Here is a 56,520-nt window from a genome sequence, read left to right on the forward strand (position 1 = left end):
TGTGGTCATGATTCTTTGGCGCGACGCCCCCCCCCCGCCCACCGGCACCCCCGAAACAAAACCGGCCCCGACGAGCGCCACGGCGGCGCCACAGGCGGCGCCGTAGCGCTTCCTTTGTCTTTCCCTCTCCTAAAATTTTTAATGTTTTAGAAGGCAACCATCACCCGCCAAGAGCGGGAGAAATCACCTCGCCCCGAGCCCAGGGCCGTTTCAAGATCGTTTAAGCAGCGGCTCAGCACGTACTACCCAAGGCCGATGGTGTGCCGGTGGTGCGGAACCTCGGCGATACCTTAGTGTCCATTGTGGAGTGGATGCGAGGAAGGGGGCCTTCCTCACGCCCAGCGTGACAAAGGCCCCCTTCATCGCACGACAGCGGAGCCCCTGGAGTTGCTGGCGTCACCACGGTCCCATCAGCAACAACAACCACTCAGGTGATCTTGAAACAGCCGCGGCCCCGAGCCCACCCGCCAACAACTCCGCCAAGTGCACCGCCGGACGCCCAGGCACCCCATGCTCCACCTGCGTCCGACAACTAACCCATCCGCCAGCACCCGTAGTCCCCTCCCCACCTCCCTCACCGCCGGAAACAAGGCATCCTCCGCACACGCCATCGACACTGCATAATGCTCACGCTCGAACCCGAAATTCCCCGCCGGCCCACATTCACGCTCCACCGGTGTACCGTCCCTCAACTGCGGCCGCAGCACGGAAAACGTCCGGCGCAGCACCCGCTCGGCGACCCCGAGCTGGCCGGTGGAGATCCAGGTCAACCCGCAACATGCCGGCGACAGCGGCACATCGACGGCGCCGCCGGAACCCACGAGCTGAACCGCTCGGCCGCGAACGCCGGGAGCTCCCGCTCGGGCGCGACGCCCCCGGCCGCTTTCACGATCCGGACGGAGAACCGGCACCGGGCCACGGCGTTGACCGCCCGCGGCGCACGGAGGCGAGCATGGCCAGAGCGGCAACCGCGTCCAGCAGACCGCCGACCCACCGACCGGCGAGGCAACCTCTGGAGACCCACCCTTCAGTGCGGCGGGCGCTTTGTTTCATCTCCGTCATCGGATATCTCTTCGAGGTATGGTCGCGTACGGAGCCATGGCGGCGACCCTGCCGATCGAGACTCAGGACTTTCCTCACGGGCAAGGATTTCAGCCACTGAGATAGTGCTGCGTGCATGAGTCGACCTGCGTACAGCCGCGGGCTTGACGGCGGGGGTCGGCACAGAAGTCGGCATGCGAGGTCGTATGGATAACGCAAGAAATCCAGAGATGGCTGCTGCCAGCCCAATGATCAGAGCAGTGATAACCAAGCCCAGACGGTTGACAGCTGCGACGAAGAATATACTAACGGTAGCCATACCTACGGCCAGAATAGTGAACAGAAGGGCTGTTAGACGCCAGGTCCGGTGCCAACCATCGCCGTGGTCGCTGACCAGATCGACGAGAATAGGTCTCAACGACCCAGATGGTTGGGCCCGCACCGGCCTGCCGCCCGCCGGCGGTCCCACGGCCGGGGATGTCTCAGGATCCGAGATGTCGACTGGTTGATCAATTGGTGGGTCAGCCTCGTCCGCCATCACCGGCAAGAGCCTTGGCTCAGTATTCTCCGCAGGTACAGCGGGTGCGGTCTTGGCTTCTAACAGTTTGCTCCACAGGCGCATAACCCCTTCGACCTGATGAGGGTGCAGCCCACAGGCTTCCACGAACGCACAGACCTGGCTCCGCTTTGTGGGCAGGGTGGTTCGATTCTTGTCGACGAGACTGTAAGCCTGGGATCGAGGAATCTTGGCTTTCGTCGCGATCTGCCCGCACGTTAGGCCGGCTCGTGCCCGAATCCGGTTGAGTAGTTGGGCGAACTCGGCTGGCGTGCGGGCCAGCAGTTCGGCGTCTTCGAGTTCCAAATAGGACCGCTCCCGTGGGGATTCCTCAAGTTGTGTTCGTGGTCGGCCCGGAGCCGACTGCGCATGCATGATCTGGTTGCGGGCCACGGACCAACGTCGCCTGATATGAGCTTGTCTGGCCGGGGATGCGCCACACGCCGCGAGGATCTCGTGGTAGACCTCCCACGGAAGTAGGCTCTCCCCGGTAATCGCTCTGCGGACCGCGGAGGGTGGCAGGTTCACCCAGGTAGCGAGGCTCTGCATGGTGTGCCCGCCACGAGCCATCTCCACCTGGAGAAGGTCACGAAACGCCTGTACCACCCATACAGATGCCGCCGGATCAGCTGACGGGACCTGGGCAAAAGCGGGCTGACTCATCGCACCTTCCCGCTGACCATGATGCCGGCTCCGAACTCGAGGGCCATCAGGTATCGGACCATGGTCGGTGGCGTCATCGACACCACGAGTGAAGCGCCCGCGGTCACCACAGCCGCATAGGGGGCGAACCCGCGGTAGATCATCCAACTTACGAACACGTACACCACGACGATCACGATGCTCTGCTGGGTCTTCACCGACTCAGCTTGGAAGGACTCGCCGGCGACATGCGCGCACGGCGACAGTGGGTGCATGGGAACTCCCTGAGCTAAGAGCCGGGCGGCCCCGCCAGTCTGGCACTGGAAAAAAGGGGCCACGACGGTCTTGGTTGGTGCAGCCGAGGCTGTAGGGCTTGCCGAGCTCGTTCGGCTGGTATCCGAGTAGAGCGCGACGACCGAGAGGGGTCACCTAGGTCGAGGCAAATCCAACCACGGGCCGTCACAACGAAGCGACGGACACGGCCGCTTTGCCGTCCACGTCCTTAGATTGGCCAGTCTGGCGATGTCCAAGATTGTCTGAGTCACTGCGTCCATCGGCTTCTGAATGAGCTGGCCCCCCGACCGTATTTGGCCTGCGTGAGCTGGCGGCAAGCGCATTTGCCCTGGTAAGGGCCTATCCAGAAGTGTCCAATGCGCCCCATGACCGTCACGGGAGCTGATAACGTCAAGTTGTTCCCGGGCAGACGCCAGGAACGACCCTGCGCATGCTGATGGTGCAGCCGAGCACGGGGTCATCGATGGAACAACTCGCTGGTATCGGGTTGACCCGTCACCAATGGCCCCGGAGATGATCATCTCCGGGGCCATGTCGTCGGTTCCCTGCAGACAGAACCACGCTCGAAGTAGTGAATCCGCTACTCTGCGCCAGAACGGACCGCGCAGCATTACTCCGAAGATGCGCCATCGTGATACTGCCGAAGCGCAATCCGAGAGGTACGTCGCGTGACAACCCGCTCGAGAGATCATGACTCCGGCGCGGTCTGCGTTCGGGCCAGCGATACCGCTTAGGGTGCCGTCGCTTGTTGCCATCGGCTCACGCGATTAAGTTGAGCTGATCAGACTCAACTTTCTTGCCACCTGCAATCTGACCGGCTAGCCTCGGCGCGGTGAGGGGGAGGACGGACCGCGAGAGCCGGCGCAATGCGCGGATCTACCTGGTCGGGCTGGGGGCGTCGGCCTTGGGCGACAGCGCGATGTCGCTGGTCGCGGGCATCTGGGTGAAGACGCTGACCGGCAGCAGCAGCGCGGCCGCGATCACGTCGGTGTGCGTGTACGCGCCGTCCCTGCTCGGGCCGGTGGCCGGCATGGTGGCCGACCGGGTCCGGCGCCGGCCGCTGCTGGTGGCCGTGAACCTGGCGGCGGCCGCGCTGATGCTGCCGCTGCTGCTCGTCCATTCCCCCGGCCAGACCTGGCTGATCTACGTGGCGATGGCCGGCTATGGCAGCGCCGCCGCGCTCATCGACTCGGCGGAGAGCGGGCTGTTCGTGACCATGCTGCCGCTCCCACTGCGGCAGCGGATGAACGGCGTCCGCATGGCCATCGGGGAGAGCGGCAAGCTCATCGCCCCACTGCTCGGCGCCGGGCTGTACGTGCTCGCCGGTGGCGGGCTGGTCGCGGCCCTGGACGCGACCACGTTCCTGGTCGCCGGGTTCGCGTTGCTGATGCTGCGCGTCCACGAGCCGGTGCCGCAACCACCCGACCGGCACTGGCGCGAAGAACTGGTCGCCGGGTTCGCTCACATCCGGCACACCCCGCCGCTCCGCACGATCATGATCGCCGGCGCGCTGGCCATGGCCATCACCGGGGCGGCCGAGGCCGGCAAGTACGGCCTGGTGGACGCCCTGCACCGGCCGCCGAGCTTCCTCGGCCTGATCACCGGCGCGCTCGGCGCCGGGTCGATCATCGCCGGGCTGGTGAGCGGATCACTGATCCGACGCGTCGGCGAGCGCCGGCTGGTCCTGCTCGGCCTGCTGAACAGCGTGGCCGGCACGGTGCTGCGGATGATCCCCACCGTCCCGACGGCGCTCCTGGGCGGGTTCGTGTTGGGGTTCGCCCTGCCCTGGACGATCGTAGGGGTGATCAACCTGACGCAGCGCAAGACCCCGGACGCGCTGCAGGGCCGGGTGGCCGCCGCGGTCACCCTGGCGCTCTTCGCCCCGTTACCGCTGACCCAGGCCGCCGGCGCGCTGGCGATCGCACACCTGGACTACCGGGTCCTGTACGGAATCACCGCGCTCGCCACGCTGAGCACGGCTATTTGGCTTGCGCGGCGGGGTTAGTTTGGCCCGGTGATCTCCCGTTCCACCGTGGTAGCCCGGCTGCGGGCCGCCGGCTGCGTCTTCGCCGAGGACGAGGCGCGGCTGCTCATCGGAGCCGCCAGCACGCCCGAGGACCTCACCGCCCTGGTGGACCGCCGCGTCGCCGGCCTTCCCTTGGAGCACGTTCTCGGTTGGGCCGAGTTCTGCGGCCTGCGCATCGCCGTGGACCCCGGGGTCTTCGTTCCCAGGCGACGCACGGAGTTCCTGGCCCGCCAGGCCATCAAACGGACGAAACCCGGCGCCGTCGTGGTCGAGCTCTGCTGCGGCTCCGGCGCCGTCGGCGCGGCCATCCTGTCCACAGTGGACGACGTGGAACTGCACGCCGTGGACATCGAGCCCACCGCCGTCGCCTGCGCCCGCCGCAACCTGCCGAACTCCCAGGTCTACCAAGGAGACCTCTACCAGCCGCTGCCCGAAACCCTGCACGGCCGCGTCGACACCATCGTTGCCAACGCCCCCTACGTGCCCACCGGCGAGATCGCCCTCATGCCTCCCGAGGCTCGCCTCTACGAACCGCGGGTCGCCCTGGACGGCGGCGCCGATGGTCTCGACATCGCCCGCCGGGTCATCGCCGCCGCTCCGGAATGGCTCGTCCACGGCGGTCACGTTCTGGTGGAAACCAGTGAGCGCCAAGCACCCCACCTGGTCGAGGGGGCATCGGGTCTCAAAACCCGAGTCCTTCATTCGGGAAAACTTGGCGCTACGGTCGTCGTCGCTTCTCGGTAGGATGCGTTCAGAATCTCGACCTGCCTTCGGGATCTCGAACAGGAGCGCGCCATGCGTCGACGCACCGCCCTGACCCTGTCCTTCCTGCTCGCCGCGGCGAGCGTCAGCGTGCCGCTGCCCGCGCAGGCGGCCACCACGATCACCATCGACGGCAATGCGGCCGGCCGGACGTTGGACGGGATCGGCGCGGTGAGCGGCGGCGGCGGCAACAGCCGGCTGCTCATGGACTATCCGGAGCCGCAGCGCACGCAGATCCTGGACTACCTGTTCCGGCCGAACTTCGGTGCGGCCATGCAGCTGCTCAAGGTGGAGATCGGCGGGGACACCTACTCCACCAGTGGCGCCGAGCCGAGCCACAAGCACTCGGCCACGGATCTGGACTGCAACCGCGGCTACGAATGGTGGCTCATGGAGCAGGCCAAGGCCCGCAACCCGAACATCCGGCTGGCGGGACTCTCCTGGGGCGCGCCGGGCTGGATCGGCAACGGCACGTTCTTCTCCACCGACATGATCAATTATCTGATCGCGTGGCTGACCTGCGCGCGCGACGCCCACGGCCTGACCATCGACTACCTCGGCGGCTGGAACGAGCGCGGCCGGAACCTCACCTGGTACGTCAACCTGAACAACGCCTTGGACGCCAACGGCTTCGGCAACGTCAAGATCGTCGCCTCGGACGACTCGAGCGGCTGGTCGGTCGCCGACGACGCGGTCAACAACACCGCGTTCCGCAACGCGGTGGACGTCCTCGGCGTGCACTATGTCTGCGGCTACCGCAGCGCGCAGACCAACTGCCCCAGCTCGGCCAACGCACTGGCCACCGGGAAAACCTTGTGGGCCAGCGAGAACGGCTCGGACGACTACAACGCCGGGGCGCAGGCGCTGGCCCGCGGCATCAACCGGGACTACCTCGACGGCCGGATGACCGCGTACATCAACTGGCCGGTGATCGCCTCGGTGACCCCGAACCTGCCGTTCCCCACGATGGGTGTCGCGCTCGCGCCGCAGCCCTGGTCCGGCTTCTACGCGGTCGGCCGCAACGCCTGGGTCATGGCCCAGACCACCCAGTTCACCGCGCCCGGCTGGCGCTACCTCGACTCGGCCAGCGGGTTCCTCAGCAACAACCGCAACATCGGCAGCTACGTGACGCTCCGCTCGAACACCACCAACCAGTGGAGCACGGTCATCGAGACCACCCAGGCGACTGCGGCCGAGCCGTTCACGTTCACCGTCACCGGCGGCCTCGCCACCGGCGCGGTCCGGGTCTGGTCCACCAACCTCAACACCCTGACCCCGGCCGACGACCTGGTGCGCGGCGCGGACCTCACCCCGTCCGGCTCCACCTACACGATCACCCTGCAACCCGGCCGGGTCTACACGCTGACCACCACGACCGGCGGCGGCAAGGGCACCGCGACCGGCCCGGCGCAGGCCCCGTTCGCCTTGCCCTACAACGACAACTACGACTCCTACGCGGCCGGCCGGGAAGCCAGGTACCTGTCCGACCTGCAGGGCTCCTTCGAGGTCAGCAACTGCGCCGCCGGCCGGGCCGGCCGTTGCGTTCGGCAGATGGCCCCACGCGCACCCATCACCTGGGCGCCGCTCTCCGATGCGTACACCCTGATCGGCGACACCAACTGGGCCAACTACACGGTGTCCACCGACGTGCTGTTGGAGTCCGCCGGCTTTGTCGAGCTGATCGGCCGCGCCGGCACCCAGGCCGCGTTCAACCCGCCCGGCCTCAACGCCTACCGGCTCCGGATCAGCAACACCGGCGCCTGGTCGATCCGCCGCACCAACACCTCGGCGACCGTGACCACCCTCGCCAGCGGCACCGCGGCCGCGCCCGGAACCAACACCTGGCACACGATCTCGTTGGCGTTCAACGGAAACAGCATCACCGCCCGGCTCGACGGCGCCACCCTCGGCACGGTCACCGACGGCACCTTCCCGATCGGCCAGGCCGGCTTCGCCTCCGGTTGGAACTACCACGTGCAGTTCGACAACCTCGCCATCACCGGCCAGACCCCGCCGCCGAGCACCATCAGTCCACTGTGGAACGTCGGGGCCAACCGGTGCCTGGACGTCAGCGGCGCGAGCCAGGCCAACGGCGCCCAGCTGATCATCTGGGACTGCAACGGCGGCAACAACGAGCAGTGGACCGGCACCGCGGCCGGTGAACTGCGGGTCTACGGCACCAAGTGCCTCGACGCGCTCAACCAGGCGGCCACCCCGGGCTCCCCGGTCAGCATCTGGGACTGCAACGGCGGCGCCAACCAGCGCTGGACACTGAACGCGAACGGCACCGTGGTCGGCGCCCAGTCCAACCTGTGCCTGGCCCCCAACGGCGGCGGCACCGCCAACAACACCCCCATCGTGCTCGCCACCTGCTCCACCGCCACCACCCTGCAGTGGGCCCGGCTGTAAGAATCACCGGATGGAGGTCAACGGAACCGTCGGCCGCGGTTTCGAAGCGGTGGCCGAGGCGTTCGCGGCCAACTTCGAGACCCACGGTGAGATCGGTGCGGCCGTGTGCGTGTACCGGCACGGCCGCGCGGTGGTGGACATCTGGGCCGGGCTCGCGGACCGCGACACCGGCCGGCCCTGGGAGTCCGACACCCCGGTGCTGACCTTCTCCAGCACCAAGGGGTTCACCGCGGCGTGCGTGCACCTGCTGGTGGAGCGGGGACTGCTCGACATCGACGCGCCGGTCGCCGAGTACTGGCCGGAGTTCGCCGCGCAGGGCAAGGCGGACGTCCCGGTGCGGTGGGCGCTGTGCCACAGGGCCGGGGTGCCGGCGATCGACGCCCCGCTGACCCTGGCGGAGGTGCTGGCCTGGGACCCGGTCGTTGCCGCGGTGGCCGCACAGTGCCCGGAATGGCCGCCCGGCACGGATCACGGTTACCACGCCCGGACGTTCGGCTGGATGACCGGCGAGCTGGTCCGCCGGACCACCGGGGTCTCGCTGGGGCGGTTCCTCGCCACCGAGATCACCGGCCCGCTCGGCCTGGACTTCTGGGTCGGCCTCCCAGCTGAGATCGAGGCCCGGGTGGCCCCGCTCTACCCGCCCGGCCAGCAGCCCATCGATCCCCGCTCGCTGCTCGGCCGCGTCATGTTCGGCCCGTCGAACCTGTTCGCCCGCAACGACATCTGGAACCGCCCCGAGCTGCACGCCGCGGAGTTCCCGTCCTCCAACGGCATCGGCACCGCCCACGCCCTCGCCCGGCACTACGCCGCGCTCATCGGCGAGGTCGACGGCATCCGCACCCTGCGACCGGAAACCGTCGCCGCGGCCACGAAGGTTCAGGCCGACGGTCAGGACCGGGTCCTCGGCATCCCGACCCGGTTCGCCCTCGGCTTCATGCTCGACACCGGCGGCGGCCCGAACTCCTTCGGCCATGCCGGCAGCGGCGGCTCGCTGGGCCTCGCCGACCCGGACGCCGGCATCGGCTTCGGCTACGTCATGAACCGCATGATCGGCACCGGCCCGGACGACGGCCGCGCCGCCCGCCTGGTCGAAGCCCTCTATCGCTGCCTCTAGCGCAGGTTCTCCAGCATGCGGTTCAGCAAGCCGTTGAGCTGCTTGATCTCCGGGGCGTTGAACCCGTCGAGCAGCCGCGTGGTGACCCGGCCGAAGCAGGGCGCGATCTGGGGCACGAGCGCGTGGCCATCGGGCGTGAGCTCGACGACCACCGCGCGCCGGTCTTTCGGATGCGGACCTCGGGTGAGAAGTCCCTTGCTCTCCAGGCGATCCAGCAGCCGGGTCATGCCGGCGGTGTCGGTGCCCACCTCGGCGGCCAGCTCGTTGGGCCGGCTCGCCGCCGGCGCGGCGTACAGGATCAGTGCGGCCTGCTGCGCGGTGACGCCGAGCGGGGCGAGTTCGCGCTCCACGGCCGTGGTGAGCTCCCGGGAGACCTTGCTGAGTAGCGATCCACCGCCGAGGACGAGCCCGATGGGCACGCGTGTGTTCATGGGCGAAGGATAGCTGACCAGACAGTTGCTGCCATGACAGCTATCAGATATGGTCACCGCCATGACATCCACACGACAAGGAGAGCGTCCGCATGTCCTGATCATCGGCGCCGGGATCGGCGGATTGTGCCTGGCTCAGGGCCTGGTGAACAAAGGAATCACCGCTGCCGTCTACGAGCGTGGCCCGGGCGCGACGTTTCGCGGCCAGGGCACCCGCCTCTCGTTGAAACAGCCGGGCACGGACGCGCTCCGGGCCTGCCTGCCGCCGCACCTGATGGAGCTGTGCGTGGCCACGTCCATTCGGCCGGCCACCCGGATGATCTTCATGGACCACCGGCTGAACCCGATGTTCGCCAAACCCATCCCGCCGTCCACACCGGAATCCGGGTTCGGTGTGAACCGGCTCACTATTCGGGAGATCCTGCTCGCCGGGCTGGACCGCATCGTGCACTTCGGCAAAGCCTTCACCAGCTTCGAGCAAAGCGACGGCACGGTCCGGGCGCATTTTTCCGATGGCACGGCCGCGGACGGAGATCTCCTGGTCGGCGCGGACGGCACCGACTCCGCGGTACGCCGGCAGCTCCTGCCGGACGCGGGAATGGACAGCCTGCACTGGTCGATCTGGGGACGCACCCCCATTGTCCCCGGCCTCGACATCCCCGAGGAGCTCATCGACTCGTTCAATCGCGTCACCGGCCCCGACGACGTCGCGTTGAGCGTCGCCACCTGCCGCACCCGCGAACCGGTATCCGCGGCGGCCGCCCGGATCTCACCCGGCACCGCACTGACGCCGATACCCGACTACTTCTCCTGGATGGTCTCGCTGCCTGACGAGTTCCGCGACGCCGGCGCGGCCACGCTGCACCGGCTGGCCAGCGACCGCGTCCGGGAATGGCACCCGGGCGTCCGGCGCATTCTCGAGACCGCCGACGTCGGGGCGACCTTTCCGGTGAACATCCGGTCCGCCCGGGCCGTGGAACCCTGGCCCGCCAGCAACGTCACCCTGCTCGGCGACGCCATCCACACCATGTCACCGGGCCGGGGCGAGGGCGCCAACACCGCGCTGCGGGACGCCCACCTGCTCCGCGACATCCTCGCCGTCGCGACCGACCCCGCCGAGGCCGTCGCCCGTTACGAAACGGAGATGCTCCGTTACGGCTTCGCCGCCGTCGCCCAATCCCGCACGGCCCCGTTCGCCCCCGTCAAAACGCCGAAGGGCGCGATGTTACATTTCCGCCGAAGCGAATATCACATCGCGCCCTGGTGAGCGCCGGGTCAGGCCGAGAAAGACGGTTGCTTGGCCTTGCCCCGACCCCGCTTGCCCTTGGCCTGGGCCGCGTCGAACGCCTCGATGACGTGCGACGGGATACGGCCGCGGTCGGCCAGGTCGAAGCCGTTGTTGCGAGCCCAGTCACGGACGGCTTTGGTTTGTTCACGGCTCGCCGCCGGGCGGGACGCGGTGGTCCGGGGGCCACCGGCGTTTCGCTTGATCCGGCCGCCTACCCGCCGGGCGGCGGTGACGTACTCGTCAAGAGTGTTGCGCAGGTACTCGGCATTGCTCTCGCTCAGATCGATCTCGTAGTCCGCGCCGTCGAGCGAGAAGCTCACGGTGCTGATGTCGTCTGATGCGCTGCCGTCCAGGTCGTCCACCAGCTCGACAATCACTTTCTGGGCCATGTTCTCCTACCTCGGTCTGCCTGAGATGCCATTCTGTGTGATCTGGTCGCCAGCACGCCGGTGGAGTACGGCGTGCTGACGCGAGGATACATCAATTCCACGAGCCCACAATCGGGCGGGTATAGAATTCCGTGAACGCACTCCACAGTGGACTACGCAGGTAGCGTGTGAGGCAGCTCTCAGTCTGCAAGTTGCATGCGTTGATTGTCGCGCGAAGTGTTCCGGGATTATTGAGGCCATCACCGCGCCGGGGACCGCGATCGCCGGAAATGACTATCAACGGCCCCAAATGAGGCGCCGGCCGGCAGCCGGCCACCGGCCGGCGCTCACGAACCCCCACCGTCGAACCGGCATCATGTATCTGGCGGGCGGTTGGCGCCCCTTAGATACAGTGAGTGTGGAGGCGCCCATGAATGCCGAACCGGCGCCCGGTGCGGACATCCGGGCGCAGCGGACCGCGCGCCTGGCCGCCTGCCTGGCGCGCGCGGCGGACGGCGAGCTGGGCGCGCTGGACGAGGTCGTCGCGGAGCTGAACCCGTTGCTGTGGCACGTGGCGCGGTCCCAAGGGCTGGGCGACGAGGATGCCGCCGACGTGGTTCAGACCACCTGGTTGGAGCTGGTGCGGCAGGTGCACACCATCCGGTCCCCGCTGGCGCTCACCGGGTGGCTGGTCAGCGCCACCAAGCGGGAGGCATGGCGGGTCAACGCCCGGCGGCGCAAGCAGATCGGGCCGGGGGTCGACGTGCTGGCCGACTCGCCGGACGCGGCGGCGGGCCCGGCCGAGCAGGTGCTCACCAACGAGCGGGACCGCACCCTGTGGCGGCATTTCGCCCAGCTCAACGAGCGCTGCCGGGTCCTGCTCCGGGTGGTCGCGCAGGTCGGCCGGCCGGATTACACGGAAATCGCGGACGCGCTGGACATGCCGCGGGGCAGCATCGGGCCCACCCGCGGCCGCTGCCTGGCCAAGCTCCGCGGCCTGCTGCTGTCGGATCCGGCGTGGAGCACGGAATGAGCGCCATCGACCCCGACGCTCCGTTGGACGAGCTCGACGAGCGGATCCTGGCGCAGGTGCGCGCCGTGCACGACGAGTTCGACCCGCCGCCGCCGGACCTCAACGAGCGGGTGTGCTTCGCGATCAGCCTGGAGAACCTGGACATCGAGGTGTCCCGGCTGTACGAGGACACCCGGATGGCCGCCGGGGCGCGGGCCCCGGAGAAGATCCGGGCGGTCACCTTCGAGACGGACAGCCTGACGATCATGGTCACCATCACCGTCGGCCCGTCCGACGACGTGCTGCGGGTGGAGGGCTGGCTCGCCCCCGCGGCGCCGCTGCGCGTGGAGCTGCGCATGCCCGACGAGGCCGGTGACCGCCGCGGCCGCTCCCTGTTCGTCACCGCCGAGGACAACGGCCGCTTCGTGTTCGGCGGCGTCCCGCCGGGCCTGGCCCAGCTCACCATCCACCGTGACCCGGACACCGACGGCCCCGGCGCCGTGGTGACCTCCCCCCTCATGCTCTAAAACCACGCGAGTCCCCGGTTCCAGCACGCGAGTCCCCAGTTCGGAACTGGGAACTCGCGTGCCCGAGGTGGGGACTCGCGGAAATCTGGCACGATTTGCGGGTGCCCGCTTCCCCTTCGTTGGACGGGTCGCCGGCTGATCGGGCGGCGGCCGCGCTGGATCTGGTGGGGCGGGACCCCCGGAAAGCCCTGAGCGAGGCCGACGCGGCGGTGGCCGGTGCGCAGGGCGACGTGGCCGCCGCGTCCCTGGCCCACCGCGCGGCCGGGCTGGCCCTGAGGGAGCTGGGTGACCTGGCGATGGCGGAGTCCCGGGCCCGCATCGGGGTGCGGGTGGCGGCCCGCCGCGGCGCCATCCAGGCCGCCGCCGAAGCCCGGATGAGCCTCGCGTTCATCCTGCTCGACCGCGGGCGGATCCGGGCGGCGCTGACCGAGGCGGACCGCGCGGCCGCCGGGCTGACCGGACTTCCGGCCGTCCGCCTGGCCTGCCAGCGCGCGCTGATCCTGCAGCGCGCCGGGAGACTGGACGAGGCGCTCACCGGTTACGCCTCGGCACTGCCCACCCTCCGGCGCACCGGCGACCTGCTCTGGCAGGCCCGAGTGCACAACAACCGCGGCCTGCTGCACACCCACCGCGGCGCGCTGGTCGCCGCCGACGCGGACTTCGTCAAGGCCAGCGCGCTGTGGCGGGAGCTCGGCAGGGACGTGCACGCCGCCGAGTCCGAGTGCAACCGCGGCAACGTGGCGGCGCTCAGCGGTGACGCGCCGTCCGCACTGGCCAGCTACGACCGCGCCGAGACCGCGCCCGCCCTGCAGAACAAGCCGAACCCGCAGCTGCACCTCAACCGCTGCCAGGTGCTGCTGTCCGTGGGCCTGTTCGACGACGCCCGGCGCACCGCGGAACGTGCCGTGGCCGAGCTGAAAGCCGTTGGCCAGCACGCGGATCTGGCCGAGGCGCAGCTGTGGCTGGCCCAGGCGGCGGCCGCGCTCGGCTGGTCGGACGTGGCCGGCCGGGAGGCCCGCGCCGCCTACGCCGCGTTCACCCGCCAGGACCGGCCGGGCTGGGCGGCGCTGGCCCGGCTGGCGGCCCTGCGCGCGGCGGAGTCCACCGCCACGGTCCGGTCCGCCCTGGAATGCGCCCGGGATCTGGCCGCCGCGGGCTGGCGGGTGGCCGAGCTGGAGGCGACCCTGATCGCGGCCCGGGTGGCGCTGCGAACCGGCGACCTGGCCACCGCCGAGCGGGTGCTGGAGTCCGCCGGACCGGCGCGCCGCTCCGGCACGCTCGGGGTCCGGGTACGCGGCTGGCACGCGCAGGCATTGCTGCGCCAGGCCCACGGCGACCGGCGCGGCGCACTGTCGGCGTTGCGGGCCGGGCTCGCCCTGGTGGAGCAGCGGCAGGCGGTGCTGGGGGCGACCGAGCTGCGGGTGCACGTCGCCACGTTCGGCACGGAGCTGGCCAACTTCGGGCTGGACCTGGCGATCGCGGCCGGCACCCCGCGGGACATCCTGGCCTGGGCGGAACGCGCCCGGGCCCGGGCGATGCGGCTGCGCCCGGTCAAGCCGCCGGACGACGTCGAGCTCGCCGATGCGTTGGCGGAGCTGCGAAGGATCACCGCCGAAGGCACCCAGGCCCGGCTGGCCGGTGGCTCCCGGCCGCGGACGGCGCTGCGCCGGGCGGCGGAGGAACGCGTGGTACGTGCCAGCCGGGTCGCCCGCAATCCCCTGCACCAGCCCGGTGGTGCCCCGCCCAGCGCAGCCGACCTGGCCGACGCCCTCGGTGCGACGGTGCTGGTGGAGCTGATCCGGCAGGACGGCGAGCTGCTCGCGGTGACAGTGCGAAACAGCCGGTGCCGGCTGCACCGGATCGGCCAGCTCGGTCCGGTCGCCGGCGCCCTGGAAACCGCGACGTCGGCGCTGCGCACGCTCGCGCTCGACTTCGGCACGCCCCGCGGCCGCACCGCCGTGCGGCAAGCCGCCGAAAGCGCCGGGAAGGTACTCGACACGCTGCTCCTCGACCCGCTGCGGGCCGAGATCTCCGGGCGCCCCTTGGTGATCGTGCCGACCGCGGGCCTGCACGCCATGCCGTGGAGCCTGCTGCCGAGCCTGGCCGGGGTTCCGGTCCGGGTCGCCCCCTCGGCCGCCGCCTGGCTGCGCGCCGTCCGAACCCCACAGTCCACAGAGGACGGAGGTACGATTCTCGCGGCCGGGCCGGGGCTGCGGGCCGCCCAGCACGAGGTGGCCGCACTCGCCCGGCAGGACCCGTCGGCAAAGGCATTCCTCGGACCGGACGTCACGGTGCCGGCGGTGCTCACCGCGCTGGACGGCGCGGAGCTTGCCCACATCGCCGCGCACGGCCTGCTGCGCACGGACAACCCACTGCTGTCCGCGCTGGAGCTGGTGGACGGCCCGCTGACCGTCTACGACCTGGAGCGCCTCGGCCGCGCACCGGCCACCGTGATCCTGCCGGCCTGCCAGTCCGGGGTGAGTGCCGTCCGCGCCGGCGACGAGATTCTCGGCCTGGTGTCGGCGTTGCTGACCCTCGGCACCCGGACCGTGGTCGCCACCGTCACCCCGGTGTCCGATGTGGACACCGCACCGATCATGCTGGCGCTGCACGAGGAGCTCCGGAACGGCACCGCCCCGGCCGAGGCGATGGCCGCGGCCAGGGCGGTGGGGGGTCGCGGTGGCGACGGGTCGGTCGCCGCCGCCGCGAGCTTCGTGTGCTTCGGCGCCTGAGCGCTCACCAGTCGGTCGGCTCCACGGGTGGCTTGTAGATCCGGGAGTTCAGCGTCGCGCCGGGCTTCTTGGGCCACGGCTTGGGGATCTGACCGGTGAACCAGGTGGCGGCGAGCTGCCGCGCCGGGGTTCCCGGGCTGGCCGCGACCGCCTCGGCGATCGTGGCGGCCACGATCGGTGCGGCGAAGGACGTGCCGTCCCAGTCGGCCCAGCCGGCGAACGAGGTGCCGCCCTGGGGGTGCGGCCAACCGTCCACATAGGTGCTGCGGATCTTCACACCCGGGGCGTAGACGTCGGCGGCGTTGGTGCCCACGTCCTCGCCGTGGTCCCCGGCGCCCGGGGCGTACCACAGGTTCTCCGCGCCACCGCAGGAGTCGAACGCGCCCACGGCCAGCACGTCCGGCAGCGCCGCCGGCCAGAACGGGCGGTTCCAGAACGGCGAGCCGAGCTGCGCGCCGGCCGCGTTGCCGGCCGCGGCGACGATCACCTGGCCGCGGCCCACCGCGAGCGACACGGCGGCCGCCAGCAGCGGGGACGGCTTGTTGTCGACGGTGTAGCCGCCGAGCGATAGGTTCACCACCGGCGCGGTGGTCTCGGCCAGCGCCGCGGAGACCAGCGTGTCGTCGGTCTCCCCGGACGCGTGCAGCACCCGGGTCAGCTGGATGGTCAGCGTCCGCACCATCCGCACGATCAGCCCGCAGATGAACAGGCCGTGCCCGGCGCGGGCGTCCAGCTTGCCGTCCGCGGGATTCTCATCGAGCGGGTCGATGTTCGGCAGCAGCCCGCCGACCTCCTGGATGGAGCCCTTCAGCTCGGGGTGGATCCCCTGCCAGTCGGCCGGGACACCGGAGTCGAGCACGGCGACGTCGGCCACCCCGTCCCCGGTCGACTCGGCCGCCACGGCCGGGCCGGAGACCACCCTCGGGAAGCCGCCACCGCCGCCCTGATAGAAGTCCTCCGCGACCATCACGGTGTTGAGGTGCACCCCGGGGAGCTGCGCGTCGTCGCCCATCGCCACGGCGCTGACCACCGGCAGCCCGGTCCAGAGCCGGTACCCGATACCGCGCTCGGCCAGCCGGGCGTTGACGTTGCCGTAGTTCGGGGCGTTCGGGTTGCGGCGCCAGTCCCCCGCGGCGCCGCCCGGTTCGTACGGCCGGGCACCCCGGCGGCGCAGCTCCGGCTCGACGCTGGCCTGCACTCCGAGCTCGACCAGCACCTCCCCGGGCCGCACCCAGGCGCCGTTGGTTCCGGTCAGGTCGGTCACCCCGATCGCCGGTGACGTCCAATGCCTGGGCGGTTGTCTGTTCGAAATGGGCATCGTCTTACCTGGCCTCCCCGGAGGACGAATTGCACTACGTCACAAGCAAGTGCAAAGACGCATGTGCGGAATACATCGGTGCCCGTTACGTTTCCGTAACTGCCCCCGGGGAAAAGAACAAATGTTGCCCAGAGTAGGTAGATAGCTACGTCTTGCTGGCGGCAAACGTCACGTCGTAGCCGAGCGGGCGGAGCATGCCGACGAGCATGGCGCGGGTGTTGGTTTCGGCGCGTTCGATGAGGCCGGCGTGCTGGGCGGCTTCGGCGATCTTCTGCTCGCCGAGTTGGTAGAACTGGCTCTGGTCGGCCACCTCGAAAAGCGACTTGAACCGGTCCCAGATGCCCTGCCGCTGCGCGAAGAGGTAGCTGCGTTGCTGGTCCAGGTTCGGCTTGTCCAGCTGTGCCTTGGGCAGCCTGACCTCGACCTTCGTGCGGTCCGGTGACACGGTCAGCGCGTCACCGGAGAGCCCGGAGAAGTCCACGAACGCGTTGACGCTGCCGTAGGCCACGAACAGGGCGCGGCTGCCGGCCAGGAAGTCCGGCAGGAGCTTCACGTCCTTTTCCAGGTCGATGACGACCTGGAACTCGCCGGCCGCGGCGTGGTACTGGCTCAGGTCCTTGATCGACTTGAGCAGCACCGGCCCGCTGCGGTCGATCTCCTTGGTGGCGAACGGGTTGAGCTTCGGCAGGAAGCTGGTCAGCGCCATGACGGCGAGCACGAGGACGACCACGGCCATGAGCACGCCGAGGATCCGCCATAAGCGCGATCTGGTGCCGCTCTCCTGGGTCACATCCGGTCGGTTACCCGGTACACCGTGTTACAAAACTCCTACCCGGGTCGCCCGATGAGGGCCCCACCACCAGGGGGTGGCTGGGTGACGCCGATGTCCAGCAGCACCGGGCGGTCCGGCTCGGCGACGGCGTCGAGGGCCTGGTCAAGCTCGGCGAGGGTGCGGACCCGGTGGCCGCGACCGCCGAGCGACGTGGCGACGGCGGCGAGGTCCGGCCAGTCGAAGCTGGCGAGGGCGGGGTCCAGGCCCCGGCCGCGGAGGTGGACGCGTTCCGCCTCGTAGCCCCCGTCGTTGAGCACCGCGACGACGAGGCCGAGACCGAGCCGGACCGCGGTGTGGAACTCGGCGAGACCGCCCAGCATGAAGCCGCCGTCCCCGGTGACCAGCAGCGCCGGGCGGTCCGGCACCGCCAGCGCGGCGCCGATCGCGCTGCCCATGCCGAGGCCGATCGAGCCGAAGTGCGAGGTGTGCACGCAGGCGCTCGGGTGCGTCACGTGCATGAGGTTGAAGCCGAACTGGCCCCACCAGCCCCCGTCGAAGGCGAGCGTGCGGTCGGCCGGGAACGCGGCGTCCAGCCGGATCAGCGCGGTACGGATGTCCAGCGCGTCCTCGGTGCCGCGATCGGCGTACTCCGGCCAGGACGCGAGCCGGCGCGCCAGCGTGTCGGAGGCGAACCCCGACGCCGGCAGGCCGGCCTCGCCGAGCCTGCCGGCCAGCGCCTCCGCCACGATCGCGGCGTCGCCGACCACCCCGACGTCGGCCGGCGCCCACCGGTTGATCGCGGTGCGGTCGATGTCGACGTGCACGAGCCGCTTCTTGGCCAGCAGCGAGCCGCCGGCGGTGGTCCACCTGTTCAGCCCGGCGCCGAACGCGATCACGCAGTCGGCCTGGCCGGCGTGCTCCACCGCGACGTCGTTCGCGAGCGTGCCGATGATGCCGAGGTTGTGCGGCTCCCCCCGGAACAGGTCCTTCGCCGGCAGCGTGCTGCCCAGCGGTGCGCCGATCCGCCCGGCCAGGCGGACCAGCGCGGCGCGCGCGGCCGGGCTGGTCGCGCCGCGGCCGGCCAACACGAGCGGCCGGTTGGCCCCCGCGATGGCGCCGGCGGCCTGGTCGAGCGCCGACGGGTCCGCCGCGATTGCTTGCGGGGCCACGAACTTCGGCCGCGGCGGCGGGCACTCGGCCTCCTGCCACTGGAAGTCGGCCGGCACGTTGAGCACCACCGGCCGCCGCTCGAGCAGGGCACGCCGGACGGCGACGGCAAGATCCTCGGCGACCGTGCCGGGCGAACGGACCTGCTCGAACCCGGCCCCGGCGGCGGCCACCAGCTCGCGCTGCGCGAGGCTCTGCACGTTCTCCCGGTCCACGGCGGCGGTGTCCCCGGCGATCACCAGCACCGGGGTGTGCCCCCGGACCCCTTCGACGAGCGCGGTCACCGTGTTGGTCAGGCCCGGGCCGGACGTCACGGTGGCCACCCCGAGCCGCTCGCCGGCCTGCGCGAACCCGTTGGCGGCGAGCACCGCCCCGATCTCGTTGGCGAAGGCGACGTAGCGGCCGCCCGCCGCCCGCCGGAAGCTGTCCATCAGGTACAGGTTGGCGTCGCCGAGCACACCGAACACCGTGTCGACGCCGTGACCGGCCAGGGTCCGCGCGACGACCTCATGGACGTACATCCGCTACTCCCCTGGTACGTCAACGAAAATCAGTGAAGATCGCGGCACAGGCTACCGGGGAGGTCGATCGATCATCTAGAGGTTTCGCAGCTCGGCGTCGGGCGCTCCGCGTTCCTGGCATCCGCCTGGAATCCGAACTCGATGGACTCGTCGGCGGCGATGGTCGCGTTGTACCCCTCGTTCGTGACGGTGACCTGCGCGCCGTCCTCGTTGTGCTTCCCGGACCACAGGTTGGTGATCTTCTGGCCGGCCGGCATCGTCCAGCGAACCGTCCAGCCGGAAAGGGCGGCCCGGCCGACATTGCGGACGATCACATTCGCCACGTAGCCGTCCGGCCACGCGTTGACCGTGGCGAGCTCGGCCTGGCACTGGCCGCCGCTGGTGGTGACCTCGCTGGTCTGGGTGGCCTCGCTGGGCGCGGTGGCCCCGACGCTGGTGCTCGTGGTCGGCGCCGGGGTGGTGCGGGTCTCGGTGTGCGCGCTCTGGCTGGGCTGCGACGGGTCCCGGGCGATCACCGCGCCGATCACCACGCCGGCCGCGACCAGGCACAGCGCCGCGATGCCGGCACCGATCTTCTTGCGGGACCGCCGGGTCAGCGTCGCGCTCGCGGGCAGCACCAGGGTCCCGTGCGGGGTGCTCGGCGGCGGGTTCGCCGGCCGGTCCTCGGCGACCGCGGTGAGCGCCTGGTGCGCCTCCCGCATGGTCGGGCGTTCGGCCGGACTGCGCCGCAGCATCCAGAGGATCACCTCGGTGAGCGGGCCGTCCTGCTCCGGCTCCCGGATGTTCTCGTGGGCGACCCGGTGCAGCAGCGCGATGGGGTTGTCGTCGTGGCCGAACGGCGGTGTGCCCTCGGTCGCGGCGTACAGGCTCGCGCCGAGCGAGAACACGTCGGCGGAGAACATGGCGTGGCCTCCGCCGGCCACCTCCGGCGCGAGGTAGGCCGGGGTGCCGGCGATGATCCCGGTGCCGGTGAACGTGCCGTCGGCCAGTGACCGCGAGATGCCGAAGTCGGCGATCTTCGCGGTGCCGTCCTCGGCCACGAGGATGTTGCCGGGCTTGATGTCCCGGTGCACGATCCCCTCGCCGTGCGCGGTGGCCAGCGCGTCCGCCACCTGCCGCCCGATCTCCGCCACCTGTCCCGCCGGCAGCGGCGCGAGCTGGGACAGGCTGCGTGCCGGGAAGTACTCCATGACCAGGCACGGCGTCCCGTCATGATCGACGATGTCGTGCACCATGATCGCGTTCGGGTGCGGCACCCGCGCCGCCACCCGCGCCTCCCGGGTCGGATGATCGGCCGGGTTGAGCTCCTTCACCGCGACCGCCCGGTCCAGCCGCTCATCGTGCGCCTGCCAGACGACGCCCATCGCACCGCGACCGACCTCGGCAATGAGGCGGTAGCGCCCAGCGATCACGTCACCGGCTGCGATCATCAGGACCCAGTGTAGTAGCTGGCCTTGTCACCGTACTGTCAAGCCCATGGCCGACGACACGCTGCGCACAGTCCGCATCGAACGCACCAGTGCCGGGCGCTACACGGCGCGCAACCAGCGCGGCGCCGAGATCACCATCGGTTCCAGCAACGCCAACGATTTCTCCCCCGTCGAACTACTGCTCGCCGCCATCGCCAGCTGCACCGCCACCGACGCCGACATCGCCACGTCACGCCACACGGAACCGGAAACGTTCACCGTCACCGCCACCGGCGACAAGATCCAGGACGACCAGGGCAGCCGCATGGTCAACCTCGCCGTGCAGTTCAGCGTCACCTTTCCCGAAGGCACCAAGGGAGACGCCGCCCGCGCCATCCTCCCCCGCGCCGTCAAGCTCTCCCACGACAAGCTCTGCACGGTCAGCCGCACGGTGGAACTCGGCACCCCGGTGAGCAACTCGGTTGCACCCTAGGGTCCGACCTTCGCCACTCCACGGTATATACCATCGAATGATGGTATATACTGGGCCAGTGAAACATCTGGTGGACATCGATGACGAGGCGCTCGCCGCGGCGCAGCAGCGGCTTGGCACGTCCACGATGAAGGACACGGTCAACACCGCCCTCAAACTGGCCGCGGCGGATGAGCGGGACCCGTCAGACGTGGTCACCGCACTGGACACGCTCGCCGCCTTCGACTTCGCCGACCGTGAGCAGGCATGGCGCTGAGCTGGCTGGTCGATACGAGTGTGTTGACCCGGCTGGCGAACAGCGACGTGCGCGTCGCAATAGCGCCGCTCGCGGACCAACGTCGCGTCGGACGGTGCGCCCTGTCCGACCTTGAGATCGGATTTTCCGCGCGCAACGCGAACGAGTGGGATGCACTGCGGCACGCACTGCGGATCTTCCCGGTGGTCGGGGTCGTTTCGGCCGACGTCGACCAGGCGTTGGATATGCAGCGCGCATTGGCGGCGCTGGGTCTCAAGGGACGTAAGGTGCCGGATCTCATCATCGCCGCGACCGCGTTGCGGATGGAGCTGACCGTCCTTCACTACGACCGCGACTTCGAGCTGATCGCGGAAGTGACCGGCCAGCCTGCGCAGTGGATCGTGGACCGCGGCTCGATCGACTGAGACATTGTGCGAGCCGCGGCGCTAGACCTTCGCCACGCTGAACTTCGCCACCGCACCGCCCGTACGTTCGTAGTACTCGATGACGACCGCGTGCGGGCCGGCGGTCAGCGGCACATCCGCGGTGTACGTGGTCGCCCCGTGGTCGCTCCAGCCGTCGGCGACCTGTGTTCCGTCGACGTAGAGCCGGATGCCGTCGTCGCCGGTCACGCTGAACCGGTACGTGCCCTCCTCGTAATCCACCGTGCGGGTCCACCGCGCGGAGAAGAAGTTGTTCGGCAGCAAGGGATCCGGCGAGCCCTGACCCCAGTCGAAGTCGACCGTGTCGTCGTTGCGGGTGACCACCGCCGGGCCGATCAGGTCCACATTGGAGAAGTACTCGGCCTGGAACGGGACCGGCGGGGGCGGCGGCGGATCCTCGGTGCGGGCGTAGGAGAACCGGGCGAGCGCACCGCCGCCGATCTCCAGGTACTCCAACACGATCTGGTGCGTGCCCGCGGTCAGCGCGCGGGTCACGGTGTAGGTGGTCGGCCCCTGCAGCGTCCAGTGGTTGAGCACCAGGACGCCGTCGACGTACAGCCGCGCGCCGTCGTCGGAGGTCACCGAGAACTCGTAGTTCCCGGCGGCGAAATCGGTGGATTTGGTCCACCGCGCGGAGAAGTGGTCCACCGGGATGCCGTCGCCCGGCGACCCGGCGCCCCAGTCGAAGTTGATGTTGTCGTCCGGCCGGGTCAGCGTCGGCGTGCCGGCGAGGTCCTGGTTGGCGAAGTACTCGGCGTGGTACGGATCCTCGGTGGTGACCACCTCGCCGATCCGCTCGTAGTCCATGATCGCCGTGGCCCCGCCGCCGCCCTCGAAGTACTCGACCCGGACCACATGCGGGCCGCCGAGCACGACCTTGTCCACGCTGTACGTCGCGTGCTGGAACTGCCAGCTGTCCACCACCGGCTGGTTGTCGATGTAGACCCGGATGCCGTCGTCGGTGGTGCCGGAGAACCGGTAGATCCCGGCGGAGAACACGTCGGTCCGGGTCCACCGGGCCACGAAGTTGTTGCCCCCGATGACCGGCGCCGGCGAGCCGTCGTACCACTCGAAGTCGATGGCCGGGTCGCTGCTGGTGTACTCCGGCGGCGTCGTCGGGATGACCGGGTACGAGCCGGTGTTCGGCACGTTCCAGTACTCCCCCTGGTACGACGCCGACTCCGGCAGGTCCCCGACCTGCGCGTACCACAGCTTGGCGACCGCCCCGCCGCCGTTCTCGTAGTAGTCCATGCGCACCGTGTGCGGCCCGCCGTCCAGCGGCAGCACCGCGGAGTACGTCGTCGGCCCCTCGTCGATCCACTGGTCGATGTCCAGCACCCCGTCGACGGTCAGCCGGACGCCGTCGTCCGCCCGGACCGAGAACTTGTACTCACCGGGCGCGAGGCTCAGCGTCCGGGTCCACCGCGCGGCGAACCGGTTGACCCCGATGCCGGGCCCGGGTGAGTCGGAGCCCCAGTCGTGGTCGACGGCCAGCTCCTCGCGCACCAGGGCCGGTGTGGCGCCCGGGATGGCGTTGACGCTGTCCAGGTTCCAGTACTCCGCGTGGTAGGTCTCGTTGGGCTGGTCCTCGGTGGCGTCCCAGGTCAGCATCGCCACCGCGGCCCCGCCGCCCTCGAAGTACTCCAGCTTCAGCGAGTGGTTCCCCTCGCCGAGGTCGGCGGTGTACGTCCAGGCCGTGGACGACTGCCCCTCCCAGTGGTCGATCACCCGCTTGTTGTCGATGTACAGCCGGACGCCGTCGTCGCTGACCGTGGTGAACTTGTACCGCCCGGCGCCGAAGTACTGGTTCTTGGTCCAGCGCACGGAGAAGTGGTTGTCCGGCATGGCCGGGTCCGGCGCGCCCTGATCCCAGTTGAAGTCGATCTTCGGGTCGGTCCGGCTCAACACGGGGGTGCCGGTGAGGGTCATGTTGTCGTAGTAGCTGGCGTTCCACGGCCCCGCCGGCACGTAGTTCGCGGTGAACGTGATGTCGGTCTCCGGAGTGGTGATCGTGTGCCGGATGCTGCGGCCGTCCGACCAGCCGGCGAACTGCAGCACGGTGCCGTCGGTCGCCACGGCGGTGCTGGCCGCGACCAGGTCACGCTGGAAGCCGACCACACCCTCGATGGTCTGCGGCGTGGTGATCGGGATGCCGTTCAGCGTCACCCCGAGCCCGGGCGGGTTGGTGGCGAACGTCATGTGCGACTTCCGAGGCCGGATCGTGATCACCTTGCTGGTGGTCAGGCCGTTGCCGTCGGTGGCCGTGACGGTCAACTCGTAGGAGGTGTCCGCGGACGGCTCCCCCGTGGTGGGGATGGTGAACGTGCCGGCCCGGCCGGTGAGCGGCCCGGCGAACGGGTGGTAGTGCGAGCCGTGGTGCAGCTTGATCACGGTCTTGATGTTGTTGTCGTTGAGGTCGAAACCGGCCGCGTCGTTGGCGAACGCGTTGTAGGTGATGGTGTCCCCGGCTCGGTACAACTGGCCCTCAGTCGGCATCGACACGGTCAAGGTCGGCGGGATGCCGACCTGGATCACGATCGGCTGGGCGTTGGTCGAGTCGCCGTTGGCGGACACCGTGAGCCGCGCGGTGTACACGCCCTTGGCGGTGTAGGTGTGCGTCGGATTGGGCTCGGTGCCGGTCGTGCCGTCGCCGAAGTTCCACGAATAGCTGAGCTCGTCGCCGTCCGGGTCGTTGCTGCCGGCGCTGGAGAAGTGCACGTCCATCGGCTCGACGCCGCGGGTCTGGTCCGCGGCGGCACTGGCCACCGGCACGTGCGAGGTCGTGTTGTAGGTGACCCGGTAGATCGCGCCCGGATAGAACGTCACGAAATACATCGAGCCGTCCGGGGCGATTTTCATGTCCACGACCGAGCCGGCCGTGGTGTCGAAGTCCTGCACCGACGTGGCGTTGCCGCCGGCGTCCAGCACCGCGCGCTTGATGAAGCCCTGCGCGTAGTCGGCGAAGAACAGGTTGCCCTGGTACTCGGGCGGGAACATGGTGCCGCGGTAGATCGGCCCGCCGGTGACCGAGGCGCTCGCCCCGTTGTGCGGGTAGGCGTGGATGGGGTCGATGAACCCGGCACAGTTCGACGCGCACACACCCTCTTTCAGTGGCCAGCCGTAGTTGCCGGCGCGGACGATGTGGTTGACCTCCTCGAAGCTGAAGTCGCCGACGTCGCCGCCGAACATCTCGCCGGTGGCGCTGTCGAACTGGAACCGCCAGGGGTTGCGGAAGCCGTAGGCCCAGATGGCGCCCAGCTTGCCGGCCTGGCCGGAGAACGGGTTGTCGGTCGGGATCGTGCCGTCCCGGTTGATGCGCAGGATCTTGCCGTGCGGGTTGTCCAGTTGCTGGGCCTTCTCGCCGGTGCCGTTGTCGCCCACCGCGAAGTAGAGCTTTCCGTCCGGGCCGAACCGGATGCTGCCGCCCACGTGCAGCAGGGTCGATGGCGAGGAGGTCTGGAACAGGGTGTACGGTCCGTCGGTGCCGACATCTTGATCCGCGCTGAACCGGACGAGATGGTTCAGCAGATCGTGGCCGGTGTAGTAGAAATACACGTAATGGTTCGCGATGCCGAACTCGGGGTCGAACGCGATGCCGATGAGGCCCCGGTCGCCGGTCGTTTCCGACGGCAGATCGGCGAATGGTGTGGGCAACAGCTGACCATTTTTGATAATCTTTATCTTGCCCGCGCGTTCGAGCACGAAAATGCGGCCGTCCGGCGCGATCTCAAAGCCGGTCGGGCTGTCCAGCCCGTCGCCGACGATCAGCGAGGTCTGGAAGTCCGTTGGTGGCGCAGCAACCCCGGCGGGTGTCAGTAACAGACCGGCCACAACGGACAGTACCGAGAACAATACCGTCAGCTTCAACCGGTGAGTGCGCCTGGATCCGCGCTCCATGCTGAGCCGTCCTCCCACCCCGACCGTATTGATCACTCGGGCCCACGCCGGGGCCGAGCCTTCTGCGCCTGTATCGGTCCGGGTCCGCGATTCGTATCCCGAAACCGATACCTTGCTCCTGGTGAGGGCCCGCCTACCGGCCGGGACCGATGTCTTTGGTCCCGAATAGAACATGTCTGGCAAGGCGATTAACCCGATGATTAGGCCGCCGTCCGGGCCGGATAGTTGAAGCTTCAAGTGATCTAGTACACTGATCACCATGACGTCGAGCGAACCGCGATGGCTGTCCCCGGTGGAGCAGCGAGCGTGGCGGGCTCTCGCCGCCGTTCTGCTCCGGCTGCCCCCGGCCCTCGACGCGCAACTGCAGCGCGACGCCCGGCTCAGCCACTTCGAGTACCTCGTGCTGGCCGGGCTCTCCGAGGCGCCCGCGCGCACGCTGCGGATGAGCGACCTCGCCGCGCTCTGCAACGGCTCGCTCTCCCGCCTGTCACACGTGGTCAAGCGGCTGGAGAAGCGGGACTGGGTACGCCGCTCGCCGTGCCCGGAGGACGGCCGCTACATCAACGCCACGCTCACCGAGGACGGGTTCGCCAAGCTCAGCGCCAGCGCACCGGGCCACGTGCACATCGTGCGGTCGCTGGTCGTCGACGCGCTCAGCGAGGACCAGGTCGAGCAGCTCATCGACATCGGCACCCGGATCACCGACCGGATCGACGGGATGGCCAGCTGACCCGGCGATTCGCCCCTTCGGTCGCCCCATGAGCCCGTACGCCCGCGAAAAACCCGGCCTTACCGTCGTGCCATGTCTGATATCGAACACGCCCCGGAGCTACGCCACGGCAGCTCCGGCGATTGGGTGAAGTACCTGCAGCAGCTGCTGGCCACCGCCGACACCAGCATGCACCGCTGGCCGGTGACGGTGGACAGCGACTTCGGCGCCACCACGGAGAAGGCGGTGCGCGCGTTCCAGGCGTGGGTGCCGATGCCGGTGACCGGCGTCGTCAACCACGAGACGTGGGAAGCGCTCTACCGCAACGCGGTGACCATGGAACAGGTCGACGAGACGGTGGGCCAGATCGCCGGCGACGAGAAGGCCGGCCACCACGGGCACAAGCTCGACATCGGCGAGGAGGTCGCGCACAAGGGCTGGAAGTGCGCCAACGTCCGGTTCGTCATCCGCGACTTCAAGGGCGAGTTGCACAACGGCATCGGCTATGTGCGGTTTGTCAGCCCCCAGGGCGAGGAGTCCGACGAGGAGGCCCAGCTCGACGACGGCTCGCTGATCCTGAGCCAGGTGTGGATTCCCACCGAGGGCAACCTGACGCTGTACGTGACCGCCGTGCAGGGGTTGGTCACGCAACTCGAGGGCGCGATCTCGTTCAAGATCGGCGGCGACCTGAACCTGGACTTCGCGGTGCAGCAGCAGAGCCACACCAAGCAGGTCAGCCGGAACGAGGCGGAGGGCTACGGCTGGGTGCACGGCGAGGAGGTCGAGGTGGGCGTGGAGTTCGAGGTGATCTCCGCGGGCGGCAAGGTCAGCCAGGAGCATTCCGGCAACTGGTCGATCGGGTCCGCCGAGGAGATCACGGTGCGCCTTCCCCTGCCCGGCCTCGACATGACCCAGACCGGATAGCGTCCTTAACCTAGATTAAGGAGCCATGAGCCGGCTCAGCGACGAGGAACAGGCGGTGGTCCGCACAGTCCGGGAGTTCGTCGACCGCGAGGTCCGACCGGTTGCCCGAGAGCTCGAGCACGCGAACACCTACCCCGAGGCACTCATCGAGCAGATGAAACGGCTCGGCGTGTTCGGGCTGGCGATTCCCGAGTCCTACGGCGGTTCTCCGGTCTCGACCCCGTGCTTCGCGCTGGTCACCGAGGAGCTGGCGCGCGGCTGGATGACGCTGGCCGGCGCGATGGGCGGGCACACCGTGGTGTCCCGGCTGCTCATCGCGTTCGGCACCGAGGAGCAGCGGCAGCGGTACCTGCCGCGGATGGCCACCGGCGAGGTCCGGGCCGCGATGGCGCTGACCGAGCCCGGTGGCGGCTCCGACCTGCAGGCGATGACCACGGTGGCGCGCCGCGACGGCGACGCCTATGTGATCGACGGCGCCAAGGCGTGGATCACCAACGCCCGCCGGTCAAAGGTCATTGCGTTGCTCTGTAAGACCGACCCGGCGGCATCGCCGCCGCACACCGGGATGAGCCTCCTACTGGTCGAGCACGGCCCAGGGCTGACCGTGTCCAAGGACCTCCCCAAGCTGGGCTACAAGGGCGTCGAGAGTTGCGAGCTGGTTTTCGACGGCTACCGCGCCCCCGCGGAGGCATTGCTCGGCGGCAACGCGGGCCGCGGCCTCGCGCAGATGCTGTCCGGACTGGAGATCGGGCGCATCCAGGTCGCCGCGCGGGCGGTCGGCGTCGGCCGGGCGGCGTTCGAGGACGCGTTCCGGTACGCCCAGGAGCGGGAGACCTTCGGCAAGCCCATCTGGCGGCACCAGTCGATCGGCAACTACCTCGCCGACATGGCCACGAAGCTGACCGCCGCGCGCCAGCTCGTGCTGCACGCGGCCGAGCGGCTGGACACCGGGGCCCGCAGCGACCTGGAGGCGGGCATGGCGAAGCTGTTCGCCTCCGAGGTGGCCATGGAGATCGCCCTGAACGCCGTGCGGATCCACGGCGCGTACGGCTACTCCACCGAATTCGACGTGGAGCGCTACTTCCGGGACGCGCCGCTGATGATCGTCGGCGAGGGCACCAACGAGATCCAGCGCAACGTGATCACCGCGCAGCTCGTCGCCCGGGGCGGGCTGGATGCCTGACGCCGCGACGAAGTCCGAGCGCACCCGGCAGCGGATCCTGGACGCCGCCGCGCACGTGTTGAGCGTGCGCGGCTACTCCGGCACGCGCCTGTCCGACATCGCCCGGCACGCGGCCGTCCAGGCACCGGCCATCTACTACTACTTCCCGTCCCGGGAGGACGTGATCGAGGAGGTGATGTGGGCCGGGGTGTCCCGGATGCGCACCCACGTCCGCTCCGTCCTCGACGCGTTGCCGCCGGAAACCCCGCCGCTGGACCGGATCGACGCGGCCGTCGAGGCGCACCTGCGGCACGAGCTGGAGATCTCCGACTACACCCGGGCCGCCATCCGCAATGCCGGCCAGCTCCCCGAGCACATCCAGACCCGCCAACTCGCCGAGGCCAACCGCTACGGCGACCTGTGGCGCACCCTCATCGCCGACGCCGCCAAGGCCGGCGCCATCCGGTCCGACCTCGACCTCCGCGCGGCCCGCATGCTCATCCTCGGCGCGCTGAACTGGGCCGTCGAGTGGTGGAACCCGCGCCGCGGCTCACTCACCACGGTGGTGGAAACCGCCCAGTCCCTTATCCGGAACGGCTTGGGGGTGCGATGAAGGGGGCCTTTCTCACGCCCAGCGCGAGAAAGGCCCCCTTCATCGCTCTCCGAACCACCGCTCCAGCACCGTGGCAAGCCCGTCCTCGTGCACCGTGCCGGTCACCTCGCCGGCCGCGGCCTTGACCTCATCCGGCGCGTGCCCCATCGCCACCCCGTGCGCCGCCCACCGCAGCATCTCGATGTCGTTCCCGCCGTCCCCAACGGCCAAGGTCGCGTCCGCGGGGATGCCCAGCTCGACCCGCAGGTCCTCGAGCGCGGAGCCCTTGGACACGCCGTCGCGCACCGCGATCAGGTACGGCGCCCCCTGGTCGAACGTGCACGCCGTGCCGGCGAACCGCTCCGAGAGCAGCCGGGCGATCAGCTCGTCGGCGGTCCGCTCCGGCCAGTACACGGTCAGCCGGCTGATCGGCTCGGCGACCAGGGTGACGTGGTCGACCATCAGGTCCGCCGCCACCTCGGCCAGCGGAAACGGCCCGGTGACGTGGTTCTCCAGGCCGGGCCGCTCGGTCGCGAACAGCACGCCGGGCAGCAGCTCGACCAGCCGGTGCACCATCGGCGCGGCGTCGAACCGGTGCACGGCAAGGAACTCGCCGCTGGCGACATCCATCCGCACCGCGCCGTTCGAGCACAGCACGTTCCCCGTGGTCAGCCCGAGCTGCTCGAGCACCGGCAGCGTGCTGACCACCGGCCGCCCGGTCGCCAGCACCACGTGCGCCCCCGCGGCCACGGCGTTCCGCACGGCCGCCGCCGCCCGGTCGGTCATCGTCCGGAACCCGTTCATGATCGTTCCGTCGATGTCCAGCGCGATCAGTTGTGGTGGTGAACCCCAGCTCATGACCGCCGATCCAACCACCGGAACGCCAACCGCGCGGGAACGAGCAGTAGCCAGAGGTATTTCGCCAGCGCCGGACCGGTGCCCGGGATGAGCGCGACCGGGATGGACAGCGCGAACACCCGCCCGGTGTCCATCTCGCCCGACGCCGCAGCCCGCTCGTCGCCCTCGATTTCCCTCTCCGTCATGGCTGCTGAGCATAGGGCGAGCCGGTGACCAGCCCATTTTTGAACGTTGTCCGGAACTGCGCACTCTGGTAGAACGTGTTCTAGTTGAGCCGAGGAGGCGCCGTGGACGATGTCCTCACCGGGCAGGTCTGGACCGACTTCTGCCAGGCCCTGGAGCGGGCCGGGAAGGTCGTGTTGCGGGAGACCGCCCCGGCGACGCCGCTCGACCGGGCCGAGGGGTTCCGCTACCTGACCCGGCTGGTCCGCGAGATGCTCTACTCGACCGTGGAGAACGCCGACCCGGACTTCCCCCGGCTGCGCGCCCTGGATCTGGTCAAGATCGGCGCCGACAACCCGGACAACGTCTACCTCTCCGCCACCATCCGCGGCGACCGCACCTACCGGATCACCGGCCGGCGCGGCACGATCGCCTACTTCAGCATCGGCTCGAAAGCCAACCGCTACGCCAAGGACGGCACCATGGCCTCCACCGGCGAGCTGTCAAACAACCAACTCGCCGCCAACTCGGACGGCACGATCACCATCATCGCCAGCGCCACACCACACGAAGGCAACTGGCTCCCGCTGGCCCCGGACTCCACCGGCATCGTCATCCGGCAGTCCTATTTGGACCGTTCGACGGAGGTGCCCGGTGAGTGGCACATCGAGCGGATCAGCGAGGGCCCGGAGGTGCCCGGCCCGCTCGATCCCGCATTCCTGGCCAAGGCCCTGCAACGGGCGGCCCTCGCCGTGCACGGCACCGCGGCCACGTTCGCCCACTGGACCGAGCTGTTCATGAGCCACCCCAACGAGCTTCCCGACTTCGGCCAGGAGATGTTCCAGCGGGCCGGCGGCGACCCGGAGATCTTCTACCTGCACGGGTACTGGACGCTCCAGCCCGGCGAGGCGTGGGTGATCGAGACCGAGGTGCCCGACTGTCCTTATTGGAACTTCCAGCTCGACAACTGGTGGATGGAGTCCCTTGACCACACACACCGCATCACCGTCAACAAGCGCACCGCCGTGGTCGACGCCGGCCGGGTGACGATCGTGGTGGCGGACAAGGACCCCGGCTGGGGCAACTGGATCGACACCGCCGGCCACACCAGCGGCACCGCGCTGCTGCGCTGGCTCGGCGCCACCCACCACCCCATCCCCCACTGCAAGGTGGTGCGGTCATGACTGGCGCTACGCCATCGAGCCATGAATTGTTACTGGTCGACGACCTGCTGGTTGCGGCCCGCACCCGCTCGGGGCTGGCCGAGTTCGGCGACGACTGGTTCGTGGAGCCGTTGCGCCAGTTGGTGAACAGCCTCAACACCGAGGCCCGGCTCACCCCCGCCGGCCTGGAGCTGACCCGCCGGCGGCTCACCGCGCTGCTCATGGACCGCCTGCGGCTGCGCGCCCTGCAGCGCGCCCATCCGGAGATCCACGACGTGGAAGTCGTTGTGGCGGCGGAGATCTGCGGACTCCCCCGGACCGGATCCACGCTGCTGCACCGGTTGCTGGCCGCGTCCCCCCGCCTGACGTCCACGCTGTCCTGGGAGACCTCGTACCCGATCCCGTTCCCGGACGAGGGCTCGAACGCCGCCGAGCGCAAGCGCCGGGCCCGCGACCGCGCGGAGCTCTTCCTGCAGCTCTCCCCCGAGTTCGCCGGCATCCACACCATCGAGTGGGACGGCCCGGAGGAGGACGTCATCCTGGTCGACCGATCCTTCCTGTCGATGAGCTTCGACTCGTTCTACCGGGTGCCGTCCTACGGCTCCTGGCTGCGCACCGCCGACCACGGCCCGGCCTACCGGGAGCTCCGCGAGTGGCTCCAGGTCCTGCGCTGGCAGCAACCCGCCCGCGCCGGCCGGTCCTGGATCCTCAAGTCGCCGCACCACCTGCTCGCCGTCGACACCGTGCTGGACACCTTCCCCGGCTGCAAGATCATCATGACCCACCGCAGCGCCGTGCACGCCGTGCCGTCCTACGCGTCCATGGTCGTGTCGATAACCTCCCAGTACAGCGACGACGTCGACGCGCTGGCCGTCGGCCCGTACTGGAGCGAGCGGTTCGCCGGCACCCTGCGCGGGCTCGGCGAGGTGCGCGCCCGCCGGCCGGGCCGGTTCATCGACGTCAACTATCAGGACCTGGTGGGAGATCCGGTCGCCGAGGCGCACCGGGTCATGACCGCACTGGGCTTCGCCGGCGCCGGCGACGATCAGCCGTTCAGGGACTACCTGTCGCACAACCGATCCCAGCGCCACGGCACGCATTCCTACACGCCGGAGGACTTCGGGCTGTCCGCCGCACAGCTCGCCGACGACTTCGCCTTCTACGAGGGGGCACCCGCATGATCCTGTCCGGCGAGGTCGTGATCATCTCCGGGGTCGGACCGGGGCTGGGCGCCAAGCTCGCCACCCGCGCGGCCGCCGAGGGCGCCAAGGTCGTCATGGCCGCCCGCTCAAGCTCCGTCATGGACCAAACCGCCAAGGAGATCGCCGCCGCGGGCGGCGACGCCGTCGGCGTGCCCTGCGACGTCCGCAACCCCGACGACGTCGCCCGCGTCGTGCGGACCGCTCTCGACCGCTACGGCACCGTCACCGGTCTCGTCAACTCGGCCTACTCCCATCCCGGCTTCCACGATCTCCTTGACACACCGGACAAGCAGCTCCGCCGCTCGCTCGACATCATCCTGCACGGCGCCCTGACCATGACCCGCGCTGCCGTCCCACCGATGCGCGCCGCCGGCCACGGCTCCATCGTCAACGTCGGCACCCTGGCCACCCGCAGACCCCAACCCGGCGAAGGCGGCTACGCCGTGGCCAAGGCCGCCCTGTCCTGCACCTCCCAGTACCTCGCTCTCGAACTCGGACCCGACAACATCCGTGTCAACCAAGCCATCATGGGCTGGCTCGACGGCCCCGGCGTCCGCTACTACCTCCAGCTGACGGCCAACTCCCGCAACACCACCGAACAAGCCATCTACGACGAGATCGCCGCGCGCAACCCGCTCGGCCGCATCCCACCCGACGAGGCCTGCGCCGGCGCCATCCTGTTCCTGCTGTCCCCCTTGGCCTCCGAGGTCACCGGCGCCACCCTGGACGTCAACGGAGGGGAGTTCATGCCATCATGACCACGATCTCCTCGGTGGTCGTCGAGATCTGCGCTCCCGCCCAGTTCGTCTGGGACATCCTCGTCGACTACCCGCACTATCCACAGTGGAACCCCTACACCGTGGCGGTGGCCACGACCCTCGAGATCGACTCGCCGATCGACCTCACCCTTCCTGCACCGGACGGTTCCGGCGGCACGTTCGTCAACCGGGAGTTCATCCGGGTGGTCAAGCCGCCGCACCATCTCCGTTACGACACCGGTGATTCGATTCCCGGAATCTTCGCCGTGCGGGATCAGTGGATCGAGGAGCGTGGTCCGGCCCGATGTGTCTACCACACCTCGGACACGTTCAGCGGGGAGCATGCGGGGTGGGTGATCAAGAACAACGGGGGTTGGGTGAAGAAGGGGTTTGACGCGGTGGCCCATGCTCTTAAGGCGCGGGCTGAGTTGCTTTTGCAGGGGTAGCGCCCCCAGGTTCTACGATCGCCCGGCTTGCCACCGTGTTGGCCTCTCACGTCGCTGTGTTGGCGCACCACGGTGTTGTGTTGGCCTCTGGCGGCGGTGTGTTGGCCGGTGAGGACGACGCCGGACACTGCGGACCGCGACCCCGACGCACACCCGGCCACCACGGCCACGTCACCAGCCAACACAGCAACGCCACCGGCCAACATGGCAACGTCAGAAGCCAACACACCGACGGGAGCCGGTCTCCCCTAGGGGGTATCGGTGGGAACCATCTGAACCGGAGGCCGACCGGAGGCGTTGAACACCAGTGGCACCGTCCCCTTCCTTAGAGGAGGCAATACTCATGAGCAGACGACGACGTCTGTTGGCAGTCGCGCTGGCGGTCGGAGCCGCGGTGGCCTACACCGCGACGAGCAGCGCGGCGGACGAGGTCGACTCGTTCGGCGGTAACGTTCAGTTCGTCCAGCTCAGCGGATTCAACGAGACACTTGTTGCCGTCTCCTCCCCGTCCAGCGCCACGTTCCGGATCGCGATCAACGAGCGGACCGAGGAGATCACCTACCGGCTCAGCTACTCCGAGTTCGGGACACCGGTCACCCAGGCGCACGTGCACTTCGGCAGCGCCGCGCAGACCGGCGGCGTCAGCTTCTTCCTGTGCACCAACCTGGGCAACGGGCCGGCCGGCACCCAGGCCTGCCCGGCGGCTGGTCCGGCCACCGTCACCGGCACGATCAAGCCGGTGGACGTCATCGGTCCCGCGGCGCAGGGCATCGCGGCCGGTGAGTTCGCCGAGATCGTGAAGGCCATCAAGGCCGGCTTCGCCTACGTGAACGTTCACACCCAGCAGTTCGCGGGCGGCGAGGTCCGCGCCCAGCTCGGCCACCACCACTGATCATGAAAACCACCGTGCTCGTCGTGGTCGGCGCCGTGCTCCTGCTGCTCGGTGGCACCTTCACCCTGCAGGGCCTCGGGTACCTCAAGGGCAGCGCGATGACCGGCGTGACGCTGTGGGCGGTGATCGGCCCGATCATCGCGGTGATCGGGCTGGTGATCGCCGTCGTCGGTATCCGGCGGAGGTCCCCGACCAAACCGGGCACCGGTACTGATATGTAAAACGCATGCTCGCGCGCCATCGACGGAAGTCCGTAGGCTGCGCGGGTGCGCTGGAATGACCTTGTAGACACGAAGGCCACGACCGAGCTCGAGCGGCTCACCCTGCTCGAGCACGTTTTCGACCCGTTCAGCATCCGCAACCTCGACCGGCTCGGCGTCGAGTCGGGGTCGCGGTGCCTCGAGGTCGGCGCCGGGGCCGGTTCGATCGCCCGCTGGCTGGGCGACATCGCCGGACCCGGGAACGTGGTCGCCACCGACCTGAGCACCACGTATCTCGCGCCGCTCGCGGAGCGCGGTATCGAGGTGCTCCGCCACGACGTGACGGCCGACCCCGCCCCTGGCGAGTTCGACCTCATCCACTGCCGCTTCGTGCTGGACCACCTGCCGGAGCGGGAAGACGCGATCAAGCGGATGGCGTCGTGGCTCAAACCGAACGGGTGGCTGCTGGTGGAGTGCGCCACCATCGCCCCGGAGATGTCCAGCCATCCGGCGGTACGGCACGCCATGGAGGCGCTCGGACGTGTGCTCTCGAAGACCATCGGCACCCATCCGACCTGGGCGCGCACGCTGCCGCGGCCGCTGCGGGGCGCCGGACTCGAGGACTGCGGGGCGGAGGGCCTCGTGCTCCCCGCGGAGGGTGGCTCCCCCATCGCCCGGTGGATGGCCGCCACCATCAAACTGATCGAGACGCCGGCCCTGGACACCGGTCTGGTCACACGGGAGGAGTTCGACGAGGCGTACGCGATGTACGAGTCCCCATCCTTCGTCGACTACACGTGGATCACCATCGCCGCCTGGGGCCGCCGTATGTGAGCGAGCTTGCGAGTGAACGATCAGACACTGCCCCGCGGCCGAGCTTGCGAGGCAGCGGGGCTGGCAGCCACCGAGCTTGCGAGGTGACTGCCCTGACCCCCGGGAGGATGCATGACCGAGTTCGAGCGGTACGTCGTCGAGGAGCACGTCGAGGACTTCAACGACGGGTTGATCTCCCGGCGTGAGCTGATCCGGCGGATCTCGCTGATCACCGGCAGCGCCACGGCCAGCGTGGCGCTGCTGAGCGCCATGGGCTGCAGTACCACGTCGCCCGGCTCGCAGCCGCCGGCCCCGACCTCGCGCAGCACCAGCAGCGCGCAGGACTTCGCCACGCCGCCCGCCCAACCGGTGGCCGACGGCGTGACCGTGAAGGAGAACGACCCGCGGATCACCGTGGCCACGCTGGATGTCAAGGGCGCCGACGGTGCCCCGCTGATCAGCTACCACGCGAAGCCCACCGGGGTGTCCGCCGGCGGCGTGCTCGTCATCCACGAGAACCGCGGTCTGCTGCCGCACATCAAGGATGTCGTCCGGCGGGTGGCAACGGCCGGCTTCACCGGGCTCTCGGTGGATCTGCTGTCCCGCGACGGCGGCGCCGACAAGCTCTCCGACCAGGCCGCGTACGCCGCGGCGCTGTCCAAGCGCCCGGTCGCCGACATGGTGTCCGACGTCCGGGCCGCGCTGGACGCACTGTCCGGCACCGGAGCCGGCGAGAAGCTCGGCGTCACCGGGTTCTGCTTCGGCGGCGGCATGGTGTGGAACACGCTCGCCGCCGGCGTCCCGGTCAAGGCGGCCGCGCCGTTCTACGGCCCGGCGCCGGGCAACGCCGGCGGCCTGGCCACCACCAAGGCCGCCGTGCACGCCGTCTACGCCGAGCTGGACGCCCGGGTCAACGCCGGCAAGGACGCCATCGAGGGCGCCCTCAAGCAGAGCGGCCAGCCGTACAAGATCACCGTCTACCCGGGAGTTGATCACGCGTTCCACAACGACACCGGGGCGCGCTACAACGCCACCCAGGCCGAGGCCGCCTGGATCGCCACGGTGCAGTGGTTCCGGCAGTACATCAGGTAGCAGGTAATCGGATCACGTCGAGCTCCGAGGGGAGCATCATCCGCCATATTCCGTCATCGAACCGCACCGGAACCGTGTGGCCGTGCCACTGGGTCTCGTAGTGCATCACGACACCCTCGCGCGCGACCCCCTCGACTGAGGCCCGGACAACGGCTCCTGGTGGCGGACGCACCTTCACGCGCAAACCGTAGAAACCCGGGTTGCGCTGCGGCCAGGGCAATTCACGTTGTCACATAAATTCATCGGCGAGCGCGCGGAGCAGCGCAATGGCGTCGTCGCCGGTCGCCGCGTGCTGCAGGAAATAGTCGAACAGCTCCAGGTGAAAGGCGACATCCCGCGGGTCCCGGAGCACCACCTCGCCGCTGAACAATTCCACCGTGACCAGCCGGTCGTCATAGATGACAAACCCGTTCAGGGGCGGCCCGACAACCTCGGCGGACTGCGGGACAATCGCCAGCTCCACCCCGGGCTTGGCGGCCACGCCGGCCATGTGTCCCAGCTGTGCGACCATGATCTCCGGGCTGGCCAGTCGCCATCGGACGGCCTGCTCGGTCATCAGGAAGGCGAATGTGCGATCCGCATCGTCCAGCGCGGCCTGCCGCTCCAGCCGGACCCTGACCACCCCGGGCACGTCGATCGCCTGCTCGCTCGGCACCATCGGCGCCAGCGTCCGCGCCGCGTATTCCCGGGTGTGCAGGAGCCCGGGCGGAATGGACGGCAGGAAATGGCGCACGACGGTCGCCGAACGCTCCAGCGCGCGCAGCTCGGCCTGCTTCTGCAGCGGTCCGATCCGCGCGATAGAACGCCAGGACACATAGTCGACATTTGCCCGGCGGGCAAGGCTGATCAGTTCGGTGACAATATCCGCGGGCACGTCGAGCGCCTTGAGGATACGCTCGACGTCGAGCACCGTGGGCAGCGTCTTGCCGGTCTCGATGCGGCTGATCTTGGCCTGGCTCATCGAGCAGCGGACCGCGAGCCGCTCGCCGGACAGGCCCGCAGCAAGCCTCAGCTCGCGGAGGGCCGTAGCAAGGTCCCTCCGGCTCGCCTCGATCCGGTCCGGCTCAACGCTCAAAGGAGGGGGGTGTGGGGGCTGAGCCCCACCGGGGGACTGGGGGCTTGCCCCCAGAAAAAGATATCACCAGCCGAGTGCACGTATGGCCTCCCTCAAGGTCTCCACCGGCAGTTCTACCGCCCGCTCGCCCTCACCCAGCCGCAGCCCCTCCGCATCATGGACGAGCGGCCCCTGCACCACCACGGTATTCCTGTTGGACAGGTACGCGGCAGGGCAGTCACCCGCCCGGCAGTCGTCGGACAGGCGGATCAGCTTGAGCTCAGCGTTCATTCGCACTACTCCCATGCGGGGCCGGATTGCCAGGGGGACAAATCGGTGATGCCACGGAGAGTATGACGATCTTGCTCTCAGTAGTTGCGTTGGGCCCAATGGGTGAGATCTTCCCGCTTGATGGCCGCCGCCATCAGGTCCGGGAACAGGTCCGGCGTGCAGGCGAACGCGGGCACGCCCAGCTCGTGCAGGGCGGCGGCGTTGTCGTGGTCGTAGCTCGGTGTGCCGGAGTCGCCGAGGGCGAGCAGGCAGACCAGCTGGATGCCGGAGTCGACCAGGGCGTGCACCCGGCGCAGGAACTGGTCGCGGGCGCCGCCCTCGTGCAGGTCGGTGATGAGGATGAGCAGGGTGTCCAGCGGCCGGGTGATCAGCGTCTGGGTGTAGGCCAGCGCGCGGTTGATGTCCGTGCCGCCGCCGAGCTGGGTGCCGAACAGCACCTCCACCGGGTCGTCCAGCAGCTCGGTGAGGTCGACGACCTGGGTGTCGAACACGACCAGGCTGGTGCGCAGCGAGCGCATCGAGGCCAGCACCGCGGCGAAGAGGCTCGCGTAGACCACCGACTCGGCCATGCTGCCGGACTGGTCGACGGCCAGGATCACGTCCCGGTGCACCACGCGTTCGCGGCGTCCGTAGCCGATCAGCCGGTCCGGGATGATCGTGCCCAGCTCCGCCGAGTAGTGCCGGAGGTTGGCCCGGATCGTGCGGTCCCAGTCGATGTCGCCGTGCCGCGGCCGGTGCACGCGGGTGGCCCGGTCGATCGCCCCGCGCACCGCGGACCGGGTGCGCTCGGCCAGCCGGTGCTCGAGCTTACCGACCACCTGGCCGACGACGTCGCGCGCGGTCTGCTTGGTCTCCTCCGGGATCACGTCGTTGAGCGTGAGCAGCGTGCCGAGCAGGTGCACGTCCGGCTCGACCGCGGCGAGCAGCTCGGGCTCGAGCAGCATCCTGGTGATGCCGAGCCGTTCGACCGCGTCGCGCTGCATGACCTGGACGACGCTGCTCGGGAAGTACGTGCGGATGTCGCCGAGCCAGCGGGCCACCCGGGGTGCCGAGCCGCCGAGCCCGCCGGTGCGTCTGCGGTCGGGTTCCTCGTCGGGTTCGGGTGCGTCGTAGAGCGCGGAGAGCGCGTTGTCGAGGCGCTTGTCCGTTCCGCTCAGACCGGCGCCGGTGCCGTCGTCGCCACCGCCGAGGACGAGGCGCCAACGGCGGAGCCGTTCCTGGTCGTCGGTCATCCCACCCCCAGCAGCGTGGCGATCACCGGGAGCGCGGCCTCGGCGCGTCGCACGTCGACCTCTTCGACCGTGGCGGTTATCTGTCCACTGTGGATGGACAGGCTGCTGGCGCGCTCGCCGATGGCCCGCCGCTCCGGGCCGGCGAACGCGCCGAAAGTCCGCCGCAGCAACGGGAGCACCTCGGTGAACGTGTCCGCGGGAATGGCCGCCAGCCACTCGTCGATCACCCGGAGCAACCGCTCGTCGTGGACGAGGAGGAGCGCGCCGCCGGCGAAGAAGCCCTCGATGTAGGCGGCGCCGCGGGCGGGCTCCACGCCGGGGGTGAGCGCCCGGCTCAGCCGCGCGGCCACCTCGGTGATGTCCAGGCGCGAGGCGTCGGCGAGGATGCGGGTGATCCGGCCGTCCAGCAGCGGGGCCGCCTGACCCAGCTTGTGGAGGGTGTCCAACCACCGGGACGCCGCCTCGGGGCCGAGCAGGGTGCTGGCCTCGTGAACGTCGTCCACGTGGGTGGACAGCGTTGCTGCCGCGTCGTCGTCAACGCTGCGCAGGGCCGGTTGGAGGCCGGCGCAGATGCGTTCCAGCATGCGTTCGGCAACGCCCCGTAAGGACTGTGTGTCGGTGCCTCTGACGTCGCCGTAGCGGGCGGCTCTCGCCAGGGCGGGGAGTGCGGCCATGAGCGAGGCGACGTCGGTGTCGCGGGCGGACCGGGTGTCGAGCGCGGCCAGGACGTCTGGGAGGGCGTCGAGCAGGGCCGCCAGCAGGCAGTCCTCGACGGCGGCGGTGGTGTCGGCGAGCGCGGTCGCGTCCAGGGCCCGGCGGCGGATGACCGTCGTCGCGGCCGCTTTGACGGTTGTGCCGTGGGCGCTGGCGGCGACGAGATCGACCTCGAACTCGGGATGCCACTGCAGCATCCAGGTCTCGCGGAACGTGCCGGTGTTGCGCCGCGCCGAGACGGCCGGTGTGCCCCACGGGATGTCCAGCACGCGCAGCTGGTGCAGCAGCTGGGACCGTTGCGCCCCAACGGGGTTGCGCAGGTCGAGGTCCACCTCGCGCTCATCCGGCTCGCGCCTGAGTCGGAGGGTCCGCGCCTGCGCGGCCAGGTCGGCGGCCACCGGGGCCTGCGGGGTCGACTCCGGCACCGCGCCGAGCCGCTCCCCCACCACCAGCTTGCGGGTGACCAGGTCCAGCAGCACCTCGTTGCCGCCGCAGAGCACCGACCAGGTCGCCTCGGTCACCTCCGCCAGCCCGGCCAGCGGACGATCCCTCAGTGCCGCAAGGGTTTCCGCCAACCGCACCGCCTCGATGACGTGCGCGCTGGACACCGGCAGGTCCTCCGCGCGCAGCACCCGCGCCACCTCGGTCAGCCACCGCGCGGTGACCTGATCGGACACCGTGAACAGGTGGTGGTACCAACCCGGCGAGGTGACCCCGGCGCCGTAGCCGCTCGCCGTGGCCAGCCGGCCGTGCGTCCACGGCACCCAGGTGCACGCCACCTTCCGTTTCGGCAGGCCCTTGAGGATGCGCTGATCGTGTGCCGCGGGCGGGAGCGGGTCGGTCAGCGCCGGCACGTGCCAGGCGCCGCAGATCACGGCAATCCGCTCGTAGCCCTGTTTCCTGGTGTTGCGGATGGTCGTCCGCATGGAGGCCTCGCGCTGCTGCTCCCGAACGGCGTCCTCGGGGAACTCCTCGCGCAGCGCGGCCATCGCCTCGCCGATCACCTCGAACGGCGCCGCACCGGCCCGGCGGTGCTCGATGACGTCGTCCCACCAGCGCTCCGGATCGTCGTAGCCGCTCGCCGTGGCCAACTCGGCCAGCGGGTCGACCACCACCTTGGTCCGGTTCCTCGGCGAGGAAGCGAACTGGATGGCGGCGGGAAGATCGCAGAACCGCACCGGAACGCCCACCTTCAGCGCGTACTGGATCGCCTGCCACTCCGGGCTGAACACGGCGAACGGCCAGAACGCGGCCTTCGAGGTGTCGTCCGTGGCATAGGCGAGCAGCGCCACCGGCGGCTCCATGTGGCCGTCCGCGGCCAGCTCGACGAGCTTGTCGGCTTCGGGCGGGCCCTCGATGAGGATGGCGTCGGGCTCGAGGTCCGTCAGCGCCCGGGTCACCGCCCTGGCCGAGCCGGGGCCGTGATGTCTGATCCCGAGCACGTCGGTCATGTGATCTCGCGGCAGGCGCGGTAGAAATCCGCCCAACCGTCCCGTTCCCGCACGACGGTCTCCAGGTACTCCGTCCACACCACGCGGTCCGAGGACGGATCCTTCATCACCGCCCCCAGGATGCCGCCCGCCACGTCATGCGGCCTGAGCACCCCGTCCCCGAAGTGCGCCGCCAGCGCCAGCCCGCCGGTCACCACGCTGATCGCCTCCGCCGTCGACAGCGTGCCCGACGGTGACTTCAGCGCCGTCCGCCCATCCTCCGTCCGCCCTGCCCGGAGCTCCCGGAACACCGACACCACCCGCCGGATCTCGGCCAACCCGGCGTCCGGCTCCGGCAGTTCCAACGCCGCGCCCAGCTGGCTGACCCGCCGGGCCACGATCTCCACCTCCTCCTCGGCGGAGTCCGGCAACGGCAACACCACCGTGTTGAACCGCCGCCGCAGCGCGCTCGACAGCTCGTTGATCCCCTTGTCCCGGTCATTCGCCGTAGCGATGACGTTGAACCCCTTCCGCGCCTGGACTTCGGTGCCGAGTTCGGGAACCGGCAACGTCTTCTCGGACAGAATGGTGATCAACGCATCCTGCACGTCCGCCGGCATCCGGGTCAGCTCCTCGATCCGCGCCAACCGCCCGTCGCGCATCGCCCGCAACACCGGGCTCGCCACCAGGGCCTGCTCCGTCGGCCCCTCCGCGATCAACCTGGCGTAGTTCCACCCATACCGGATCGACTCCTCAGTCGTGCCGGCCGTCCCCTGCACCAGCAACGTCGAATCCCCACTCACCGCCGCCGCCAGATGCTCCGACACCCAGGTCTTGGCCGTCCCCGGCACCCCCAACAGCAACAACGCCCGATCTGTCGCCAAGGTGGCCACCGCCACCTCCATCAACCGCCGCGACCCCACATACTTCGGCGAGATCACCGTCCCATCCGGCAACGTCCCACCCATGAGGTACGTGACCACCGCCCACGGCGACAGGTTCCACGACGGCGGCCGCCCCCGCTCATCCTGCCCCGCCAACGCGGCCAACTCATCCACATAGGACTGCTCAGCATGCGGCCTCAGGATCGCGGTTGTCACCCACCCACCCTAAGCGGCACGCTCCCCGGGCATGTTGGCCGCTCACGTCGCCGTGTTGGCGCCTGACGTCGCCGTGTTGGCATCTGACGTCACCGTGTTGGCCGCTGGTGCGGTGGGCGGGACCGGGCCAAACCCGATGGGGCCGCGACCCGACCAACACCACGACGCGAGCGGCCAACACACCATCGCCACAGGCCAATACACCGACGCGACCGGCCAACACGCGCGACAAGTATGGCGAGCCTGATGTCAGAGCGCCTCTCGTTGGCGTTGTCTGAGGTGGTCGACGAGCTGGGCCAGGGCGGGGTCGCGGATGGGTTCGGTCAGGGTGATGGTGTGTGTGCGGCCGGCTTCGGTTGCGGTGATGGTGAAGGTGCGTTGGTCGGCGCCTCGTGCGGGGGCCTCGGGGCGGGCGGGGAGAGAGAAGAAATGGGCTTCGGTGAGGAGGGTGCGGAGGGTGGCGGCCTCGGTGGGGTCGATGGTGGCGGTGTCGACCTCCAAGGGTTCGGCCAGCGCCGGGATGTAGGCGAAGCCGCCGTCCATCTCGAAGCGGAGCCGGAGGTCACCGCCCTCCGCACCGGGGTTCACCAGGTGCTTCCGGCGGCGTCGTAGGGCTGGCGGGCGGCGAGGACGCCGGCGGAGGTGTCGTCCATGACGCCCACTATGCCCTTGCGGGTGAGGTACCACGCGCCGTCGAGGCCGGCGAAGGTGGACATCTCGCCGTTGGCGACGTTGCTGTCCAGGGTGCCGGCGTACTTGGCCGGGCCGGAGGTGTAACTGAGCAGCAGGGTCCCGTCGCGCAGCCGCCACTGGCCGGTGTTGCTGCCGGAGAAGCTGTGGTCGGCGTTGAACGTGATCGACGCCTGGCCGTAGGTGGTGGTGGAGCCCCAGCTGTAGTGGAGGATCCAGTCACCGGACAGGCCGGGGACGGCGACGTTGATGCCGACCTGACGCCAGGCTTCGGCGACCTTGGCCGCCACGTCGGCGTCGAACAGCTTCGCGGCGTTGTCCGCGGTGAGGTTGGCGAAGTCCTGGAAGCTCGCGGTGGGCGAGAGGCGCGGGTCGCAGTTCGTGGCGTACCAGATCTTTCCGGCCTTCTCCCAGGCGTAGCCGCCGAGCGCGATGGCGGCCAGGTAGAACGCCCGGTTGGGAATTCCGGAGTTGATGTGCACGCCACCGTTGTCCCGGGTGGTGTTGACATATTTCGACATGTGGTCGGGCTGCGGGTCCTTGCCCAGCACCCGGTCGTCGTACGCGGTGCCCGGCGCCTTCATCGAGCGCAGCGCGATGCCGTTGATCGCCGGGGTGAACAGGCCCGCGCCGATCAGCCAGTCCGCGTCGGCCGCGGTCTGCCGCGGGGATTGCGCGTACTGCTTCACCAGTGAGCCGAACACGTCCGACAGGGACTCGTTCAGCGCGCCGGGCTGGTCGTGGTAGACCAGGTTGGCCTGGTGCGCGGTGACGCCGTGGGTCAGCTCGTGCCCCATGATGTCGATGGCGATCGTGAACCGGTTGAAATACTGGCCGTCGCCGTCACCGAACACCATCTGCACGTCGTTCCAGAACGCGTTGTCGTATTTCTTGTCGTAGTGCACGGTGCCGATCAGGTCCATGCCGGCGTTGTCGATCGAGTCGCGCTGGTAGATGTCCCAGTACAGATCGAAGGTGGCGCCGAGCCCGTCGTAGGCCTCGTCGACCGCCGCGTCACCGGTGGCGGCCTGGCCCTCGGAACGCACCAGCGTGCCGGGCAGCGTGGTGCCGGTCTTGGCGTCGTGAATGAGCCGCTTCTTGTGCGGCCCGGCCGCCCCGAACACGGCCACCGGCGCGCGCATCAGCTCCCGCTCGGCGCGGACCTGCCGGGTCGAGGAGTCCACCGCCAGGGTTCGCAGTGCCCAGTCGCGTTCCTCGCCGGTGCCGTTCCGGGCGATGTTCTCCAGCATGTGCGGCGGCAGGACACAGTGCAGGCAATTCCGTTCGGTCATGGTCCCTCGCCTCACTTCGCGCCGTTGCCGGACAGGTCCGGGCCACCCGCCTTGGCACCGGCGAGCGCCAGCGCCGTGCCGTCCGCACCGGCCGGTTGCGCCGCCGCCTCGACCACCGTCTCGAGAGCGATGCCCGTGGTGCCGTCCTTGGACAGGTACCAGCTACCGTCCAATCCGGAGAATGTCGACATCGCCCCGACGCCGATGTTGCTGTTGACGTTTCCGCCGTACTTGGCCGGTCCGCTGTCGAAACTCAACATGATCGTGCCGGCCTGCTGCCGCCACTGACCGGTGAACTGGCCACCAAACGTGCCGTTGCTGTTGAACACGATTGGCGACTGCGCATAACTTCCCGTACTACCCCAGCTGAAATGCAACGTCCAATTGCCAGCCACCGTCACGGCTGTCCCTCCCTCACGAGTCCCCCTGAGCGAATCCCCACAATCCACACCCACCAGGGCCGAAATACCAGAGTCGAAGGTCCCGCCGTTAAGGCAACTCTTCGTGCATCCCCCGGCGAAACGCGAGCGTGTCGACGAGCCGGCGGCGCCACGGCGCGGCATCGTGCTCCAGCACCTGCCGGGTCAGCGCATGGTCGAGGCACTCCGGCGGAACCGCGTAGGCGGCGATGTCGGCGACATGCGCGAGCCCCCGGGCTCCACCCGAGGCGATGCGGTCAAGGACCAGGTTGCCCAGGTCGGCCGGCCACGGCGCCGGTAGTGCCTGCACCAGCGCGGTGGGAAGTTGGTCCTGGAGGAACGGGCGGACGGCGGTGGCCCACTGATCGCGTGGGAGTGCCGAGATCAGGCGGGCAACCTGGTCGAGGGCGAGCCCGGTGTCTCCGTCCAGCAACGCCCGCACCCATTCGGCGTTCTGTTCTCTGTCCGCGGCCGCGGACCAGCCGAGTATGAGTAGGCGGCGGTCGCAGCCTTCGACCGGCATGCGGACGAGTTCGTCGGCCGGGTGACCGAGTCCGGTCCAGACGGACAGCGGGGCCGTGGACACCAGCTGGCCGAACCACCAGGCGCGTTCACCGACCCCGCGCGGAGGCGTCGGGTTCACGCCGTCGCGGCGCATCGCGTCGTCACAGGCGGCGGGAAGGTGGACGACCAGGGTGCGGCGCCGGATTGAGATGAGCGCGCGCAGCCGGGTAGCCATGCGCTCGGACAGCGCACTGCCGGGTAGGGCGGCGAGCAGCCCCGCGGCCAGCCGGCGCACGTCGCGGGCGCGGTCGTCCAGTGCCGCCTCGAGAAACTCTTCGTCCGAAGTGGACAGTTGAGTGTGCAGCGCGCCCAGGAACTGGACGCGGACCGGTGCGGGTTCGGACGGCCAGACCTCGGCCAGCGCGGCGCGGGCGGCGTCGGGGTCCGGTGTCCGCAGATCGGTCAGCCAGGCGTGTCGCTGATTGGTTGTGCCATGGGTCCACACCTCGGGGTCAGCTGAACGCTCGGCCAGGAATGCCCAGTCCGGCATCAGCGCGGCCAGCCAGGGTCCCCGCGGCCCGGCCGCCTCGGCGACCAGCGGGCGCAGCTCCGGCCGCCCGCGCGCCGCGTCGGCCAGCACCGGCAACCGCTCGGGCGGCACCCGCAGGCCCCGCGCGTGAACCGTCCTGAGCCACTCGGCCAGCAGGTTGCCCCGCTCCCCGAACAGCAGCATCGCCAGGCGGTAGGCGGCGTCGGGCCCGACGACCGGGCGCGGGTCCTCCGGCGCGCGGGAAAGCAACGTCACGTCGCGCTCCGGCAGCCGCCCGGCCCGCCGGTACCCGGTCAGCAGCGCCGCGGCGGACAGCAGCATGCGCTCCGGGTCGCCCCCGTTCACCAGTCCCCGCACGGATTCCGGCAGCTCCGACAGGTCCAGCGGCCGCCGCGCTGTGCCCAGCAGCGCGGCGCTGACCAGCGCCTCCCACTCCTTCACAGCGTGCTCAATGGTTCGCTCGCAAGCTCGCTCACAGCCGCACCGGCCGCTCTCCGTCCCAACAGGACAGCGGAAGCAGTCCGGCGGCGGACCACTCGCCCGCGACGGTCAGTGGAGCGCCCGCCGAGACGGCGAGCAGCGGCCAGGGATTCGCATAGGGGCGCAAGGGAAGCGCATCGCCGGAAGTGTCCACAAGGGACCAGCTATCGGTGCGGGTGGGGACGACGTCGTGCAAGACCACTGGCCACCGGTCGAGCCACGGGTCGTCGGCGAGCGCGTCGGCGAAGGCGGCCAAGGCGGTGGTAACGGCCTCGCCCGGTGGTTGGGGGGCGGGTTTGAGCTCTCCGCGTTCGCTGATGATCGCTCGCATGGCTCGTGCGCCGGGGTAGAACGCCAAGGTCGCCGTGACGGCCGTGCCGGGGACGAGCGAGTCGTCCAGCGGGGCGCCGGGCGGGGCGAACGAGAGGATCAGCGCAGGGCGGCCGGTGTCCTGGCCGCGCAACCACACCCGGCGGGTGATCAACCGCTCGTCCACCTGGTCGATCACACCGAGCACGATCCACCGGTCGGCCACCCGCTCCCCCGACGCCAGCACGCCCGCGGTGTCCACGGTGTATCCGAGCCGCGTGCGCACGGTCTGCGCCAGCCCCTCCGGCAGCGAGTCCAGCCGGCCGTGCGCGGACACCAGCAGGTGCAGCATGCCCAGTTCCTCGAGCACCCGCCCGGGCCAGTCCCGCCCGCGCCCGGCGATCTCTCCGGCCCGGCGCAGGCCCGCGGCCAGGCCCGGCGCCTGCGCGTCCACCATCCGCGCGGCCACCGCGGCGAACGCCGAGGATCCGCCGCGCTCGAACGTCCCGAGCCCGCGCCGCACCTGATCGGTCAGCCACCCGTCGAGCTCGGCCACCCCACCAGCGACCCGCTCCGCGCGGCGCTCCCGCCGGCGCGCGGCGGCCTCCTCGTCACGTTCCTTCGGCTCGGCCCGGCGGACCGCCCGGGCGGCACGTTCGTCGAGCCACGCCCGCACCCAGTCCGGCTCCGCGGCCGGCTCGACCTTGCGGAGCTTCAGCAACCAGTCCGCATGCTTGCACGGGATCTTGCGGCTGGGACAGGAGCACCGGTACGCCGGGCCGGAGAGGTCCACGCACACCCGGTACGGCGACGCCGCGCTGCCCTGGTACCGGCCCCACCGCGCGGCCGGCGACGATCCGGAGTCGATCCAGGGCATCAGCGCCGGGCCGATCCCCGCTCGATGTACACCTCGAGGCCGTCGAGCACGCGCTGCAGGCCGAACTCGAAGTCGTCGAACTCCGACAGCCCGAACGCGCCCTCGGCGATGGCCGCGTTCAGCGCCGGAAACCGGTCGGCGTGCTGGCGGATCAGCGCGCCGACGGCGTTCCCCCACTCGTTCGAAGCCCCGGCCAGCTCGCCGGAGAACGGCGCGAGGCTGCGCACGTACCCGTTGACCATCAGCACCGAAGCCATGATCTCCTCGCCAGTCAGCCCGCACTGGCCCAGTGCGGCCACCGCGGTCTCCAGGAACCCCAGCTGGTTCGGGCCCATGATCCGCTGGGTGGCCTCGGCCAGGAACCACGGGTGCCGCTGGAACACCACCCAGGTCAGCCGCGCCCACTCGGCCAGCTTCGGCCGCCAGCCACCGGGAATCGCGGACAGGTCGGGCGGCTCGCCGACCGCCGTGTCGATCATGAGGTCAACCAGCTCAGACTTCCCAGGCACATACCGGTAAAGCGACATGGTGGTAAATCCGAACTCCCCCGCCACCCGCTGCATCGACACCGCGCCGAGCCCCTCGGCGTCGGCGATCCGGATGGCCGCTGCGACGATCTGCTCCACCGACATCCCAGGCTTCGGTCCCCGGCTCGGCCGCTCCGCCGACCCCCACAGCAACTCCACGCTTTTCGCGGTCATCCCAGCTCCCATCAACCGGCCTGTCGAGGTTAGTGCCGGGCCGCCCGTTGACACCCTCCAGCCTATCTGTGTATAACATACACCAAATTGTGTAGCTCATAAACAGTGGAGAGGGTACGCAGATGAACGAGACGACGAAGGCAGGCCGGCGGGAGTGGGTCGGGCTGGCCACGCTGATGCTGCCGCTGCTGCTGGTGTCCATGGACGTGTCGGTGCTGTTCTTCGCCGTGCCGTTCATCAACGCCGACCTGACGCCTACCGCCACCCAGCAGTTGTGGATCTTCGATGTCTACGGCTTCGTGCTGGCCGGGCTGCTGATCACGATGGGCTGGCTGGGCGACCGGATCGGCCGCCGCCGGCTGCTGATGATCGGCGCGGCCGGCTTCGGCGCCGCGTCCGTGCTCGCCGCCTACGCCCCGAGCGCCGAGCTGCTGATCCTGGCCCGCGCCCTGCTGGGCATCGGCGGCGCCACCCTGATGCCGTCCACCGTGGCCTTGATCCGCAGCATGTTCCACGACGAGAAGCAGCGCGGCGTCGCGATCACGATCTGGACCTCCGGCCTGACCTTCGGCGTCTCCCTCGGCCCGATCCTGTCCGGGCTCCTGCTCGAGCACTTCTGGTGGGGCTCGGTGTTCCTGATCAACCTGCCGGCCATGGTGCTGCTGCTGGTCCTCGCCCCGGTCCTGATCCCCGAGTTCCGCAACCCGAACCCCGGCCGGTTCGACCTGATCAGCTCCGTGCTGTCGCTGGCCGCCGTGCTCCCGGTCATCTACGCGATCAAGGAGATCGCCGCGCACGGCATCACCGCGGGCCGGATCGGGCTCGCCGCGGGTGGCCTCCTGCTGGGCCTGGTGTTCGTCCGCCGGCAGCGGCGGCGGAACAACCCGATGATCGACCTGAGCCTGTTCCGCCGGCGCACGTTCAGCGGCGCCATGGCACTGAACGTGGTGACCATGTTCGGGCTGGCCGGGTTCGCCATCTTCACCACCCAGTACCTGCAGTCCGTCCTCGGCATGCGGCCCCTCGAGGCCGCGCTGTGGAGCCTGCTCGCCGGCGTCGGGGTCGGGGCCGCCGCGCCGCTCGTGTCGACGCTGGCCCAGCGCGGCGTGAACCGGGCCCACCTGGTCGCCGCCTCGTTCGCGGTCGCCGCGGCCGGCCTGCTCGAGCTGACCAGTGCCGAGGTCGATGACACCGTGCTGACCGTCCTGATCGGCGCCGGCCTGCTCTCCGCCGGCCTGGTCGCGGCCATCTCGCAGCTGGCCGAGCTGATCGTGGGCGACGCCCCGGCGGAGCGTGCCGGCACGGTGTCCGCGCTGATGGAGACAGGCTCGGAGTTCGGTGGCGCACTGGGCATCGCCGTGCTCGGCAGTATCGGAACGGCGGTCTACCGGTCAGAGATCACGCTGCCGGCGGGCGCGGGCGACGCCGCCCGGGAGACCCTCGGCGACGCCGCGGCGGTCGCCGCTCACCTGCCCGGCGACCTCGGCGGCGCGCTGCTCACCGCGGCCCGCACCGCGTTCACCAGCGGCATGCACACAGTGGCCCTGGTGGGCGCGGCGGTGATGGCGGTGGCAGCCGCCGCGGCGTTGGCCGTGAAGTTCGACCGGAAGGCTGACAGCGTCGTCGGCTGAGCGCATGTATGATCTAGGCGGTTCCGTGCTCCCGGTGACCCCCAGGCCGGTTGAGCGCGGAACCCCTTTATTTCGACGCCTGGAGCGCGTCGGACAGCGCAACCAGCTCGCGAACGTCGGCGTCGAGGCCGTCGGCGCGGGGTATGGCCACAGGGGTGGCGCGGGCCCCGACCGTGGCGCCGGAGGCGTGCGCACTCAGGCCGTGACGCAGCCGGTCGACCAGCGGGAGGTCGCTGGATCCGTTCATGTACGGGCTGATCCGCACCAGCCCGTCCCGGCATTCGATCACCCGGCGGTAGTAGCGGCGATGGATCTCCGGCAGGCGCAGCCGGTCCCGCCACTGACCGGTCGGCACCCGGTTGAGCGCGTCCTGGGGGAACTCCTGGTGCAGGAGTGTCCACAATGGACCGAGCCGGTGGTAGGTGTACCGGTGCTGCCACCAGACCCGGATGGCCGCCAGGCGCATCACGACCGCCGGGTAGGCGAACCCGATCAAGAACACCACGACTCCGCCCAGGAACAGCGGAATCGCGACCACCACCAGGTCACGGGGCAGGGTCCCGCCCGTCCACCGCACGACCGCCGAAAGGCTGAAGACCGCTTCCGCCGGCACGATCGCGGCGAGCCCCACCGAGGCCAGGGCCAGCCCCCGACGCAGGCGCGGCTCCGCTCCGCGCCCGTACCGCCAGGTCCACACCAGCGCGGTGGAGAACGCGTAGAGCATGTACAGGTACATGGTCAGGTACAGCAGTGCGACCGTGATCTCGGCGTGCGGCGAGCCGGGCCGCCCCGTGGTCAGCGCGGCGGCCGAGTCGCGGACCCGCGCCGGCATCGCCGCGACCGCCCAGGTCATGATCCCCGCCACGACCACGACCGGGACCGCCTGCCACATCGCCCGCCGGCGCGCGGTGCGCAGGTCCAGCGCGGAGAACAGGAAGAAGACGATCAGGCCGTACCCACCGAGGATGTTCGTGAAGTGCAGGACCAGCCGGGCGATGATCGGTTCGAGGCCGAGGAACCCGCTGCCGTCGGCGACGGACGACCGCACCACGAACATCAGCACGAACGAGGCGATCGTGACGGTGACCGCGCGCAGCGGAACGTTGTGCGGGGCCCGCACCAGCAGGTACATCATCCAGGCCAGGACGAAGCAAGCCACCAGGCCTTCGACCACCAGCAGCGCGGTCACGCCGTCACCTCACAGCCAGCCCATCCGGTCGCCGAGCGCGGCACCCATCCGCTGCGCGGTGGCGTCCGCCGACGCCGGCGCGGCCACCCGGTCGAGCACCGAGGCCCACTCGAGGATGATCGTGGCCACGGTCTCGGCCTCGCGCTCCCGCTCGGTGTCGTAGGACGTGCGGCGCAGCGCCCGGCGCACCGCGTCCGGCTCCAGGTCGGGATACCGTTCCCGCAGCGCCTCCGGCTCGACGTCCGGATACAGCTCGGCGAGCAGCGCGTCATCCTCCTCGTCACTGTTGTGGCCGGCGAGGATATGCCCCAGCTCGTGCAGCACGATATGGCCCTGGTGGGCTTTGCTGGTTTCCTGCTGGTAGAGGATGTAATCGGCGTTCTCGGTGGTGATCCACACGCCGAACGGCCCGGGCACCGGAATGGGGTGTGGCACCAGGCGGATCGGCTTGCCGCGGGTCTCCCCCACCCGGCGGCACAGCTCCTCGATGTCAAGCGGCGGCTGGATGTCCAGCTCGTTGAGCAGCCGGCGGCATCTCCGGCGTAGCACTCGTTCCCTCACGGGTCACTCCTTGTCACCCGTCGCCCGTTCCGCCTTCTCCTCGCGGTAGACGACGTTGAGCAACTCCATCACCAGTCTTCGCCGGTGCGGCGACAGCTCCCCGGCCCGCATGGCCATGAGCTGCACGTCGCTGGAGCCGGCGATCTCGTTCAGCCGCACCTGCTCCGATCTGAGCTTTTCCAGCTGCTTCGCGACCTGGTCGGTCATCGCGTCGTCGAAGAAGTAGCTGACCGGCACGCCGAAGAAACCGGCGAGGGCCTGCAGATGTTTGAACGTCGGATTGTCCTTCTTGGACTTCCGGAGCTGCCAGATGTAGCTCTGGGAGATCTTGACGTCGCCTCGGGCCGAGATCGCGGCCGCGACTTGCTCGTTGCTGTACTCCTGACCGTTTCGCGGCGTGTTGTGGGCAAACAGGTAGTTCAGCTTGTCGGCCAAGCTCCGGCCATTGGTTGTGTTTTCAACCATCACGGCCCTCCCTGGCAGCGCCCGGGGCGCTTCCACTACAGTGAAAAGTCCACACGGTCCTGACGTTTTCACCAGTTGAATAACGGTGTATCACCAGCCTAGACTCCGCTTAGTACCGGATCAACTACAGCTGAAGTGGACGAATGATGAGGCCAGGCGCGGTGGTCGACAAGCTTACCGGCCTGCTCACCTGGAGATACTGGGAGGAGCGCGCGACCCAGGCGCTCGAGCGCGCCGGCACCCGGGCCACCGCACTTCTGCTGGTCGATCTCGACGGCGTCACCCTGATCAACGATCCCGCCACCGAGGAGGCCGTCCTGGCCACCGCCTCGGTCCTGCGGGAGACACTGCGCGCCACCGACCTCGCCGGCAGGTACGGCCACGGGGGTGATGGGTTCCTGGTTCTCCTTCCGGCCAGGGACCGGCAACTGGGGGAGCTGGTCGCTCGTCGGATCCGGGCGCGGATCCGGCGAGCGATCAATCTCCCGGCCTCGATCGGGGTGGCCGTGAACGACCCGAGCACCGCCCGCGTCCGCACGCTGCCGGAGCTGGTCCACCAGGCCGACGCCGCGCTGCTGTCGGCCCGCACCCGGGGCGGCGACCAGATCGTGGTCGCCGGCGCCGGCGTGCGCCTGGCCGGTTAGACCCCCGCCAGCAGGGCGACCGCCTCCCGCTCCTCGGCGTGGCACTCCTCGACCAGCGTGGCCAGCTCGTCGAACAGCGCGCGGCGGCCCGGTTCGCCGAGCGGGTCGGCCGCGGCGTACTCCCCCGCCAGGGCGCCGATCCGCTCGTCCAGCGCGCTCAGCTCGTCCGGCGTCCCGGTGCCGCTGCACGTCAGCTCCATCCGCCGCTCGGACAGTTCGCCATACGTGCCAAGGGAATCCACGGTCTCCAGGGCCCGGGCGGCCAGCCGGGACCAGGTCGCGCCGGAGCGGCGGAACCGTTCGGCGGCCTCGTCGAGCACGTCGCTCGCTCGGGTGAGCACCGCCGCGGCTTCGCTGAGGAACTCCGCGTAGAGCGGGCGGGTCGCGCCCGGCGCGGTGAGCTGGAGCTCGAGGCACTCGTAGAGCCGGCGCAACCCGTGGTAGAGCGGGACCGGCTCGCTGAAGCGGCGGGGCCAGCCGGTCTTGGCCTTGCCGTCGCGGAGCTGCTCGGCCAGCTTGGCCATGCCGGACAGTCCGAAGTTGACGTCGAAGTTGTTGCCCAGCACCGGACCGGTGAGGTGCGCGACCGTGGTGGCGATGGCGTCCGTGACCGCCGCGGCGAGATCCGTGGCGGCCGGCGGGCCGGTCGGGGTGAGCATGTGGTGGCGACCCTTGCGGTGTGCCGACCACGCCTCGGCGAACTGGTCCGCCGGGATCCGGGACGGCTGGGTGGCCTCGTCGTCGACGAGCAGCGTGTCGCCCTCCCGGCCGGCGACGACCACCACGTACGGATCGGTGCCGTAGCCGGGAAGCATGCCGTGCCAGGGCAGGCGGCTCTGGTCCACCGTGCACAGCACCGGGCGTCCCGCGTCCAGCTCGGCGTAGAGCTTCTTCAGCGCCGGGGCGGGTTTCGAGCTGTGCGCCTCGGCCAGCGGGACGCCGAGCCGGCCGAGCGCGGCCGGCGCCCACGGCTCGGGGTGGTGCTGCGCCACGATGGTCATCATCGGCGGCATGCCGGTGTAGTCGAACACGAAGTACATGAACCCGACGCCGCCGGCGAGCCCGGCGGCCATCGCCTCGCCGTGTTGCGTGCCGAGGTGCCGGAGCACGTGCACGACCAGCGCGGACGGCCGGTGCGACTCGACACCGAAGGTGTCGTAGCCGGGCACGATCCCGGCCGGCAGCGGTGGCGCGTCGGCCCGCCCGGCCTTGGCGAGCACCTGCCGGCGGGCGGTCGTATAGCTCTCGCCGGTGCGCGACATCCGCTCGCGGATCAGCTTCTTGAGCGCCCTGCGCTCCGTCATCGTCGTTCCTCTCGCGGCCGCGCCGGCGCACCCCACGCCGCGACCGGCGCGCCGAACGAAAGGAAGGTCATGGCACGGCACGCCACCCGCGACGGCATCGAGGCCACCTCTGCCTCCGCACGGCCGGCGGGCGTGGGCCACCGGTCAGGAGGTCCGGCGCGCGGGTGAGCGCCACGCGGCACCTTAGCCGAGACCGAACCCGCCGATACATGTTACTAGCGGTAACATGTCCGCATGGACGATGAGGAGGGCTACACCGGGCCGGCGACGCTGATCGTCGACGAGTCCGAGGTGGACGTCACGGTGACGCTGCGCGGGCAGTTCGAGCCGATTGACGGCCTGTACCACTGGTACGGCAGGATCAACGCCGACGAACGGGTGCGCAGGTTGGCGGTGCCCAAGGCGGTCGTGTTGCGGACCCCGGAGGGTGCGGCATCCGGTCAGCTGTCGGATCCGGACACCTGGGGACGCTTGCGGATCACCGGCACCGGCCGGCCGCCGTTCGCGGTGGCTACCTCGCTGGCTGACGTGGAAGGGTCCTGATGTTCGACGTGGTCCTGTTCGGCGCCACCGGATTCACCGGCGCGCTCACCGCCGGGTACCTGGCGGCCAACGCACCCGCGGGCTGCCGGTGGGCGCTGGCCGGGCGGGACCGCGGCAAGCTCGAAGCCCTGGGCCGCCGTCTGTCCAAACTGGACGCACAACTGATCGGGCTGCCCCTGCTGCACGCGGACATCACCGACCCCGGCTCGCTGCGCGCCGTCGCCGAGCAGGCCCGCGTCGTGATCACCACGGTCGGCCCGTACGTGCACCTCGGCGAGCCGCTGGTGGCCGCCTGCGCGGCGACCGGCACCGACTACGTCGACCTCACCGGCGAACCGGAGTTCGTCGACCGGATGTTCCTGCGCTACCACGCCCAGGCCGACGAGACCGGCGCCCGGATCGTGCACGCCTGCGGGTTCGACTCGATCCCGCACGACCTCGGCGTCTACTTCACCGTGCAGCAACTGCCGGAGGGCGTGCCGATCACCGTCGACGGTTTCGTGCGTGCGGCCGGCACGATCTCCGGCGGCACCTTCCACTCCGCGGTGACGGCGGCCAGCCGGTTCCGGGACGGGCAGGAGACCGCCAAGGCGCGCCGGCGCGCCGACCCCAGGCCCGCTGACCGTCGCATCAGGACACCCCTGGGCCGCGTCACCCGGTACGGCGGAATGTGGGCGGTGCCGCTACCGACCATCGACCCGCAGATCATCGCCCGGTCCGCCGCCGCGCTCCCCCGCTACGGCCCCGACTTCACCTACCGCCACTTCGCCGCCGTCAAGCACCTGACCACGATCGCCGCCGCCGGCGCCGGCCTCGGCACCCTCGCCGTCCTGGCCCAGATCCCCCCGACCCGCCGCTGGCTCCTCGACCGGCTCAAGCCCGGCGAAGGCCCCACCGCCGAACGACGCGCCAAATCCTGGTTCACCGTCCGCTTCGACGCCCACGGCGGCGACCGGCACGTCACCACCGAAGTCTCCGGCGGCGACCCCGGCTACACCGAAACCGCCAAAATGCTCGCCGAGTCCGCCCTCTGCCTCGCCTTCGACGACCTCCCACCCACCTCCGGCCAGCTCACCCCCGCCGCCGCCATGGGCCAACCCCTGATCGACCGCCTGCGCGCCAAGGACATCACCTTCCGGGTGAAAGAAACGACACCCCAGCGCTAACCGGGCATGTTGGCCGCTCACGTCGCAGTGTTGGCGTCTGACGGTGCCGTGTTGGCCTGTGGCGTCGAGGCTCCTTGTTCGGAGGCGCTGCGGAATGCGGCGAATGCGTCGTTGCTCGCGCTGGGCGTGAGGAACGACGCATTCACCGCTCAAGCCGCCTCAGGGCTAGTGACCCCTGGCCTCGCGCCACATGCGGTACAGGGTGGGGCCGTCGGGGATGTGGATGGTGCCGGTGACGGTGAAGCCGTGGTGGAGGTAGAGGGCGAGGTTGCGGCGGTTGGTGGCCTCGAGGTAGGCGGGGACGCCGCGGCGGTGCAGCTCGGTGAGGCGGTTGGCGAGCAGGGCGGAACCGAGACCGCGGCCCTGGTGGTCGGGGCGTACGGCCATGAAGCTCAGGTAGTGGTGGGCGCGCTCGATCGGGTGCTCGGCCTGGAGGGCGGCGTCCAGCGCCAGGAAGCGCGGGAGGTACGGGCCGGTGACGGCGGCGAGCTGCGCGTCGTAGTCGGCGGGCCCGACGTCCGGCACGCCCCAGGGCGCCGGGTGCCAGATGGCGACGGCGCTGCGGTCGGGCGTGGCGAACACCTCGCCGGCGCCGCGCAGCGCGTGGCGGGCCCGCATCCGGAAGTACTCCGGGTAGAGCCGGGCGCGGATGTCCGCCTCGGGGACCAGCCACTCCGCCAGCCCGTCGTTCAGGTAGGCCGGCGCCAGCACGGCGGTGATCAGCTCCAGCTCGGCGGTGGTGTTGTGCAGCCGGACGATCCCGGTGCCGGGCCGGGCCGGCGCCAAGGTCCGCCCCGGCATTGAGGTTTCGGCCGGTGCGGGCGGTGGCACGACCGGCCGCGGGCGCTCCGCGGCGAAGATGATCGTCGACGGCTCCTCCCGCACCGGCTCGCTCATCGACCGGCCGATCACCCGGTTCGCCCCGAGCCCGATGGTCCGGTACA

The 56,520-nt window shown here is 70.0% G+C and carries 53 protein-coding genes (1 of these 53 only partly in view); 27 read left to right on the forward strand and 26 right to left on the reverse strand.

Annotated elements, in window-relative coordinates; genetic code table 11:
* Positions 1 to 2,256: 2,256 nt before the first annotated feature.
* Positions 2,257 to 2,514, reverse strand: coding sequence for a hypothetical protein (locus VGR06_RS25495; RefSeq protein WP_327561651.1), 258 nt, complete (start codon positions 2,512 to 2,514; stop codon positions 2,257 to 2,259).
* 851 nt (positions 2,515 to 3,365) lie between these two features.
* On the opposite strand from VGR06_RS25495, the gene VGR06_RS25500 reads away from it, so the two are divergent.
* The 4 genes from VGR06_RS25500 to VGR06_RS25515 are packed head-to-tail and all read left to right on the forward strand — an operon-like array spanning position 3,366 to position 8,844.
* A complete protein-coding gene (locus VGR06_RS25500; RefSeq protein WP_327561652.1) occupies positions 3,366 to 4,538 on the forward strand; it encodes an MFS transporter in 1,173 nt (390 codons plus the stop codon).
* 12 nt (positions 4,539 to 4,550) lie between these two features.
* Positions 4,551 to 5,303: a putative protein N(5)-glutamine methyltransferase gene (locus VGR06_RS25505; protein WP_327561707.1), complete on the forward strand. Its 753-nt coding sequence runs from the start codon at positions 4,551 to 4,553 to the stop codon at positions 5,301 to 5,303.
* Between the two features lie 51 nt (positions 5,304 to 5,354).
* Positions 5,355 to 7,730 (forward strand): ricin-type beta-trefoil lectin domain protein, encoded by a 2,376-nt coding sequence (locus VGR06_RS25510; RefSeq protein ID WP_327561653.1) that lies wholly within the window; start codon positions 5,355 to 5,357, stop codon positions 7,728 to 7,730.
* 10 nt (positions 7,731 to 7,740) lie between these two features.
* Positions 7,741 to 8,844 carry a serine hydrolase domain-containing protein gene (locus VGR06_RS25515; RefSeq protein ID WP_327561654.1) on the forward strand — a complete coding sequence of 368 codons (1,104 nt, stop codon included), beginning with the start codon at positions 7,741 to 7,743 and terminating at the stop codon, positions 8,842 to 8,844.
* Here the strand turns inward: VGR06_RS25515 and VGR06_RS25520 are convergent.
* Complete coding sequence (locus tag VGR06_RS25520) at positions 8,841 to 9,275, reverse strand: MarR family transcriptional regulator (protein ID WP_327561655.1); 435 nt, start codon at positions 9,273 to 9,275, stop codon at positions 8,841 to 8,843. The genes VGR06_RS25515 and VGR06_RS25520 overlap by 4 nt on opposite strands.
* A gap of 61 nt (positions 9,276 to 9,336) precedes the next feature.
* On the opposite strand from VGR06_RS25520, the gene VGR06_RS25525 reads away from it, so the two are divergent.
* Positions 9,337 to 10,542, forward strand: coding sequence for an NAD(P)/FAD-dependent oxidoreductase (locus VGR06_RS25525; RefSeq protein WP_327561656.1), 1,206 nt, complete (start codon positions 9,337 to 9,339; stop codon positions 10,540 to 10,542).
* Positions 10,543 to 10,550: 8 nt separating this feature from the next.
* Here VGR06_RS25525 and VGR06_RS25530 read toward each other — a convergent pair whose 3' ends face one another.
* Positions 10,551 to 10,952 carry an Lsr2 family protein gene (locus VGR06_RS25530; protein ID WP_327561657.1) on the reverse strand — a complete coding sequence of 134 codons (402 nt, stop codon included), beginning with the start codon at positions 10,950 to 10,952 and terminating at the stop codon, positions 10,551 to 10,553.
* A gap of 409 nt (positions 10,953 to 11,361) precedes the next feature.
* On the opposite strand from VGR06_RS25530, the gene VGR06_RS25535 reads away from it, so the two are divergent.
* The 3 genes from VGR06_RS25535 (at position 11,362) to VGR06_RS25545 (ending at position 15,202) form a co-directional block, all read left to right on the forward strand.
* On the forward strand, positions 11,362 to 11,964 hold the full coding sequence (locus tag VGR06_RS25535; protein WP_327561658.1) for a sigma-70 family RNA polymerase sigma factor: 603 nt from the start codon (positions 11,362 to 11,364) through the stop codon (positions 11,962 to 11,964).
* Complete coding sequence (locus VGR06_RS25540; RefSeq protein ID WP_327561659.1) at positions 11,961 to 12,470, forward strand: carboxypeptidase regulatory-like domain-containing protein; 510 nt, start codon at positions 11,961 to 11,963, stop codon at positions 12,468 to 12,470. The genes VGR06_RS25535 and VGR06_RS25540 overlap by 4 nt, the downstream gene beginning before the upstream one ends.
* A gap of 101 nt (positions 12,471 to 12,571) precedes the next feature.
* Entirely contained in the window at positions 12,572 to 15,202 is a 2,631-nt protein-coding gene (locus VGR06_RS25545) for a CHAT domain-containing protein (protein ID WP_327561660.1), read from the forward strand.
* Between the two features lie 4 nt (positions 15,203 to 15,206).
* Here the strand turns inward: VGR06_RS25545 and VGR06_RS25550 are convergent, their stop codons facing one another.
* The 4 genes from VGR06_RS25550 to VGR06_RS25565 all read right to left on the reverse strand — a co-directional run bounded on the left by VGR06_RS25550 (position 15,207) and on the right by VGR06_RS25565 (position 20,410).
* On the reverse strand, positions 15,207 to 16,466 hold the full coding sequence (locus VGR06_RS25550) for a S8 family serine peptidase (RefSeq protein ID WP_327561661.1): 1,260 nt from the start codon (positions 16,464 to 16,466) through the stop codon (positions 15,207 to 15,209).
* A gap of 199 nt (positions 16,467 to 16,665) precedes the next feature.
* Complete coding sequence (locus VGR06_RS25555) at positions 16,666 to 17,310, reverse strand: DUF4230 domain-containing protein (RefSeq protein ID WP_327561662.1); 645 nt, start codon at positions 17,308 to 17,310, stop codon at positions 16,666 to 16,668.
* A 38-nt stretch (positions 17,311 to 17,348) separates the two neighbouring features.
* On the reverse strand, positions 17,349 to 18,980 hold the full coding sequence (locus VGR06_RS25560; RefSeq protein WP_327561663.1) for a thiamine pyrophosphate-binding protein: 1,632 nt from the start codon (positions 18,978 to 18,980) through the stop codon (positions 17,349 to 17,351).
* 71 nt (positions 18,981 to 19,051) lie between these two features.
* On the reverse strand, positions 19,052 to 20,410 hold the full coding sequence (locus tag VGR06_RS25565; RefSeq protein ID WP_327561664.1) for a protein kinase domain-containing protein: 1,359 nt from the start codon (positions 20,408 to 20,410) through the stop codon (positions 19,052 to 19,054).
* Positions 20,411 to 20,456: 46 nt separating this feature from the next.
* Here VGR06_RS25565 and VGR06_RS25570 point away from each other — a divergent pair, with 46 nt between their 5' ends.
* From VGR06_RS25570 to VGR06_RS25580, 3 genes are read left to right on the forward strand one after another with little or no spacing between them, the layout of a single operon-like run.
* Positions 20,457 to 20,882 carry an OsmC family protein gene (locus VGR06_RS25570; RefSeq protein ID WP_327561665.1) on the forward strand — a complete coding sequence of 142 codons (426 nt, stop codon included), beginning with the start codon at positions 20,457 to 20,459 and terminating at the stop codon, positions 20,880 to 20,882.
* Between the two features lie 58 nt (positions 20,883 to 20,940).
* Positions 20,941 to 21,138: a type II toxin-antitoxin system VapB family antitoxin gene (locus tag VGR06_RS25575; protein WP_327561666.1), complete on the forward strand. Its 198-nt coding sequence runs from the start codon at positions 20,941 to 20,943 to the stop codon at positions 21,136 to 21,138.
* On the forward strand, positions 21,129 to 21,542 hold the full coding sequence (locus tag VGR06_RS25580; RefSeq protein WP_327561667.1) for a PIN domain nuclease: 414 nt from the start codon (positions 21,129 to 21,131) through the stop codon (positions 21,540 to 21,542). The genes VGR06_RS25575 and VGR06_RS25580 overlap by 10 nt, the downstream gene beginning before the upstream one ends.
* Before the next feature lie 21 nt (positions 21,543 to 21,563).
* Here the strand turns inward: VGR06_RS25580 and VGR06_RS25585 are convergent, their stop codons facing one another.
* Entirely contained in the window at positions 21,564 to 25,391 is a 3,828-nt protein-coding gene (locus tag VGR06_RS25585; protein WP_327561668.1) for a PA14 domain-containing protein, read from the reverse strand.
* A 325-nt stretch (positions 25,392 to 25,716) separates the two neighbouring features.
* Here VGR06_RS25585 and VGR06_RS25590 point away from each other — a divergent pair, with 325 nt between their 5' ends.
* The 4 genes from VGR06_RS25590 to VGR06_RS25605 all read left to right on the forward strand — a co-directional run bounded on the left by VGR06_RS25590 (position 25,717) and on the right by VGR06_RS25605 (position 28,865).
* Positions 25,717 to 26,187: a MarR family winged helix-turn-helix transcriptional regulator gene (locus VGR06_RS25590; RefSeq protein WP_327561669.1), complete on the forward strand. Its 471-nt coding sequence runs from the start codon at positions 25,717 to 25,719 to the stop codon at positions 26,185 to 26,187.
* Between the two features lie 72 nt (positions 26,188 to 26,259).
* Positions 26,260 to 27,090: a peptidoglycan-binding domain-containing protein gene (locus tag VGR06_RS25595; RefSeq protein WP_327561670.1), complete on the forward strand. Its 831-nt coding sequence runs from the start codon at positions 26,260 to 26,262 to the stop codon at positions 27,088 to 27,090.
* A 25-nt stretch (positions 27,091 to 27,115) separates the two neighbouring features.
* Positions 27,116 to 28,273 (forward strand): acyl-CoA dehydrogenase family protein, encoded by a 1,158-nt coding sequence (locus VGR06_RS25600; protein WP_327561671.1) that lies wholly within the window; start codon positions 27,116 to 27,118, stop codon positions 28,271 to 28,273.
* Positions 28,266 to 28,865, forward strand: a complete 600-nt coding sequence (locus VGR06_RS25605) for a TetR/AcrR family transcriptional regulator (protein WP_327561672.1) — start codon at positions 28,266 to 28,268, stop codon at positions 28,863 to 28,865. The genes VGR06_RS25600 and VGR06_RS25605 overlap by 8 nt, the downstream gene beginning before the upstream one ends.
* A gap of 39 nt (positions 28,866 to 28,904) precedes the next feature.
* On the opposite strand, the gene VGR06_RS25610 is transcribed toward VGR06_RS25605, so the two are convergent.
* Together VGR06_RS25610 and VGR06_RS25615 are read right to left on the reverse strand one after the other, a co-directional pair.
* Positions 28,905 to 29,702 carry an HAD-IIB family hydrolase gene (locus VGR06_RS25610; protein WP_327561673.1) on the reverse strand — a complete coding sequence of 266 codons (798 nt, stop codon included), beginning with the start codon at positions 29,700 to 29,702 and terminating at the stop codon, positions 28,905 to 28,907.
* Positions 29,699 to 29,887: a hypothetical protein gene (locus VGR06_RS25615; protein ID WP_327561674.1), complete on the reverse strand. Its 189-nt coding sequence runs from the start codon at positions 29,885 to 29,887 to the stop codon at positions 29,699 to 29,701. Before VGR06_RS25615 ends, VGR06_RS25610 begins: the two co-directional genes overlap by 4 nt.
* Positions 29,888 to 29,989: 102 nt before the next feature.
* Between VGR06_RS25615 and VGR06_RS25620 the strand changes: the two genes are divergently transcribed.
* The 8 genes from VGR06_RS25620 (at position 29,990) to VGR06_RS25655 (ending at position 36,430) form a co-directional block, all read left to right on the forward strand.
* Positions 29,990 to 31,048, forward strand: coding sequence for a DUF1214 domain-containing protein (locus VGR06_RS25620; RefSeq protein WP_327561675.1), 1,059 nt, complete (start codon positions 29,990 to 29,992; stop codon positions 31,046 to 31,048).
* The gene (locus VGR06_RS25625) at positions 31,045 to 32,208 is read left to right on the forward strand and encodes a sulfotransferase (protein WP_327561676.1); all 1,164 of its coding nucleotides are present in this window, start codon (positions 31,045 to 31,047) and stop codon (positions 32,206 to 32,208) included. The genes VGR06_RS25620 and VGR06_RS25625 overlap by 4 nt, the downstream gene beginning before the upstream one ends.
* Positions 32,205 to 32,987, forward strand: a complete 783-nt coding sequence (locus VGR06_RS25630) for an SDR family oxidoreductase (RefSeq protein ID WP_327561677.1) — start codon at positions 32,205 to 32,207, stop codon at positions 32,985 to 32,987. The genes VGR06_RS25625 and VGR06_RS25630 overlap by 4 nt, the downstream gene beginning before the upstream one ends.
* Positions 32,984 to 33,433: an SRPBCC domain-containing protein gene (locus VGR06_RS25635; RefSeq protein WP_327561678.1), complete on the forward strand. Its 450-nt coding sequence runs from the start codon at positions 32,984 to 32,986 to the stop codon at positions 33,431 to 33,433. Before VGR06_RS25630 ends, VGR06_RS25635 begins: the two co-directional genes overlap by 4 nt.
* A gap of 343 nt (positions 33,434 to 33,776) precedes the next feature.
* Positions 33,777 to 34,325: a CHRD domain-containing protein gene (locus VGR06_RS25640; RefSeq protein ID WP_327561679.1), complete on the forward strand. Its 549-nt coding sequence runs from the start codon at positions 33,777 to 33,779 to the stop codon at positions 34,323 to 34,325.
* A gap of 2 nt (positions 34,326 to 34,327) precedes the next feature.
* Complete coding sequence (locus tag VGR06_RS25645; RefSeq protein WP_327561680.1) at positions 34,328 to 34,546, forward strand: hypothetical protein; 219 nt, start codon at positions 34,328 to 34,330, stop codon at positions 34,544 to 34,546.
* Positions 34,547 to 34,591: 45 nt separating this feature from the next.
* The gene (locus VGR06_RS25650; protein ID WP_327561681.1) at positions 34,592 to 35,359 is read left to right on the forward strand and encodes a methyltransferase domain-containing protein; all 768 of its coding nucleotides are present in this window, start codon (positions 34,592 to 34,594) and stop codon (positions 35,357 to 35,359) included.
* A gap of 111 nt (positions 35,360 to 35,470) precedes the next feature.
* Entirely contained in the window at positions 35,471 to 36,430 is a 960-nt protein-coding gene (locus tag VGR06_RS25655; protein ID WP_327561682.1) for a dienelactone hydrolase family protein, read from the forward strand.
* Between the two features lie 229 nt (positions 36,431 to 36,659).
* Here the strand turns inward: VGR06_RS25655 and VGR06_RS25660 are convergent, their stop codons facing one another.
* From VGR06_RS25660 to VGR06_RS25710, 11 genes are all read right to left on the reverse strand, one after another.
* Positions 36,660 to 37,505, reverse strand: a complete 846-nt coding sequence (locus tag VGR06_RS25660; RefSeq protein WP_327561683.1) for a helix-turn-helix transcriptional regulator — start codon at positions 37,503 to 37,505, stop codon at positions 36,660 to 36,662.
* Positions 37,506 to 37,568: 63 nt separating this feature from the next.
* On the reverse strand, positions 37,569 to 37,775 hold the full coding sequence (locus VGR06_RS25665) for a hypothetical protein (protein WP_327561684.1): 207 nt from the start codon (positions 37,773 to 37,775) through the stop codon (positions 37,569 to 37,571).
* Between the two features lie 77 nt (positions 37,776 to 37,852).
* Positions 37,853 to 39,007, reverse strand: coding sequence for a VWA domain-containing protein (locus tag VGR06_RS25670; protein WP_327561685.1), 1,155 nt, complete (start codon positions 39,005 to 39,007; stop codon positions 37,853 to 37,855).
* The gene (locus tag VGR06_RS25675; protein WP_327561686.1) at positions 39,004 to 41,172 is read right to left on the reverse strand and encodes a DUF5682 family protein; all 2,169 of its coding nucleotides are present in this window, start codon (positions 41,170 to 41,172) and stop codon (positions 39,004 to 39,006) included. Before VGR06_RS25675 ends, VGR06_RS25670 begins: the two co-directional genes overlap by 4 nt.
* The gene (locus VGR06_RS25680; protein WP_327561687.1) at positions 41,169 to 42,251 is read right to left on the reverse strand and encodes an ATP-binding protein; all 1,083 of its coding nucleotides are present in this window, start codon (positions 42,249 to 42,251) and stop codon (positions 41,169 to 41,171) included. Before VGR06_RS25680 ends, VGR06_RS25675 begins: the two co-directional genes overlap by 4 nt.
* A 249-nt stretch (positions 42,252 to 42,500) precedes the next feature.
* Positions 42,501 to 42,839, reverse strand: coding sequence for a protealysin inhibitor emfourin (locus VGR06_RS25685; protein WP_327561688.1), 339 nt, complete (start codon positions 42,837 to 42,839; stop codon positions 42,501 to 42,503).
* Entirely contained in the window at positions 42,836 to 44,233 is a 1,398-nt protein-coding gene (locus tag VGR06_RS25690; RefSeq protein WP_327561689.1) for a M4 family metallopeptidase, read from the reverse strand. Before VGR06_RS25690 ends, VGR06_RS25685 begins: the two co-directional genes overlap by 4 nt.
* Positions 44,234 to 44,244: 11 nt before the next feature.
* On the reverse strand, positions 44,245 to 44,562 hold the full coding sequence (locus VGR06_RS25695; RefSeq protein WP_327561690.1) for a hypothetical protein: 318 nt from the start codon (positions 44,560 to 44,562) through the stop codon (positions 44,245 to 44,247).
* A 160-nt stretch (positions 44,563 to 44,722) separates the two neighbouring features.
* On the reverse strand, positions 44,723 to 46,147 hold the full coding sequence (locus tag VGR06_RS25700; protein ID WP_327561691.1) for a DUF5691 domain-containing protein: 1,425 nt from the start codon (positions 46,145 to 46,147) through the stop codon (positions 44,723 to 44,725).
* Positions 46,148 to 46,178: 31 nt separating this feature from the next.
* A complete protein-coding gene (locus VGR06_RS25705; protein ID WP_327561692.1) occupies positions 46,179 to 47,372 on the reverse strand; it encodes an SWIM zinc finger family protein in 1,194 nt (397 codons plus the stop codon).
* On the reverse strand, positions 47,372 to 48,073 hold the full coding sequence (locus VGR06_RS25710; RefSeq protein ID WP_327561693.1) for a TetR/AcrR family transcriptional regulator: 702 nt from the start codon (positions 48,071 to 48,073) through the stop codon (positions 47,372 to 47,374). The genes VGR06_RS25705 and VGR06_RS25710 overlap by 1 nt, the downstream gene beginning before the upstream one ends.
* Before the next feature lie 122 nt (positions 48,074 to 48,195).
* Here VGR06_RS25710 and VGR06_RS25715 point away from each other — a divergent pair, with 122 nt between their 5' ends.
* Entirely contained in the window at positions 48,196 to 49,704 is a 1,509-nt protein-coding gene (locus VGR06_RS25715) for an MFS transporter (protein WP_327561694.1), read from the forward strand.
* A 67-nt stretch (positions 49,705 to 49,771) separates the two neighbouring features.
* On the opposite strand, the gene VGR06_RS25720 is transcribed toward VGR06_RS25715, so the two are convergent.
* Genes VGR06_RS25720 through VGR06_RS25730 form a run of 3 tightly spaced genes read right to left on the reverse strand, consistent with a single transcriptional unit; the run spans position 49,772 to position 51,919 of the window.
* Complete coding sequence (locus tag VGR06_RS25720; protein ID WP_327561695.1) at positions 49,772 to 50,893, reverse strand: MAB_1171c family putative transporter; 1,122 nt, start codon at positions 50,891 to 50,893, stop codon at positions 49,772 to 49,774.
* Positions 50,894 to 50,902: 9 nt separating this feature from the next.
* A complete protein-coding gene (locus tag VGR06_RS25725) occupies positions 50,903 to 51,454 on the reverse strand; it encodes a hypothetical protein (RefSeq protein ID WP_327561696.1) in 552 nt (183 codons plus the stop codon).
* A gap of 3 nt (positions 51,455 to 51,457) precedes the next feature.
* Positions 51,458 to 51,919 (reverse strand): helix-turn-helix domain-containing protein, encoded by a 462-nt coding sequence (locus VGR06_RS25730; RefSeq protein WP_327561697.1) that lies wholly within the window; start codon positions 51,917 to 51,919, stop codon positions 51,458 to 51,460.
* Between the two features lie 161 nt (positions 51,920 to 52,080).
* Here VGR06_RS25730 and VGR06_RS25735 point away from each other — a divergent pair, with 161 nt between their 5' ends.
* Positions 52,081 to 52,563, forward strand: coding sequence for a GGDEF domain-containing protein (locus VGR06_RS25735; RefSeq protein ID WP_327561698.1), 483 nt, complete (start codon positions 52,081 to 52,083; stop codon positions 52,561 to 52,563).
* On the opposite strand, the gene VGR06_RS25740 is transcribed toward VGR06_RS25735, so the two are convergent.
* Positions 52,560 to 53,867, reverse strand: a complete 1,308-nt coding sequence (locus VGR06_RS25740; protein WP_327561699.1) for a BtrH N-terminal domain-containing protein — start codon at positions 53,865 to 53,867, stop codon at positions 52,560 to 52,562. The genes VGR06_RS25735 and VGR06_RS25740 overlap by 4 nt on opposite strands.
* Positions 53,868 to 54,101: 234 nt before the next feature.
* Here VGR06_RS25740 and VGR06_RS25745 point away from each other — a divergent pair, with 234 nt between their 5' ends.
* Positions 54,102 to 54,410, forward strand: coding sequence for a DUF4873 domain-containing protein (locus VGR06_RS25745; RefSeq protein ID WP_327561700.1), 309 nt, complete (start codon positions 54,102 to 54,104; stop codon positions 54,408 to 54,410).
* Positions 54,410 to 55,576, forward strand: coding sequence for a saccharopine dehydrogenase family protein (locus VGR06_RS25750; protein ID WP_327561701.1), 1,167 nt, complete (start codon positions 54,410 to 54,412; stop codon positions 55,574 to 55,576). The genes VGR06_RS25745 and VGR06_RS25750 overlap by 1 nt, the downstream gene beginning before the upstream one ends.
* 165 nt (positions 55,577 to 55,741) lie before the next feature.
* Here VGR06_RS25750 and VGR06_RS25755 read toward each other — a convergent pair whose 3' ends face one another.
* On the reverse strand, positions 55,742 to 56,520 hold the 3' portion of the coding sequence (locus tag VGR06_RS25755) for an amino acid permease (RefSeq protein ID WP_327561702.1). Its footprint extends 1,429 nt past the window's final position; the window shows 779 of its 2,208 coding nt (coding positions 1,430–2,208); its start codon lies beyond the right edge, outside the window — the gene reads right to left on this strand; it ends in the stop codon at positions 55,742 to 55,744.

This window comes from Actinophytocola sp. (assembly GCF_036002505.1).
Classification (GTDB): Bacteria; Actinomycetota; Actinomycetes; order Mycobacteriales; family Pseudonocardiaceae; genus DASYTH01.

What these genes read in the sequence shown, in the direction of transcription:
- VGR06_RS25510 (WP_327561653.1), top strand. Translation starts at nt 5,355, where the DNA reads ATGCGTCGACGCACCGCCCTGACCCTGTCCTTCCTGCTCGCCGCGGCG.
- VGR06_RS25540 (WP_327561659.1), top strand. Translation starts at nt 11,961, where the DNA reads ATGAGCGCCATCGACCCCGACGCTCCGTTGGACGAGCTCGACGAGCGG.
- VGR06_RS25635 (WP_327561678.1), top strand. Translation starts at nt 32,984, where the DNA reads ATGACCACGATCTCCTCGGTGGTCGTCGAGATCTGCGCTCCCGCCCAG.
- VGR06_RS25690 (WP_327561689.1), bottom strand. Translation starts at nt 44,233, where the DNA reads ATGACCGAACGGAATTGCCTGCACTGTGTCCTGCCGCCGCACATGCTG.
- VGR06_RS25520 (WP_327561655.1), bottom strand. Translation starts at nt 9,275, where the DNA reads ATGAACACACGCGTGCCCATCGGGCTCGTCCTCGGCGGTGGATCGCTA.
- VGR06_RS25515 (WP_327561654.1), top strand. Translation starts at nt 7,741, where the DNA reads ATGGAGGTCAACGGAACCGTCGGCCGCGGTTTCGAAGCGGTGGCCGAG.
- VGR06_RS25710 (WP_327561693.1), bottom strand. Translation starts at nt 48,073, where the DNA reads ATGACCGCGAAAAGCGTGGAGTTGCTGTGGGGGTCGGCGGAGCGGCCG.
- VGR06_RS25535 (WP_327561658.1), top strand. Translation starts at nt 11,362, where the DNA reads ATGAATGCCGAACCGGCGCCCGGTGCGGACATCCGGGCGCAGCGGACC.
- VGR06_RS25580 (WP_327561667.1), top strand. Translation starts at nt 21,129, where the DNA reads ATGGCGCTGAGCTGGCTGGTCGATACGAGTGTGTTGACCCGGCTGGCG.
- VGR06_RS25565 (WP_327561664.1), bottom strand. Translation starts at nt 20,410, where the DNA reads ATGATCGCAGCCGGTGACGTGATCGCTGGGCGCTACCGCCTCATTGCC.
- VGR06_RS25525 (WP_327561656.1), top strand. Translation starts at nt 9,337, where the DNA reads ATGACATCCACACGACAAGGAGAGCGTCCGCATGTCCTGATCATCGGC.
- VGR06_RS25605 (WP_327561672.1), top strand. Translation starts at nt 28,266, where the DNA reads ATGCCTGACGCCGCGACGAAGTCCGAGCGCACCCGGCAGCGGATCCTG.
- VGR06_RS25740 (WP_327561699.1), bottom strand. Translation starts at nt 53,867, where the DNA reads ATGACGGAGCGCAGGGCGCTCAAGAAGCTGATCCGCGAGCGGATGTCG.
- VGR06_RS25715 (WP_327561694.1), top strand. Translation starts at nt 48,196, where the DNA reads ATGAACGAGACGACGAAGGCAGGCCGGCGGGAGTGGGTCGGGCTGGCC.
- VGR06_RS25600 (WP_327561671.1), top strand. Translation starts at nt 27,116, where the DNA reads ATGAGCCGGCTCAGCGACGAGGAACAGGCGGTGGTCCGCACAGTCCGG.
- VGR06_RS25705 (WP_327561692.1), bottom strand. Translation starts at nt 47,372, where the DNA reads ATGCCCTGGATCGACTCCGGATCGTCGCCGGCCGCGCGGTGGGGCCGG.
- VGR06_RS25595 (WP_327561670.1), top strand. Translation starts at nt 26,260, where the DNA reads ATGTCTGATATCGAACACGCCCCGGAGCTACGCCACGGCAGCTCCGGC.
- VGR06_RS25560 (WP_327561663.1), bottom strand. Translation starts at nt 18,980, where the DNA reads ATGTACGTCCATGAGGTCGTCGCGCGGACCCTGGCCGGTCACGGCGTC.
- VGR06_RS25745 (WP_327561700.1), top strand. Translation starts at nt 54,102, where the DNA reads ATGGACGATGAGGAGGGCTACACCGGGCCGGCGACGCTGATCGTCGAC.
- VGR06_RS25730 (WP_327561697.1), bottom strand. Translation starts at nt 51,919, where the DNA reads ATGGTTGAAAACACAACCAATGGCCGGAGCTTGGCCGACAAGCTGAAC.
- VGR06_RS25570 (WP_327561665.1), top strand. Translation starts at nt 20,457, where the DNA reads ATGGCCGACGACACGCTGCGCACAGTCCGCATCGAACGCACCAGTGCC.
- VGR06_RS25615 (WP_327561674.1), bottom strand. Translation starts at nt 29,887, where the DNA reads ATGACGGAGAGGGAAATCGAGGGCGACGAGCGGGCTGCGGCGTCGGGC.
- VGR06_RS25610 (WP_327561673.1), bottom strand. Translation starts at nt 29,702, where the DNA reads ATGAGCTGGGGTTCACCACCACAACTGATCGCGCTGGACATCGACGGA.
- VGR06_RS25645 (WP_327561680.1), top strand. Translation starts at nt 34,328, where the DNA reads ATGAAAACCACCGTGCTCGTCGTGGTCGGCGCCGTGCTCCTGCTGCTC.
- VGR06_RS25530 (WP_327561657.1), bottom strand. Translation starts at nt 10,952, where the DNA reads ATGGCCCAGAAAGTGATTGTCGAGCTGGTGGACGACCTGGACGGCAGC.
- VGR06_RS25670 (WP_327561685.1), bottom strand. Translation starts at nt 39,007, where the DNA reads ATGACCGACGACCAGGAACGGCTCCGCCGTTGGCGCCTCGTCCTCGGC.
- VGR06_RS25750 (WP_327561701.1), top strand. Translation starts at nt 54,410, where the DNA reads ATGTTCGACGTGGTCCTGTTCGGCGCCACCGGATTCACCGGCGCGCTC.
- VGR06_RS25640 (WP_327561679.1), top strand. Translation starts at nt 33,777, where the DNA reads ATGAGCAGACGACGACGTCTGTTGGCAGTCGCGCTGGCGGTCGGAGCC.
- VGR06_RS25590 (WP_327561669.1), top strand. Translation starts at nt 25,717, where the DNA reads ATGACGTCGAGCGAACCGCGATGGCTGTCCCCGGTGGAGCAGCGAGCG.
- VGR06_RS25495 (WP_327561651.1), bottom strand. Translation starts at nt 2,514, where the DNA reads ATGCACCCACTGTCGCCGTGCGCGCATGTCGCCGGCGAGTCCTTCCAA.
- VGR06_RS25665 (WP_327561684.1), bottom strand. Translation starts at nt 37,775, where the DNA reads ATGAACGCTGAGCTCAAGCTGATCCGCCTGTCCGACGACTGCCGGGCG.
- VGR06_RS25630 (WP_327561677.1), top strand. Translation starts at nt 32,205, where the DNA reads ATGATCCTGTCCGGCGAGGTCGTGATCATCTCCGGGGTCGGACCGGGG.
- VGR06_RS25675 (WP_327561686.1), bottom strand. Translation starts at nt 41,172, where the DNA reads ATGACCGACGTGCTCGGGATCAGACATCACGGCCCCGGCTCGGCCAGG.
- VGR06_RS25655 (WP_327561682.1), top strand. Translation starts at nt 35,471, where the DNA reads ATGACCGAGTTCGAGCGGTACGTCGTCGAGGAGCACGTCGAGGACTTC.
- VGR06_RS25625 (WP_327561676.1), top strand. Translation starts at nt 31,045, where the DNA reads ATGACTGGCGCTACGCCATCGAGCCATGAATTGTTACTGGTCGACGAC.